Here is a 57,671-nt window from a genome sequence, read left to right as displayed (position 1 = left end):
CCGGCCGCCGACCGGCCCGGCCCCCTGATAGCACCCCAACTCAGCCGCAAGGCCGCAGAGAACACCACATGTGCCACCGCACCCCCTCACGACCCGCGTTCCAGCGAGGCGTACGGGGGTGCGGTGGCTTTCCACATTGCTGTGGCGCATGGGTCACGGCGCTCGGCGATTCCCCCGCTCCCCACTCGTCGCGGTACTCACGCAGGTAACGAGGAGTTAATGGAGTGCCGATATTCCGATCCTCGCTCCCTCCGGGTGCAACGGCCGCCGCTGCCTTGCGCCTCAGACGAAGTACAGGCCCTCCAGCGAGCAGACGGACAGCTCGCTGTGTTGCACGCGGAAGGCGGTGGTCTGCATCTCCTCCCATCCCCAGGGGTCGGAGTGCCCCAGTGCCAGGCCGGCCAGGGAGGCCCATTCGATCTCGTGGAGAGGCTGGCCCATGTCGATATCGGCGGCGGTGAGCTTCCAACTGCTCAGGCCGAGGGAGGCGATGACGGCGTCGGGGTCGCCCAGGACGACGAACGGTTCGTCGCTGGGCCAGCCGGAGGCGTGGAACATGGCGCCGTCGGGGAGCATCACGACGGTTTCGGTGTGCTCCATTCCGCCGTAGTAGGTGACGTGGCCCACGATCCGCGCTGCGGGGAAGCGCTCCCGCATCCGTTCGGATTCGGCCAACAGCGGGTTTCCGTTGCCGTCGTCGGCGAAGACAGGGGTGGAGACGGCCCGCATGCCGCCCCACACGGTGGCATGAACGATGTCGAGATCGGAACGCACCGACGAGGGCAGCGGCGTCTGCACGGAGCGCGGCCCGAGATCCGCCAGGACTTCCTCGATGCTGTCGAACGACTCGACGAACAGGCGGGCCTGATCGGAGTCGTTGGCCGGGAGGCTGCGGGCATCGATGTTGAACGGCGGCTCAGCCACGGTGAGATGACACAGGCCCATCGAGCCGCGAACTATCCGGTCCGGGGCAGAAGTCCAGTACTTCGTATCGGTCATGCGGGCCACCGTAGCGGCGGGCGGTGACAACCCTCCCCCGGTACCGCACGCATCAGTCGCGGGAAGCCGACGGCGGCAGTGGGCCCCTCCATCAGCGCCTCGGGCGGCACCCGCGGCCGACGGCGGCAGACGCGTCGGGTGAGGATGCAGGGCTCGCGCGGCGCGATCCGCGAACGGTGCGGGCCCCGCTGCGCACATGGGCGATCTCCTGGTCCGACCTGCTCGGGCCGGCCGACCGTCGCGGCCGCATTCCGAGCACGCCACCCAGCGACGACCGCCACTACAAGCGACGTTGCCGTGGATGTCGCCGGAGTCATTTCTACGTGTCCGTGCTTCTGGACGCGGGCGAGAACGTCAAGGCTCTCGCCGAGTACCCGGGGCACAGTGATCCCGGCTTCACCTTGCGCACCTGCACCCGCCCGATGCCCAACAGTCAGGACCGGGCTCGGAGGGCCGTCGACGGTGTCTTCCGCACGCGCGGAGATACCGACGACGGCCCGGAGACGGCCCAGGGGGGCAAAGCGGCTCCTGGCCTGCGGGGGCGTCAGATGTCCCGGAAGAGATCAGCGAGGCCCGTGACCTGCGGCGAAGGGCAGTCGAGGGGCGCTGACCAGCATGAACGGCCTTTCGGCTGTTTCACGCACGTGCCTGTTGATGCAGCTGGAAGTCCCAGAGAAGTCCCAGGGCGTTCCCAGCGGCGGCGGCCCATGCAGCGTGTGCCTGCATGGTGTGCGCTCACGTGCGCCCTTCCTCAGTAATGCGTGGTCCTCGGCGTTGGCCAAGGTGGGAACAGACCGTCGGCGTCCACCGCCAGGTAGGTCTCGGGTGTGGTGGCTTCGAGGGCCACCGGAGTGAGGGTGAAACGCGGGGTGTCCGTCAAGCGGTGCGCCCAGGACCGGTCGCGGGAGGTCGTGAAGACCCTCGCGGAGCAGGCGCTGGACGATGGGCCTGACTTTTTCCTGACGCTCGCGGTATTCGCGACCGGCCGTCGACAGCCTCTTCCAGTTCGTCCTTCTTGTCGTCGGTGGTGTGGTCCTCCGTGCGTCGCCCCGGCTTCCGATCCGCGATCTGCCGGTCGGCTTGGAAGAGCTCGGCGCAGGTTGATAGGGCCTCGACCAGCCAGTGGCGGCCCCGGAATGGTGCCTGCCCCACAATGCGGACCGAGGATTCTTCTGCCCCTTCGCTAGCTTCGTTCCGGCTGCCGGGTCCCGGATGCCCATGGGCCAGGTGTTCTCGATGTGCCGTGTGTCGCCGAGGCCCACCAGTGAGCGGCAGGCCCACTCGGCCAACGTCATGCCAAGCCGGTAGTTGAACGCACCGAAGGCGCTGGCTTCGGTGCCGTGTTCGAGCACGACGTTCGAGGTCAGCCGCCTTCCGGCGTTGTATTCGTGCAGGCGGGGACCGTCGCGCAGGTCCAGATTCAGGGGCGCGATCGCGCCCCGATCTCGCACAGGGTGTAGTGCGGCCGGTTGAGCCAGGGGAGCTGCCACGTCCCACGCCGACCGCGGCTTGAAGGATGCTCCACTCCCCGGTGCTGCCCTTCGGGGTCGCTCAGTCGCCCACAGCCACGAACTTTGAGGCTTCCTCGAGTGCAGCCGATGCGCCATCGAGATCCGCGAGACGCGCGGCGAGTGTGGCCTCTGCAAGCCGCTGAGGGAGCGCGGCGCTGAACTTGAGCCCATGGATAGCGCGAGTGTCGACGGCGGGGAGGCAGAGCTGATCTATTGCCGCGGCCTTGGCTCGATTCCACTCGTCCAGAGTCAAGTCTTCGCGGAGTCGGATGTACGTGTCTGTTGGGCGCTGGAGAGGGTCGGCGCTGTCCGAGAGCGTGGCAGCCAGGGTGACGTTGGCCCGATAGCCGGCCCAAGTCCACCAGCGCACGTTCGTGTCCCGACCACCGCGGATAACAACTGTCCCGGCAGGGTGCACCGATTCCGCACCGCTGTCGCGAGCCTGAGCGAGGGCGGCTTCAGCGCGGCGGGTCAAGGCGACGGGCGGATCGGTGCCGAGCAGGACCTCCCGGGCGGAGCGGGTCAGCTCGTACGAGGCGGAACGGCCGGAACCGACCCCGCCCCACCGCGCCTTGCCGCCACCCTCGACCGGCTCGACGAAGCACCGCCGCCGGGACCAGTCGATGTACGTCACCTGCCAGCTCCGTCCGGCGAGGAGCAGCCGCCTGGGTCCGGCGACTTCCTCCGTCAGCAGTGCCGGGTTGGTGCTACCGATCTCGTTGCGGCCGGCCAGCACAGTGAACTCCGGTGCAGCAGTGAAGACCGCGGTGAGATCCATGAAGTGCCGGTAACCGAAGCGGCGTTCGGCCTCAGGGCCGATGAACAGCATTCCGCCGTCCCGCTCCAGGAACCCCTCGTCGATCAGATGGCGCACGATGGGTTCGGCGGAGGGACCGAAGGGGCCGAGCCCTCCCCACCACTCCTGCCAGAGCTGGTCTCCGACCCGGTGTTCCTGCAGGCAGAGAGCCAGCACCTGCTGGGCGACGATGTGCCGGGGCTCCGGTGGGGCCACTACCGGCTCGACCCAGCCACGTGACCACAGCAGAAGCAGGGCTGCTGCGCCGAGCAGACCTTCCTCGTTGGTGGCAAGGAAAAGGCAATTGCGAGTGGAACCCGAGCGCCGGCCGGTACGACCGAGCCGCTGGAGGAAGGAGGCCACAGTGCTGGGTGCGTCAATCTGGATGACGCGATCCAAGTCGCCCACGTCGATGCCGAGTTCCAGTGTGCTCGTGGAGACGATCACACAGTCTCGGGCATCGGCGAATGCCTCTTCCGCCCGCCTTCGCTCATCAACGGAGAGAGAGGCGTGCGAGAGGAATGTGGTCACCCCCTTGGCTCGCAGGCTCTCGCCGAGCATCTCGACCTGCCGACGCGATTCGCAGAACACCAGCCGCTTCTCCCCGCGATGCAGGGAAGTGATCACCGTCGCCGCATTCTCCAGGGACCCCACATAGTCGAGCTGGATGTCGCCGGGGGGCGGCAGGACTGGATTCTCCTCGCGCAGATGAGGGGCAACAACGTCAGCCGCGCGTTTGTCGTGCCCCGAGCCCTGCAGCCAGGTAAGCAGCTGTTCGGGATTGCCCACCGTCGCGGAGAGCCCGACCCGCTGTACTGACCGACCGACGACTCGTTCGAGCCGCTCGAGCACGGCCAGCAGATGCCAGCCCCGGTCGTCACCGGCGAAGGCATGCACCTCATCGACGACGATGGTTCGCAGCCCGGAGAAGAAGGCCCGATGGTCGACATTGGCGCTGACCAGCATCGCCTCCAGCGATTCTGGCGTAGTCAGCAGGATGTCCGGCCGATCCCGCAGGATCCCCTTGCGTCGTGGCTGCGAGACATCCCCGTGCCACAGCGCCGCGGTCCGGCCCAGCCATGAGGTGTAAGTCTCCAGACGGGGCAGGAGGTTGTTGAGCAGCGCCTTGAGCGGGCATACGTAGAGGATCGAGGTCCCTGTCCAATTCTCCGCAGCCATCCTGGACAGCAGAGGGAAGGACGCCGCTTCGGTCTTGCCGCCCGCCGTCGGTGCGAGCAGTACTGCATCCGCACCGTCCAGCAGCGGTTCGATTGCCTCTTCTTGGAGCGGACGAAGACCAGGCCACCCCAGGGTGTTGACGATGTGGTGTACGACCCCGGGGTGCAGCCGGTCCAGCGGTTCGGGTGCACCGGTCATGGCAGCTCCAGCTCGATCTCGTCGGCGCTGTCCGCAGCGGCGTTGCGCTCGACTTCGCTCAGCTCGTCGCTGCTGACGGTCAGCGCGTAGTGCTTGCGCGGGTCGAAGTCGTCGAACTCGTCCACCCGGTCCAATACGTCTGCGACGAGTTTGCGCAGGAAGAGTCTCGGTGCGATGCCGGCCCTTCCGCCGAGCCTTCCCGTCATGGCAGTGGCCAACTCCGCCACGTACGTATCGTCGACAAAGGCAGCGATACGCTCAGGGTTCCGGGCCGATCCCGCATACAAGTCACGTACGGCACGGCCCAGTTCGCCCAGCCGCTGGAGATCGAAACCGGTGAGCCGCAGCTGGACTGCCCGCGGTGAGTCGAAGCGGGGATCGGTGGAGAAGTCGGTTGCCAGCCGCTGAGCCAGCGGAGGGAGGCGTTGAACCCCCTGCTGACCGTCATAGAAGGCAGGTGTGCCGGTGATGACCAGAAAGAGCCCGGGGAAGCGGCCCGCGTCGATTTCATCGAGGAGCTGTCGTAGGGCGTTGAGCCCCTTCTCGCGCACGTCTCCCCGCACCCGTTGCAAGGTCTCGATCTCATCGAGGACCAGCAGGAGTCCGGGATACCCGCAGTCCTTCAGGACGGTGAGCAGCCCCTGAAGGAAGCCCAGCGCCGCGAAGTGGTCGAGATCTCCGCGCACCCCCGCAGTACGGCGCGCGGAGGCGGCGACCGACTTCTGGCCGCCCAGCCAGGCGATGATGGCTTCGGCGGTGGCCGCGTCCCCGTCCAGCGTGGCTTTGCGATAGCCGCGCAGGGCGGCGGAGAAGGCGGGAGTGGTCTGGGCGACGCCACGGAGCCGCTCCTCCAGCAGCGCTTCGACGGCAGACTCCAACGCCTCACTTTCTGCGGCGAGTTCGGGTTGCGCCTCGGTCACCTCCTCTTCCAGGGTGTAGAACCAACCATCGATCACCGAGCGCAGGGCGCTGGCAGGCTCGGTCGCTGTGGTCAGCCGCTCGGTGAGCCGTCGATAGACGGTTTCCAGCTTGTGCAGTGGTGTCTCTGTCTCCGAGATCTGAATCTCGGCGGTGGCGAGCCCCGCCCGCTTCGCCCGTTCGGCGAGCCAACGGGCGAAGAAGGTCTTGCCGGACCCGTACTCGCCGCGAATGGCATGGAAGGCCGCACTGCCCGTCGCGATCGTGGCGATCCGCTCGTCCAGCGCGGGCGCGAAACGGTCCAGCCCTACAGAGAAGAGGTCGAGACCCGACTGTGGCACGGTTCCGCGCCGCAGCGCGTCGATGACCTCGCGGCGGCGGGCCGCGCTGACGGATGCGCCGCTCACGTGTGCTCCCTGGGCAGTTCGAACTGCTCGCGCAGTGTGTCGCGGTTGAGCCGGACCCGGGTCCGGGAGTCGATCAGGCTGATGACTTCGTAGCCCTCGATGTTCAGCAGCCGGGTCAGCACAGTGACGAAGCCTTCCGGGCGGGTGTTGGTGCGGCCCCCCGAAGCGACGGCGGCCCCAGCGACTGCTGCGAGTGAGAGCGTGCCGCCCGATGCGTCGAGTGCGTCGATCACAGCGGCCACCACCTTGCGGTCGGGGACCCTGCGCACGAACTTCCCCTGATGCTCGTAGAGCTTGGTGTCCACGACCTGACGGCCGAGCGTGACCGGGGTCGGCGGATCGATGGATGCGGGCCGGGTCGACGGCGTTTCGACCGCGTCGTCGGCGAAGAGCTCACCCTCCTGTGGCCGGGCCTTCGGCTTGGCGGGTGGTGCCTTTCGTGCGGGCTTCGTGGTGGATTGGGTCTTCGGCGGTGCCGGGGCGACTTGCCCTTCCCACCATGGCGGCTGGACTGACTCTCGCGGTAGCTCGGCCCATCCGTCAGGTGCGAGGTCGATCGACGGAGTCAGGACCAGTACCGGCACCGCCATCTCGGCGAGTGCGGCGCCGCCGTGGTAGCCCGCCTTACGTGGGGTGTAGCGGATCTGCTCCGACCAGGGGGCAATGACCCGACCGTCGTTTTCCAGCACGCGGGGGCCTGCCAGTGCGATCTCTCCCTCACCGGAAGCCTTCCCTGTACGCCAGCGGGCCGATTCCACCCCCTCGGCGGTCACTGGTCCTGCGTCGGACCTCGTCCGGTCCAGTAGGTGTCCGTGATCAGATACCAGTACCACTGGACGTCCTTGCCCCCGCGCGGAGTTGAGCAGTTCGGTGAGGTGCTTCACTCGGTTCACCGACCAGTCGGCCAGCGAGCTCTGCTGCCCGTGGTCGAGGGTGTCGTCGATGGTGTTCAGCACGACACCGACCACGGCATCCGAGGCGATGGCCTCGACCAGCCGCTGGTCAAGCAACTGTCCTGCAGGACCGACGATCTCGCTCTGGTGGAAGAGAGCGGCCGCACGCCTGCGCTGCTTCCAGAAATCGACGAATCCCTCCTTCTCCGCACTCTGCCCGCCCGATACCGGGCGTCCGCACAGCAAGGTGGCCCGGCTGACGGCAGTCACCGAAGGGATCATGGCGACCGCAGCCGCCCGCCGCCCGTCGCCGGACAGTTCGCTCCACCGGCCCGCACCGGTCAACTCTTCGCCCAGCTGCGCCGCGACCGCGCCGCTCATCCCGTTCAGTACGAGGACCAGGGGAGGTCGCTTCGCCGCCAGCTTCACGGCGATCTTCTCCAGCACGTCCTCGATGAGCAGCGTCCCACCGGGCTGCGCCGTACTGGCGTGCTGCGCCCACGGCCCGAGCTCAGCCGCGAAGGCTTCGTCGAGCGTCGCCCGTCGCCGCCACGCCGCGTCGTGCACAGTGCGGTACGCATCAACCAGCACAGGTTCGGCGTCGGCGTCTCCCACCCACAGCTGTGTCAGGGCCCGGTCCACCCATCCCCAGTCGGCGACATGAGTGTGCACAGCCTGGTCCACCGAGGACACCACCGGTTCCGGCGCGTCCAGCCAGTGCTTCAGCCGTACGGCCATGCGCGCCAGCTCGACCCGCTTCGCATAGAGAACAGAGGCAAGGTGATGCTCTTGTACGTGCTCCCAGGCGGTCTGAGCTGCTTGGGGCTCCTGGGCCAGCGCCTCGGACAGCCGACGCAGTCGTGCCTGGAACCCTGAGGGGAGAAACGGATTGTCGGCGAGTGCAGCAGAGAGATGGGCCTCCTTGGCCAGTTGATCGGCCTGGCGCAGTACGTCGAGAACCCGCTGCCGTGCCTCCTCGCTCTGCGCTCCCCGCCCCGTCGCCTCACCGATCCATCGGGTGAGCGTGCCCTCTACCGCCCTTGCGTAGGCGCGCAGTTCGGTCGGGCGTGAACCCATGCCAAAGACTGAGCCCAGAGCGACGGCCTCATCGGCCGAAGCGGCGTCCCCGTTCATGACCGAGGCCAGCACACCCAGCGCGGTCGCCTCGGTGCCGCGGCCACTGAGCGCGAGTCGCAGGAGCACTGGGGCAGCCTCGCCCGCGTTCTGTGTCAGCCAGTCGGCGATGCCCTGCTGTTCGACTTCCGGCAACGCCGCGAAACGCTGTGGGCTGCCGGGAGCGCGGGACCAGGCCAGCAGCGCGTCGACATCCACCGATGCCTCGCCCTCGAAGACGCCCTCGAGCCCGAGCCGCACCCCGACGAGGGCGCGCATCGCCGCGTCCAGGGTGAGCACGGCCCCACGCTGGGGCCAGCCGCCGTCCGGCTCGGCGGTGATCAGTGCGCTTGGCAACCAGAGCCATGGGTCGCGCCGCATACGAGGGTCGAGGTCGGCGGCGCCGAAGAGCTGCTTGACGATCTCGGCCTCGTCGACGGCGATGATCTGCGAGCGCACCATCTCTCCCACCAGGTCGAGACTGATCCGCTCACCGGACATATCGGTGGTGACCACCAGCAGGTCTGAACGCTCGGTACCCAGATGAGCCTGCCAGGCGTCGGTGATGCCGAGCACCGAAGTGGAGTGCACGACCCGGACCTTGCGGCGTTCACCTTCGCCGACCGGCACGGTGAACTCCTGTGGCCCGCCTGCCACGTATTTGCCGTGGACCAGCACCAGCCGTCGACCCTTGGTATGGGCCAGCCGTGTGGTCAGAAGTCCGGTGATGACCCGCTGGTCGAGTTCCGGCACCGTGGCTCCCATCAGGCCTCGCCGCCGTGTGCCGGCACATCATCGCCCTGGTCGGCGTGGGGCACCCGCCACTGGATTTCGATCTCAGCGCCGGGGTGTGCGGCCGCGTAGTCGCGGATCTCGCCCTGTATCGCGTCGAGGGCCTGACTGAGCACGGTCTCCAGCGCACTCGTGGACCCCGCCGAGAGCCGACGCGTACGGCGAGTGGCAACAGGAGTGACCGGTGTACTGGGCGCCGGCTTCGGCTGCTCGAAGGGCTCGTCGTCCTCGTCGTCCGTCTCGTCAGAGGGGAAAGCCACCACTGGCTCCGCGGGCGGGGGCGGTGTGGGCGCGACGGGCGCCACGACGCTGCGGCGAGCGGCCTCGTTGATCATCGACACGGCCTGACTGCGCGCACTGCGCAGCACCGGGGTGAGCTCGGTGTCGAATTCGTCGGCTGCCGCTGTTTGCGCAATTTCGTCGAGCAAGAGCCTGGACCGGTCAGCGAGATCATCCCCGCGCTCGGTGTACTGCTGAAGGCTCTCGATGAGGTCCCAGTCGGTGCTCTCCAGAGCATCCAGCACACGCTGTGCCGAGGACATGGTCTTGGCCAGCACGACATCGGTGCTCGCATACGTTGCCGCGGCAAGGTCACGGGTCAGCGGAGTCGGCTCCGGGGTCTGCTTGATCCGAGCCAGCAGGTCGGCCGCGTCGTGTACCGACTGCTCACGTGCGCTGGGGGCCTCGCCACTGATGCCGAGCGCGGTTCTGAACTGGGTCAGCGCCTTCCGCAGCCCGCTGACAGCGGCCTCTCGCTCCGCCGCTTTCGCATGAACGTCCGTGGCGAGTGCGTTGACGTTCCGGGCGAACAGCAGCTGCGGGACACTCGTGCCAAACAGTGCCGCGGCCCGGGTGTGTGCCGCCGTGAACTCGTCCTCACTGGGACGCTCCTGGGCCCGCAGTGCCCAGCCGGGGCCGATCTGGTCCAGCGCGGGGGCCTCTTCCGCCTGCCCGTGGTAGATCCAGGAGCGATCCGAGAGCAATGCGTACGTGGCGATCACCAGGTTGGAGACCAGCTTGTCGAGCCCCGTCCAGCCGAGCTCGGCGATCCAGACACGGATGTCCTCGACCGAGAAGTCGCCCTTGGCCCCGTGCTTGCCCGCCTGCTGGTCGATGTGGCGGCGCCAGTCCGTGGAGACGTTCAGCGGTCCGTCGTGCACCTCACCCAACTCCAGCGCGTGCACGATCCGCGCCACGTCCGTGATGTCACCGCTGTCGACCACGACCCGGCGTGAGCCATCGTCCATGGCCTTGACTATCCAGCCGTAGGTCTTCTTGAACTTTGCGGCAGTGACCGGCTTGCGGCTCTCCTGACGATCGAAGTTCGGGTGCTTGGGGTGGAGCGTGTCCAACAACCCGTCGCCGAGCTTCAACAGGTTGTACTCAAAGAGGCCGCCGCCCTGGAGCTGCGGAGTGTGTCCGGCGTACAACGAGTGGACGTGCTTACCCTCGGTCACCTGGGCGCCGAGGTCGGTCTCGTTGGCCTTGGCGATTCCGTACGCCTGGTGGAGTACCTGGCCCAGCTGCGAGACAAGCGTCTCGCGCTGCGCCTCCAACTGATGCCTGACCCGCACCTGGTCGTCGGACGACAGATGGGTCGCAAAGTCCTTCAACCGGTCCCTGCCGAGCAGGTAGTTGATCTTCAGGAGTCGGCCGAGCTGGGTGCCTCGCTGGGCGGAGAGGAAGGACGGCAGCCAGACGATGGTCGCCGCATCGGGCTTCTCCCGCTGCACGCGGAAGACCCGGTTCTCGTCCGCGCTGGGCCGGCCGTCTACGTTTTCGTCGAAGGGGTAATCGATGATGAACCGGATCCGGTCCGACGAGGACGGCTCGAACTGCGCGTCGGGCAGGATCTGGGGATCGCTCACGTTCTCGAAGACGAACTCGGCCATACGCCGCGTACCGTGCCAGACGATCTCGCGATCGGCGACGAAGCCACCGTTGTCGACGACGCCCAGCTCTCGCCACAGCCATTCCTGCACCCATCGCTTGCGGGCGCCGTGCGTGTCCTTCTCGCCGACGCTGTCCAGGATCGGCTCCACGTCCAGATCGGACAGGTGCAACGTGAAGACCGGGTCCGCGTCGTTGCCGTCACTGCGCAGCTCACCGGGGAACTCTGCCTGGAGCTCCTGCATCCGCTTGACCACGATCCGGTCCTCCTGCCCGGTGCGGGAGCGGATCGACCCGTGGTTCAGGGCGGCGAGGCGTGGCCCCGTGAGGCGAGTAAGAGCGGGCACCTCGGGCGCGAGGTAGGCGAGCAGCATCGTCTTGATGAAGCGGTCGTCGGCCTTGTACTTGGCGTCGCCCGCCGAACCGTACTTCTGGAGGAGGTGATCCTTGACCCTGCCGTGAAAGCGAGTTGCCGCGTCGGCCTCGCTGCGCAGCCGGTCGGTGAACGCCTCGCCCATTCCCTCGGCCAGCACGTCCCATAGGTCACCCAGCGGGATCAGCTCACCGACCTTCATGTCCTCGCGCCGCTTGTAGAGCATCTGCTGGAGCAGCTTGAGACCGGTTCGCTCGCGCTGGAGCGCACCGGAGAGCGCTACCAGGACGTTGAGGAGGACGGGCGAGACCGGGTACAGCGCCTTGAAGTCGGCCCAGTCCGCGTGGGTGGCGCCGTTGGCGTCGAGCAGCACGTCCCGCACCGACTGGTTGGACGTCTCGACCCGGGCGAAGGCGGCTTCGAGCGCGGCCTTGGCGGCGTCGTCCTTCGGCTTGAGGACCCGTTCCTTGATGATCTCCGGGAGGTTGCGGTCCTCCAGGCTGATCGGGTCGATACGGCCCGCCAGGTACTTGACCTGCTGTTCCAGGTTCTTGGCGTCAGCGCCGACCGCGTCCGATCCGATCAGCTCGGAGAGGTCACGCTGGCGGGAAATGAACGAGATGACCGGCAGGGCGCGGCCACCCGTACCCGACTCGATCAGCTTGACGAGCTTGTTGACCTCGTCATTGACGAAGGTCCGCTCCCGCAGATGCGCCTGCAGCCAGAGGATCAGCTCGTCGAGGAAGAGGATCAGTCCGTCGTAGCCAAGGGACTTGGCGTGCCGGCTGATGATGTCGAGGCCGTTTTCGAGGGGCAGGAAGGCGTTCTTCGCGCCCATTGCACTGAGCGCGTACGAGGAGTACGGACCGGAGATCAGCGCGGACGCAAGCCAGTTGCGGACCTTCTCGCCGGGGGCGGCGGCGAAGGCCTCGTCGAGGAGTGCCGGCGTCCAGACCTCAGGAGCCTCCTTGACGTCGAGGTTGACCAGATCGTCCTCGTCATCGGCGGCCGCTTGCGGGGCGGTGCTTGTCTCCACCGGTAGCGAGGGGTTGCCGAGCCAGCGGACGAATTCCGTGTCATCGGAGAAGAACTGCCGCTGGCGGCGGGCGTCTTCGAACATCGCGTCCGCCCGGTAGACCGGAGGCACGGGTGCGTCCGGGTGCAGACGCTGAACTGTGCGGACGTACCCACCGAGGATCGCCGAATCGAGGTCGGTCGCACCGACCAGGTGGAACGGGACCATCAGGAACTTCCGGTCCCGCAGCCACGCGTCGTGGTCCGCGATGATCGGCTGGAGTGTCGGCTTGGTGCGGGCGGCCGGGTCGTTGGAGAGGATCGCGTGCAGCACGGTCATGAAGTGGCTCTTACCGGAGCCGAACGAGCCGTGCAGATACGCGGCGTCGGACGACCCCGCCCGCACGGACGCCTCAACGATCTTCAGCGCCTTGCGGAGGGACTGCTCCAGCTGCGGGGTGACCACGTACTCGCGTACGCGGTCGGCGGTCGCGTCGAAGCCGCCGGACAGCTCGACCTTGAAGGAGCCGGCGAGCACGGACTCGGGTAGGTCGAGTACGTCCCGGAGGTAGAGCTCGCCGTTGCCGCTACTCATCGTCTTCCGCCGCCTTCTTCTTTGCCGTCTTTGCCGTTGCTGTTGCCTTGCGTGCCCGGGTCTTCGTCGCCGGACGCCAGGCGGTGAGTGTTGCCGGGGTGAGCTGGTCGCGTGCCAACTCACCGTCCAGGAAGCTCTGGAACTCCTCGGCGGCGGACTCCTCGCCCCACTCGTCGTCGACCTCGCCGAACCACTGCCGCAGCCACGGCAGCTGCTCGTTGATCCCCGCGAGCAGCGGCACGAGCTGCTCGCCGGACCAGTCCTGCTGTTTGCGGCGCTCGCTGACGATGTTCAGCAGGGCGGTCGCCTGGTCACGCTGGTCCCAGCCGGCCCAGCCGAGAAGGAGGGTCGGGTCGGAGCCGGGACCGGCGTCCGGGTAGGAGACGAACCGCTCCTTGGGCACGTCCAGCTTCCCGCGGTTCGACCAGTAGGACTGCTTCAGGAAGTCCGCGGAGGTGTACTTCGGCGGCACGGGGATGTCGAGCCGCTCGCCGGTCCGGTCCTCCTCGCGCTGCTGCTCCCAGACGTCCTCCCACTGTGCGCGCTTGCGCAGGCCGGTGTCCTTGTAGCGGTACGCGGCGAGGTACGGGACGTGCTCGGTGTCGACCACGTCCTGGAGGACCTGGGTGAGGGAGAGGTTGGGCTTGCCGAGGTGGGTGGCGTAGAGGGAAGCGGTGTTGAGGATCGCCTTGGCGTCGGCCCGCTTCTCGAGCTCGTCGGCAAGCTGGCCGACGGTGAGGGTGCGAGGCTGCTCGAAGTCGTTGAGGACGTGGAACCAGAGCGATTTGTCCTCGCACTTGTCGAGCAACCAGGTACGAAGTGCGGCCTTCTCCCGCTTCTCCCAGGGTTCGGTCGCCCAACGCCGCTTGCACTCGGGCCGCTCGATGAGGGCGATGTCGCGGCGGGAGGTGATGGTGTCGATGCGGGCCTGGACGATGTCCTGGTACCAGTCCGGCCAGCGGGAGGGGATCTCGGTGACGGGGGTGGAGCCGTGGCGGTCGAACCAGGCGGTTTCGATCTCGCCGGCGGCCTGCTTGCGCGCGAGTACGATCTCGAACGCCCGCTCTCCGAGCTTCACTTGGGGGATGGTCGTGGGCGCGGGGGAGGGGTCGGTGAGGCGGGCTTTCTCGGCGTCGGTGAGCAGCCCGTAGGAGTGGTAGACCTCCCAGTCCAGCTCTTCCTGGAGCGCGATCATGCGCTGGCGGGTGCGAGACCAGGCGTCGCGGGCGGCGTTGAGGCGGGCTCGGGTTGGGGGCTGGTCGACGGTGCAGACGCCGGAGGGCTCTTGGGTGGCGAATTTTTGGGCGAGGGTGTCGAGGGCGCGGCCGAGGGGGAGGGGGAGTTGGGTGGGGAGGGGGAACTCCTGGAGCTTGGTCCCCGTGAACTCGTAAAAGCGCTCCCATCCCGAACTTGTGATTCCACCGCCCTCGCCACGATTGCCCTTGTCGTGGCTTACCTGCTTGAGCCAGAAGCATGCCGTCGACGAGTTAAGTACCCCCAGCAACGCCAGGTGATCGTCCTCGCCCGTCCCCTCCGGCAGCTTGATCACTGGGGCGGAACGGTTAAAGACCTTCCCGCCCCGGTCCAGCACGAAGTGGTTGTGCGTCGCCACAAACGCGAACGCCAGGAGCCGCGGTGCTTCAGTCCGATCCCAGGACAGCATGATGTGTTCGTGCCAGGCCATTCCGCGCGCTTCGCGGGTTTTCCCGAAGGTCAAACCAGCTCGGAGCAGGGCCCTGTAGGGCCAGAAGAGCGGAGTGCTCTGAAGTCCCAAGTCCGCAAGCCGACCCTTGTACGGCCACAGGACAGGGGAGGCATCGGTTCCCCAGTCGCGCAGCACATCTCCTGTGACCAGTGGCTTCGAGGCGATGGCGAAACGGGTCCACTGCGATGGGACGCGATCCGCAGTGAAGACTTCGTCTTCTCCGAGGATGTCGTGGAACCCGGTCGAATCGAACGTGTTGGCCAGGGTTTGGCGAGCGTAGCTTTCGATCAGGGCTTGCAGATCGCCCGCGCCACCTCCGCTTACGCTCCACGGGAAGTCCGCAAACCGGCTGCGCGATGCGGCTTCGACTGATACCCAATCCGATTCGCTTCCAGGGCGTCCAACCTGGTTGACGATCGCATTCCAGACAAGCCCGTCCTCGGCGGATGCAGGCTGCGTCGGCTCCCCCCGAACCCCAAGGACTGCCCGAATCGGCTCCTCTGGCCGCGTCACATGGTTCCGCCCCACCAGAATCACCGTCGGCGTCCCATGCCCCGGAATGTATGCCCCTGACGTATCGATGATGTGCGTCAGGTGGACTCTGAGCCTGAAGAACTCTTCGATCAGCTTCTTTCCGAACTCCCGCTTCATAAAGGAGTTCGCGGTGATCTGGCCGACGTACCCCGCATCTCGATTCGACCCCGATGCTCGCACCGCCAGTTGGAACAGCCGCTCGGCGAACGGCACGGATAGTGCATATTTGCCCGAGCAGGACTCGTACACCCGGTAGTTGAGGTTCTCCCGCTTGTCCTTAACCGTGATGTACGGCGGGTTTCCCACGATCACGTGGTACGTGTCGCGCGTCATCAGGTCGCAACGCTCCGCGTACTCGCCTATGTCCTCGGGCCGGTAGAAGAAGGTTTCCAGGCTTTCTCCCGACAGGGAGAACATGGTCTCCGATTCCCGCTTCGGCGCACCGCGACCGTGGATCAGGGAGTCACCCACTGCCACGTTAATCGGGAAGCCTGGCGCTGTATCAAGCCGCCCCGCACCCGCAGCCTTCAGCGCAGCGATCAACAGCCGGAACCGGGCGATCGACACCGCGAAGGGATTCTTGTCGCACCCGTGCACCGCATTCAGAGCCCGGCGGATCAGCGTCCACTCGTCCGCGCTCTTGTCCTCGTCTCGCCACTTCTCCAGCAGCCGCTCGAACAGCCCCAGTAGGAAGTGACCCGAGCCGCACGCCGGATCGATCGTTCGTAGCCCCGCTGGGAGTTCCCGGTCCACGCCGTGCCCATCGCGGATCGTGACGACCGGTTGCAGGCCGAACTCCTCCACCGCCGGCTCCAGCGTCAGGTCGAGGATGAACTCCTCCACGAACACCGGGGTCTGGAGCAGCGCGTACGTCTTCCGCGCGTGCTCGCTCAGGTCCTGGTAAAGGTCGCCCAGGAAGCGGGTGCCCAAGTCGCCGTCCACGAACGAGTGGATGAGTTCACCGTCGGAATCAACCCGCCGCCAGAACTTCAGAAGCGCCGTTGCCGCCTCGTACGAAGGCGTGATCTCCCACAAGGGATTGTGTCCACGGTCGAACAGTCCCGCCACCGTCGGGTTGGTCCCCGCCAGGTGGTCGAACGACGCGACGATCCAGTCGCGGTCGTTCTTCTGCGGGTTCGCCGCGAAGAACGCCGCGTCGTGATCCTCCGCGTCCTTCAGACGCTCACCGACACCCGCCAGCCACGCACGCTCGATCAGCCCGTTGTCCTCGCAGAACCGTACGAAGACGCAACCGAGTACCCACGCGGCCGCGGCCTGGGTAACTCGCTCATCGCGCCACGACTCGTACGTCGCTGCCGTACGGTCTGCCGCATACGCCCGCGTGTACTCGTCCGTGAGCCGGTCCCGGTACTCATCCACCGACTCGCTCCGCGCCCGCAGGTCGTCTTCCAGGAGCGTGACCTGCTTGCGTAAGTCCTTCAGCAGGCCGTCCTGACCCCCATTGCGCGCGCTCACAGTCCCAAACCCTCCCGATGTGCAGCTAAGTTCTTGAGGAAGTCCTCGGTCAGTACCACGCGTTCCGCGTCGCCACCGGTTACCTCCACCGTGCGCCCGTCCAACTGCGGTCCCCCCTGCGGGTTGTGCGACGGCGTGAGCAGCCACAGGCCGTGCGGTCGCCCACCAGGCTTGCGGGCCTCGCGCTGCAGTTCCACCAGAAGCTCGTGCCCACCTGCCTCGTAGTAGTGGGAGAGCAGGCCCGCGGTGTGAACGAACAACACCGCCCCGGGCTCCCGAGAGGCTGCCCCCTTCATCCACGCCGCGACCCTCGGCCACACCCGGACCACGAACGACCGTAGCCCACCCGGAAGTTCACTAGTCCTGGTGTACCGGGTGTCCGCGCCCAGCACCTTCGACCAGTCCGTGCCGTGCTCGCCCGCCAGCGCCCGGAACTCCTCCAGGAAGACCCGCGCCAAGTTCACCGGAACCACCGGGAACGCCTCCGCGATCGCGTCCGCAACAGAGCCGGCCTCACCCCGCAGCCGCTTGACGTGCACATTCAGTGCGAGGAATCCGCCCTCCCGTATCGCGGAGTTGAGCTTGGCGGCGAGCAGCGCCGACGGCTCGCGCCCCCCGGCGGCGCCGGCCACCCGTGCGCGAGAGGCCCTCGTCACTGTGCCCGTCGAGGTGGGCCAGCTGCTGCTGCCCACCGCTGACACCGGCACGGGGGGCTTGAAGCGCGCCTCCGCCGTCTCGTACGTCAGCGGGAACCCGGCCTTCTTGAGCGCGTCCTCGACCTCGACGTACGTGGGCCTGCCCATCGCCATCTCGGGGAAGCGAGAGCGCAGACGAGAGAGCAGCCCCTCCAGGCTGATGCCTACCTCGCGCCGCACACCGGCCGCGGCTTGAGATATCTGCAGGGCACGCCACAGCTCCAGCGTGTGTGGGTACAGCTCAAGCCGGGGGGATGCGGCGGCACCCAATGAAGTTGCCGCGGCCAGCGTGACCAGCCGGGCGTCCGGCAGCGGGGCCACGCCTTCAGGTGTGCGCACCGCCCGTAGGTCGCGGAGCGCACCGGACCGGTCCGGCAGGGGATCGGCAGTGGCGATCTTCTCTGCCGCTTCACCCAGCTCTATCGCGTAGGCAGCGAGTTCATCGGACGTCGGGTCATCGGAGCCGTCCAGCGACTCCAGGGCCACGATCAGCCGGCCCCGCCGCCGCATCTGTGCGAGCCGCGGTTCATGGTCCTCGTCGCGTCCGGTGAGGAGTGTTTCGGCGGCGACAGCGGCTCGTACGACCGCGAGCGCGGCGGCCTCCTTGCCCTCCGTGGACTCGCTTTCGGAACCGTGGCTCGCGGCCAGCACCCGGGACAGTTCCCTGGCGGTCATCACGCGGCCCGCGTCCCGGACGGCGTCTACCAATTCACCGCGCAGGACGTTCATCCATCCCGCGTCGGCCCACTCCGTGATCGCCGCGGTGAGGTGCTTCGAGACGGTGAACTCGGAGACCTTTACCGTCTCCGCGACCTGGCGGTTGGTGGGCCAGGAACCCAACTCAGCCTTGCCGTCGAGCCCAAGCCACGCCGCGACGACCTGCGGCCGCTTGTTGTCCTTGCGGCCCGGTGGCACCGGGTTGAGGAGCGCGGCCAAGTGCTCCACGTCCTGCCTGGCCTCGTGCTCGGCACCGAGCTTGTCGTCCGCCGGCACAGGTACCACGGGCCGCGCTGGAGCAGCGGCGGCCTTGGGCTTCTTGGGACGCAGCGCAGCCGTCCACTGACGGTGCCGCCGGTTGAGCTCCTTCTTCACCACCGCGCCGATACCGCGCTTCCCGCGGAAGCGAGGCGAGGGAACGTCCAGCAGTTCGCCGACCGTCACCGCGCCGAGTTCCTCGGCCACCGCAGCCGCCCGTTCGGTCAGCCCCGCGTCTCTCAGCGTCGTGCCGAGCTTCGCCTTCTCCGCGTACACGTCTCGGATGTCATCGTCGGAGAGGCTCTCCTGTCGGCCCGCGCCGCCCAGCAGCGAGACCGGGTCCGACGCGGGCGGCGGCTGGGTGCGGTCGGCCTCCACGAATATGGATCGCCAAGCGTCACGCATCTGCCGCAGTGACTCGAACCGGCGGTTCGCTTCACGGTGCAGCGCCCGTTCGAAGAACTTCTCGAGTCCTGGTCCCAGGACGGGCACGAAGGCATCCGCGGCGAGGACGGGGAGGTCGTCCTTGAGGGCCGTCTGCGGGTCGTCCGTGCCGTTGCCCCACATGGGGCGCTCGGCTGCAGCCATCTCATGCAGAACGACCGCGGCGGCGTACCGCTCCGCGTAGTCGTCGTAGATGGGGCGCCGGGCATCCCCGAGGAAGGGATCGAGATAGCCGCGCGTGCCGGCCTTGATGTCGCGGTCGGAGACATTGGCCAGGGAGAAGTCGAAGAGCATCAGTTGCTGCTCACCGTCGTCCCGGACCTTGATCCCGAGGTTGTCGGGCTTTAGGTCGCGGTGGCGCAGGCCCCTGGCCGCGAGGTCGTCGAGGGCGGTGAACAGGTCCTCGCCGAAGGATGCTAATTCCTCGTATCCCAGTTGCCCGTAGCTTGCCAGCCGTTGGCCGAGGGTCTCAGGACCGGCGTACTCCAAGGCGAGGACGGTCCGACCGCCGATCGTGCGCGGGCCTTCGTGCAGCTTGACGATACGGCCGCTGCTGATCTGCTGGAGGGCTGCAGCTTCCGAGGCCAGGCGCTCGTTCTTCTCCGCGTCCAGCGCGACCTTGAGGACCCGCTCCTCCTCCACGCGGCGACCGCGCTCGTCCTCGGTGACGCGCGTCACGTACAGCGCCCGGGCCGTCGCACCTGAGCCGAGCACCCGCTCGACGGTCCAGTCCCCGTCGACAGCCTGCCCCGGGGTGGCGGTGAGCGGGTCGGCCTCCATGGCGACCGCCTGCGCGGCGCTGGCCTGCTCGGCATCGTCGAGCTGCCTGAGAAAGGCGTCGGCGGAGTCGAGGCGATCGTCCACGGACGCGCGGGTCGCGGCGTATACCAGCTCGTCGAGGCCGGCATCCATGGCGTCGCTCACCGCGTACAGGTGCAGTCCGCCGTCGGCCGCAAGTCGCGCCTTCAGGGCGGTACGGGTCTCGGCAGGCGGCATTCCGGTCAGGATGTGGTGCGCTATGGCTCCGAGACCGAAGACATCGAGATCCACGGGGTCCGGATAGTCGGCGTCGGTCTCGGGAGCGAGGTAGCACTGGGCGGCGTCCTCGATGTGCTCGCCGGTGAAGGAGCTCTCGCCGAGCGAGCGCAGTGAGGTGGTGTCGAAATCGCGGGCCGATGCCTGCCAGTCGATGATGCGCAGGACGGGGTCGTTGCCGTTCTCGCGGGCACTGACGTACACCGAACGGGCCGCGAGTGCGCGGTGGTAGAGCGAGCGGCGGTGGGCGTAGCGGACGGCCTCGGCGAGCTGGCGCACCATGTCGCGGCGTACGGCTTCGGAAAGCTTCGGGCCGTGCACAGCAAGGTAGTTGTCCAGCCGCAGGTCGCTCTCCCGGTGGCGGAAGAGGATTGCCGGGCCGCCTTGGTGCTGCCGGAAGGCGACGGCCTGGGAGATGCCGCGGTGGGCGATGCCCTGGAGCACCTGATACTCGCGCTCGGCGGCGCGGGTGGCGGAGCGCCGCTTCTCCTCGCTCGCCTGCTGCTCCACGAGGTAGACCCGGACCCGGCCCTCCTCGTGGATCATCTCCTTGCGCTCGGCGAGCCGGTCCTCCCAAGTGGGCCCCGCGTCCAGCGGGCGGGAGGAGAGCCTCCAGCCGTCGCCGAAGTTGAGGTGGGCAGTGGATGCCCGCACACCGATCTTCTTCATCAGCTCGGGTAGATGCCGCGCGAAGACGTCTTCCTTGATCCGCCAGCTCTCTCGCTCCGGCGGCAGGCTGAGGAAGTCGTCCCAGATGCCCGGGAGACCGCTCTGGACGCCGTCACGCCCGTACACACGAGTGCGCTGCACCGTGTCCAACTCGCTTTGGAGCAGCGGGTCGGACAGGAACACGATCGGGTCGATCCGGGGGACGCGGATGCTTGGGTAGAGCTCGCGAGCCGCCTCCTGGAGGCGGGCCTTCAGCTCTTTGGACTTGAGATCGGTGAGGTGCAGGGGGTTGCGGATCGTGCGGACCCGGCCGTCGGGGGCGTGGAAGCTCCAGGTGTCCCCGCTGTTGACGACGCGGCCGGGGTGCCCCTTCAGCTCGACCAGGTAGAGACCGCGGGGTGTGGCGATGAACAGGTCGCACTCGTTGATGCGGCCGCTCATAGCGGTGAAGGAGAACGTTGCCCAGGCATAGTGCGGAGCCGTGGCCGGCATCCGCTGCTTGATGTAGTCGAGGGCTGTCTGCTCCCAGGGGAAGGGGGACGGCCGGGTCTGGTACCAGCGCTTGGGCTGGTGCTGGCCGGGCTTGGGGGGCGCCGGACCTCCTGCTGCCGCCACCGCCGTTCACCGCACCTTTCCGCTGCCGGACTCGCCTGATTGCCGATGTGGTCCGTGCCGGCGGCAATGGTATGGGCGAATCGCGGTATTTTGAGATCGTCAGACCGCTGCTCTGGACATCTTGCCAGGTGGGAGGCGGTGTTGCAGGAGGACGGGAGAATCCGGTTGGGGGTGTGGGAAGTAGGGGAACGCGGTTGTCCCTATCAGGCCATCCCGTGAATGCTGTGCCGTGTGCCACGGTGAAGGCACTTACGATCATGTAGGAACGCGGAGCCTGAGAGCGGGGGAGGCGGGCGTGGCCCGGACAGTACGCAAGCGAACGGTCTTCTTCTTCGAGGTCGTTGAGGCCAAGTGCGGTCAGCCGCGCATGGCTCACCAGGACTGGCGGAGCTTCCTCGACCGGGTCACGGCCTCGGAGTCGTACGAGCGCGTGGTCCGCAGCGCGGATGATCAGCTGGTCGGGGTGATCGACTCAACTGTCCCTACTGATCATTTGCAACTCGCCAAGATCACCGGTGAGGTGCCGCACCAGCTCGACCGGAGCAACGGAACAATTGAGGCGCTTCAGGTCGCGGCAGGCAAGGATGTCGTCCATGTGACGACGATCTGCTTCCTTCCGTACGCCAACATCATTGGGGTCCTGCCCGGAGGCTTCTCGGCGCCGCGGGCGAGTGCCATCACCAAGTGGCTGAACGGCGTTGGTCTGCCATGGGGTGAGGTGGTGCTCAAGCCGGTCATCCACGTGCGCGCTCGCGAGAAGCTCAACCGCATCGAGGCGGTCACCGAGTTCACCGTGCAGTTGGAGGGGGCTCCGGCCGACACCGTCAGTGCCTTGAGCGCCCACGGTGGCCTTGCTGATTCGCTGCGGAGCTTCGGGCAACGGCATCCTGACACTTCCATCACGCTCTCGCTGAAGGTTCCCCAGCGTGGCAGCAGGCTCTCCGCGATGCGCAGGAATCGGGCCGCGACCGAACTGCGCACTGATGTACTCCAGTTCATGCCGGATCTGGACGAATGGGTGGACGAGTCCGGAGTGATCCGGTCCGTGACCGGCACGGTCGCGGTCCGGGACCCGCACCGTCAGTCCCTTGAGTACGAGCCGCTCGACTTTCTCGCCCACCGCATCACGGCCCAGTGCGATGTCCCGCTCGCTTTCACCGACGGACGGTCGGTCGATCTGCGGTACGCCGTCGACGAGATCTTTGCGGCGGCCCGTGCGCATGAGCAGGCGCTACAGGAAGCATGTCAGTATCGGCCGCTAGCCTGAGCAGCAGTTCAGGGCTGAGGTTGGGGGCGGCGTGCTGGATTGGCTGTGGCGGCGCTGGGTGGGTCGACCAGTGGTGGACCTGGTGATCGCAGGTGCAGTGGTCGGCCTGCACGTGGCGGTTGTACGGATCACGGGCGCGGGCGATGTGCTGGGATGGCCCGGCAGGGAGCAGAGGATCGCGGTCTATACGACGACGGCGACCGTCGTCGCGATCATCGGCAGCTTCATCACTGCGGCCGTGACCCTGTACGCCGCGGCCACAGGTCCCCGCATGCGGGTGTTGCGCACGCACCCTCAACAGGGCCCGGAATTCCGGCGGAATTGGATGAGCATTCTCAGCGCGACACTGGTGGTCTCCGGTCTGTGCCTGCTCGCTGTAGCCCTCGACACCACGGAGCACGATCCGGTCGGAGCGCACTGGTTGGCCGAGGGCGCGGCAGCCCTGGGGGTGGCGCGCGCGGTGCGGTTGATGTGGCTGTTCGGCAAGGTCATCATCGGCAATGACCTCGACCTCGGCGACGCCCGGGATCCGGCGTCGCAGCCCTCAGCGCCGGTGCGGCAGCCGGGGGCGTGATCGCGGAGCCCAGTGCAGCTCGAAGGCGTTCGCCGAGGCCTGCCGCACCGCTGGGGTCCGCCGGTCTATGAGGGCTGCCGGATCGAGCGCGGCAGATGCTGTCGCCGAGTCGTTCTTCGCCTCTCTCAAGCGGAAGATCCTGTCCGGTCGGCGCGGCTGACACACCGAACGAGCCGCTCAGCTCGCGGTGCTCCGCTGGCTCGGCTTCTACAACCACAAGCGGAGGCGCTCGGCGCTCGGCTGCCTTGCGCCCGTCGTGTTCGAGTAGAGATCAACTATGCTGCCCATCGCTGCATGACAACGGTGTCCACGATCACGGTGGAAGCCCCCAGTAGTAAAGCCCCAGAGAAATCCCACTGATGCTGCCGCACCCCGTCCTGCCTCACATTCGTGCAGGTCAGACCGAGCGCGGCGGCACCCTTTCGCGGAGTTCTCAGATGTCCCGGAAGATCTCGATCTGCGCCCCGATGGAGTTGAGCCGCTCCGCCAGGTCCTCGTAACCCCGGTTGATGACATAGACGTTGCGCAGTACGGAGGTGCCCTCGGCGGCCATCATCGCGAGGAGGACGACGACGGCCGGGCGCAGGGCCGGGGGGCACATCATTTCTGCGGAGCGCCAGCGGGTGGTGCCCTCGACCAGTACGCGGTGCGGGTCGAGCAGTTTGACCTGGGCGCCCAGGCGGTTGAGGTCCGTCAGGTAGATCGCGCGGTTGTCGTAGACCCAGTCGTGGATGAGGGTCTGGCCCTGGGCGCTGGCCGCGATGGCCGCGAAGAAGGGGACGTTGTCGATGTTCAGGCCCGGGAAGGGCATCGGGTGGATCTTGTCGATCGGGGCCTGGAGTTTGGAGGGGCGTACGGTCAGATCGATCAGCCGGGTGCGGCCGTTGTCGGCGGGGTACTCCGTGCTGCGCTCGTGGTCGAGGCCCATCTCCTCCAGGACGGCCAGCTCGATCTCCAGGAATTCCACCGGCACCCGGCGGATGGTCAGCTCCGACTCGGTGACGACCGCCGCCGCCAGCAGGCTCATCGCCTCGACCGGGTCCTCGGACGGCGCGTAGTCCACGTCCCGGTCGATGTGCGCGACGCCGTGGACGGTGAGCGTGGTCGTGCCGATGCCCTCGACCTTGACGCCCAGCTCCTCCAGGAAGAAGCACAGGTCCTGGACCATGTAGTTGGAGGAGGCGTTGCGGATGACCGTGACGCCGTCGTGCCGGGCGGCGGCCAGCAGGGCGTTCTCGGTGACCGTGTCGCCGCGCTCGGTCAGTACGATCGGGCGCTTGGGGGCGACCGTGCGGTCGACCTCGCCGAGGTAGGTGCCGTCGGTCGCGGTGATCTCCAGCCCGAAGTGCCGCAGCGCCGTCATGTGCGGCGTCACGGTACGGGTGCCGAGGTCGCAACCGCCCGCGTACGGAAGCTTGAAGCGGTCCATACGGTGCAGCAGCGGGCCGAGGAACATGATGACGCTGCGGGTGCGGCGGGCCGCTTCGGTGTCCATCGCCTCGAGGTTCAGCTCGGCCGACGGGAGGATCTCCAGGTCGTTGCCGTCGTTGATCCAGCGGGTGCGGACGCCGATGCTGCCGAGCACCTCGAGGATGCGGTAGACCTCCTCAATGCGGGCCACCCGGCGCAGAGTTGTGCGGCCTGCGTTCAGCAGCGTGGCGCAAAGCAGCGCGACACAGGCGTTCTTGCTCGTCTTGACGTCGATGCTGCCGGACAGTCGACGGCCGCCGACCACCCGTAGATGCATGGGCCCGGCGTAGCCGAGCGAGATGATTTCACTGTCCAGCGCCTCGCCGATGCGAGCGATCATCTCAAGGCTGATGTTCTGGTTGCCGCGTTCGATCCGGTTCACCGCGCTCTGGCTGGTGCCGAGCGCCTCGGCGAGCTGCGTCTGTGTCCAGCCCCGGTGCTGTCGGGCGTCACGGATGAGCCTGCCGATGCGTACGAGGTAGTCGTCTGCCATGCAGTGACCGTATCTCAGATATGAGATGGATGCGTGTATTGACGATGGTCGGATTGTCTAGTTCTCTGTTCTATTCCTCCCCCCAGTTGTTCTACTAGTATGCGAATAACTACAACGGGAGGTTGTCATGGCCGACATGAAGGCCGGGAAGACGGGAGAGGCGAGGGGAGCGGGGGAGGAGTCCTCGGGCTCGCCCGAGCCGGCCTCCGGGCCGCTGCGGAGTTGGCTTGCCGCATTCCCCTTCATCGCGTCCCTCGCGTCCGTCGCGGGCATCTACGCAGCGGTCTCCGACCGGCTGCCCGAGCCCATCGCCACCCATTTCCACGGCCTCGACGGACGCGCCGACGGCTACTCCTCCACCCAGGGCTTTCTGACCGGGACACTCATCGCGACCCTTGTGCTGGGCGTCGGCCTGGGCGTCCTCGTCCGGCTGCGCAGCACCGCGCCGGGCATCCGCTGGTCGATATCCCTCGGATGGGGGGTCGCCACCCTGCTGGGCGCCCTGACATCCGTGACGCTGCTGGACAACGCCGGTGTCACGGACGCCGCGGAGGTGCGGCTGCGGCTGTGGCAGGTGGCGGCGGCGGTCGCCGCGGCCGTCCTGTGCGGCGCTTTGGGCTGGCTTCTCGCCGGTCCCGACCGGCGGCCGCCGTCCCCGCAGGCCGGGGGCCGTGCGCAGCGGCTCGCCCTGGCCCGCGGCGAGACGGCCGGCTGGTCGCGTTCCATCAGCTCGCCGCTGCTGGTCATCACGAGCGTGGTGCTGCTGGCCGTGTCCGTGGCGGTCGCCTTCACACCCGGCCGGCTCGCCGCCGTCGTCCTCTTCCTCTCCGTACCGATGGTCGGGGCGCTGGCCTCCGTACGGGTGACCGTGGACCGGCGTGGACTGGCGCTCGCCTCGACACTGGTGCCGTACCCTTTCCGGCGCATCAGGCTGGACCGGGTCGAGGAGGCCACCAGCCGGAGGATTGTCCCGCTCGTCGACTTCGGCGGCTGGGGCTATCGGGTCCGGCCCGGCCGCAGCGGTCTGGTGCTCCGTTCCGGTGACGGGCTGGTGCTGCGGCTCACCAACGGGCGGGAGTTCGTGGTGACGGTGGACGATGCGGCCACCGCCGCCGCACTGGTCAACACCTATCTCGACCGTGCGCGGGAAAGGCAAGGGGACTGAGATGCTCTTCCGGGTCGACCCCGGCTCCGCCGTTCCGCTCGGGGACCAGATCGCGGCATCGGTGCGCGGGGCCATCGCCGACGGCTCGGTGCACGCCGGGGAACGGCTGCCGGCCGCCCGTGCGCTCGCCGCGTCCCTGGGGGTGAACGTCCATACCGTGCTGCGTGGCTATCAGCGCCTCAAGGAGGAGGGGCTGATCGAACTCCGCCGCGGCCGCGGCGCGGTGGTCACCGGCGCCGCGTCCCCCGCCCGTGCCCGGCTGGGCGAGGCCGCCGAGCAGCTGATCGCCCAGGCCCGCCAACTGGGCCTGTCGGACGAGGAGATCGTGACGGTGGTGCGGGTGGGGCTGGCGGGGCGATGAGCACTCGTCCTCGTCGCGTGGTGCGACCGGGCCCGCGGCGGCCTCTTCGGCGACGGCTACATTGGCGCCGTGATCTCTCGCCCCTCCCGTGACGGAGCCTCAGCACACCCCGGTCCCTCTCGCCGGCCCCGTTCCCGTGTCCTCGCGCTGAGCGCCGTACCGGTGGTGGCGCTGCTGGCCGTCGCCGGCTTTGCGCCGCTGCCGTACTCCGTCGCGCGGCCCGGTCAGACCACGGATGTGCTGGGCCCGTACGGCGGCGACGAGGTCATTTCCGTCAGCGGCGCTCCGGTGCGCAAGACCAGCGGCCAGCTGCGGATGGTGGCGATCCAGGCGACCGCACCACGGGTCGATATCCGCTTGGCGGATGTGATCGGCGGCTATTTCCGTGCGGATCGCGCCGTGATGCCCAGTGATGCCGTCTTTCCGCCCGGTGCGTCCGATGCGCAGGTCGCGGCGCACAACGCCGCCGATATGAAGAAATCGCAGAATGCGGCGGTGGCGGCCGCGCTCGGATTTCTGAAGAAGGACCCGGACCGGGTGAAGGTGAAACTGAAACTCGACGATGTGGGCGGGCCGAGCGCCGGTCTGCTGTTCGCCCTCGGCATCGTCGACAAACTGGACGGCGATGGCGGCGGTGGGAGCGGGAGCGGTGACGGCGGTGGTGATCTCACCGGCGGGCGGAAGATCGCCGGTACGGGCACGATCGACGCCGACGGCGCGGTGGGCGCCGTCGGCGGGGTGGCGCTGAAGGCGCAGGCGGCCCGGCGCGACGGAGCGAGCGTCTTTCTCGTGCCGAAGGCGGAGTGCGAGAGCCTGCGGGGCGCCCCCGACGGGTTGCGGCTGATACCCGTCACGACCCTCAAGGGCGCCGTTCACGCACTCCGCGAGCTGGACAACGGCGGTCCGGTACCCGCCTGTTGACCCTGGTCCCCCGGCCTCTGCCTGTAGTTCCCGGCCCGTTGACCTCGCCGGGCCGGGCACCGGTCAGAAGGCCGTCACATCGAGCCGCCCCAGGCGCTCCGCGTCCGCCAGGATGTTGATCTCGACGACCCTGCCGTCCGCGATGGTGAATCCCATGACGGCGACCGCCCGGCCGTTCTGGACCGTGACCACCCCCGGCACCCCGTTCACCAGCGCCGGTCGCGCGAGGTGGGCGAGGCGGGAGAACATCAGCGCCTGCTGCACCACGGCCCGCGCCCCGCGCACCACCTTCGACAGGTCCACCGTGCCGCCGTCGGCGCGCAGCAGGACCTCCGGGTCGAGGACGGCGAGCAGTGCGTCGAAGTCGCCGTTCCGGGAGGCGGCGAGGAAGGCGTGGACGACCTCCCGCTGGCGGGGCAGGTCGGCGTCGGGTGCCGCCGTGCCCTGCACCCGGCGGCGGGCGCGGCTGGCGAGCTGGCGGGTGGCGGCGGGGGTGCGTTCCACGATGGGGGCGATGTCGTCGAAGGGCACGGCGAACATGTCGTGCAGGACGAACGCCAGCCGCTCGGCGGGGGCCAGCGTTTCGAGGACGACGAGCAGCGCCAGCCCGACCGAGTCGGCCAGCAGCACCTCCTGCTCGGGGTCGATGCCCTCCTCGCGGCTGATGACCGGCTCGGGGACGTGCACCTCCAGCGAGTCCTCGCGCAGGGCCTTGCGGGTGCGCAACATGTCCAGGCACACCCGCCCGACGACCGTCGTGAGCCAGCCGCCCAAGTTGTTGACACCGTCCGCCCCGGAGCGGCTGAGCCGCAGCCAGCTCTCCTGTACGGCGTCATCCGCCTCGGTCAGCGAGCCGAGCATCCGGTAGGCGACCGCCCGCAAATGGCCGCGGTTCTCCTCGAACCGCCGGGCCAGCCACTCGCTCTCGCTCCCGCCCTTCTCGTTCCCGCCCTCGGTCTGCTTCCCGAACTCGTCCATCGCTCACATTCCTCCGTTGCGTGCCGTCACTGCAGTGACGGACGAGCGCCGGCCGATGTGACACGAGGACGTGCGAGGCCGGCGCGATCGCTCCATCCTCGCGGATGATCACGCCGACCGAACTGCTCTTGCGCGGACTGCCGGTTCAATGCGCTTCCGGTTCAATGCACCACCGGTTCATGGCGACTGCCGGTTCATGCCGGCAACCGGTCCCTGCCGACTACCAGGTCGCGCCCGCCACCTGCTGGGTGGTGACGTTGAGGCGGTTGAAGAGGTTCGTCAGGCCGATCATCAACGTCAGCGCGGCGAGCTGCGGCTCGTCGTAGTGGCGGGCGGCCTCGTCCCAGACGGCGTCCGGCACCGGGTCGGACCGGTCGGCCAGCCGGGTGGCGGCCTCGGCCAGGGCCAGCGCGGCCCGTTCGGCGTCGGTGAAGTACGGCGCCTCCCGCCACGCGGCCACCGCGTGCAGCCGCTCGTCGGTCTCGCCCGACTTCTTGGCGCTCTGCGCGCCGCCGACCACGCAGTAGCTGCACCCGTTGATCTGGCTGGCGCGCAGATGGACCAGCTCCAGCGTCGTGCCCGGCACACCACCCTTCTTCGCGGCCTTGACCACGTCGAGGATGGCCGACATGGCGTCGGGGATGACCACGGCCGGGTTCTGCATACGTGCCTGCATCGGTGCTCTCCTTGGTATTCCTGCGCCTTGCGCATCGCTCGATTTCGTCGTCATCGCACTGACGGATCGCGGCGCGCGGATGTGACAGGCGACGGCAGACGAATGCGAGGCGGCGGCCGCGGCGCGCGCAGGGTGGCCGTCGGTCTCCTTGACCTCGAGCGCGGTTGAGCTCTTAGCGTTCGGCTGTACCGGCCGGCAACGGGCGGCCGATGCCCGGGAGTCCGGCGGAACGAGGGTTCGGCGGAGGGGGCTCGGCATCCCGGGACCTCGGCAGGCCAAGAGGCCAAGAGGCCAAGAGGCCAAGAGGCCAAGAGGCCAAAAGGCCAAAAGACTCAGAGATCGGGAGATGACGGCGATGATCCTCGTGACCGGCGCGACCGGAAACATCGGCACCGCACTGCTGAGGCAGTTGAGCGACCGCGGCGCCGGGCCGTTGCGGGCCCTGACCCGCAACGCCGCACGGGCCACGTTCCCCGCGGGGGTCGAGGCCATGGCGGGCGATCTCGCCCGGCCGGAGACGCTCGGGCCCGCACTGGACGGGGTCCGCGCGCTGTTCCTCGTATCCGGCATGGGTGCCGACGCCGATGTCCTCGCGGCCGCGCGGCGAGCGGGTGTGGAGCATGTGGTGCTGGTGTCGTCCATCACCGTCCAGACCCATCCCGACCTGCCCGCCGCCCGCCAGAACCTGGCCGTCGAAACGCTGCTCCGGGACAGCGGCATGGCCTGGACGATCCTGCGGCCGACCCAGTTCGCCTCGAACGCCCTGTGGTGGGCGGAGTCCATCCGCGTGCACGGGACGGTTCACGCGCCGTACCCGGACACGGGGCTGCCCACCATCCACCCGGGCGACATCGCGTCGGTGGCCCGGCTGGCCCTGACCGAGCCGGGTCACCGGGGGCAGATCCATGCGCTGACCGGCCCGGAACGCATCACCGCCCCGCAGCAGGTCGAGGCCATCGCCGCGGCTCTGGGCCGAGACCTGACCTTCGTCGAGATCAGCCGGGAGGAGGCACACCGCCGGATGGCCCCCGTCATGGGGAGCGAGACCGCCGATGCCGTCCTCGACGTCACCGGCGGCGATGTCAACGCCGACCTGTCGGCGGTGCGCGACACGGTGCCACGGCTCACCGGCTGCCCGGGCACCCCGTTCCGCCGGTGGGCAACGGAGAACGCGGCCGCCTTCCGCGCGGCCGCGCCCGCCGTCGGCTGAGCCCGCTACCCGCTACCCGATGACCTGCTGACGCGCCGCTCGCCAGTCCGCTGCCGCCGTCCCGCTGCCCCGCCGTACCGCTGTCCGCTGCGCGGTGGCGCACTTCTCGTCCTTCTTCACCACCGTCAGCGTGATCTTCAGCTCGTCCATCCGGGCCCCGGGCGCCGGCTGCTGGTCGCAGACCTTCCAGCTGGCCGGCCACAGCACATGGCGGCGCCTGCCGAGCCCGTCCGCGAAGTGGATGCCGGTGTTGTAGTGCAGGTCCTGATACGCCGCGACCAGGCCCTTGCCCTTCACGTTCGGCATCTTCTCCGGGCCCGGGTCGGCGTGCGCCGGCGCGGCCGGCGACACGGCGGCCAGGGCCAGCGCTGCGGTGATGACGGTCTTCTTCATGACCGGAGGAATGACCGCTCCGGATGCCGGTCACGCCCCGGCCGACCTGATCGGCCCAACTTCGAGGCGCGCTCCCCGTCGGATGCTGACCCGGGGCTGCGTAGCCGCTGACCAGGCGACGACGCGAAAACGCCTCGATCGGCCGAGACGGGACGAGACCGACCACCGGCCGGGGCATGACCTCGCCGCACCGATGTATTAGAGTTATCTCGACATCGAGATATCTACCAAGAGGCGTACCGCTGCCGCGCCAGTAAGGCATGCCTAACTTAGGCACACCTTAGCGGAATGGCAAGCACCTGTGGCGGCACCGTGCGGCGACAGCCGCATAGGGTGCACAGCGCGGTGGTACGCGCGAAATTCATGCATGAAGGAGACTGTCGTGTCGGCGAACAGCTTCGACGCCCGCAGCACCCTGCAGGTGGGCGACGAGTCGTACGAGATCTTCAAGCTGGACAAGGTCGAGGGCTCCGCCCGTCTGCCGTACAGCCTGAAGGTGCTGCTGGAGAACCTGCTCCGCACCGAGGACGGTGCGAACATCACCGCCGACCACATCCGGGCGCTCGGCGGCTGGGACTCCCAGGCCCAGCCCAGCCAGGAGATCCAGTTCACGCCGGCCCGCGTGATCATGCAGGACTTCACCGGTGTGCCCTGTGTCGTGGACCTCGCCACCATGCGTGAGGCCGTGAAGGAGCTCGGCGGCGACGCCGACAAGATCAACCCGCTGGCCCCGGCCGAGCTGGTCATCGACCACTCCGTCATCGCCGACAAGTTCGGCACGAAGGACGCCTTCGGCCAGAACGTCGAGCTGGAGTACGGCCGCAACAAGGAGCGCTACCAGTTCCTGCGCTGGGGCCAGACCGCGTTCGACGAGTTCAAGGTCGTCCCGCCGGGCACCGGCATCGTCCACCAGGTGAACATCGAGCACCTGGCGCGCACGGTCATGGTCCGCAACGGCCAGGCCTACCCCGACACCCTCGTCGGCACCGACTCGCACACCACCATGGTCAACGGCCTCGGCGTGCTGGGCTGGGGCGTCGGCGGCATCGAGGCCGAGGCCGCGATGCTCGGTCAGCCGGTCTCGATGCTCATCCCGCGCGTCGTCGGCTTCAAGCTCACCGGTGAGCTCAAGCCGGGTACGACCGCCACCGACCTCGTGCTGACCATCACCGAGATGCTGCGCAAGCACGGCGTCGTCGGCAAGTTCGTCGAGTTCTACGGCGAGGGCGTCGCCGCCACCTCGCTCGCCAACCGCGCCACCATCGGCAACATGTCGCCGGAGTTCGGCTCCACCGCCGCGATCTTCCCGATCGACGGCGAGACCCTGAACTACCTGCGCCTGACCGGCCGCTCCGACCAGCAGGTCGCGCTCGTCGAGGCGTACGCCAAGGAGCAGGGCCTCTGGCTGGACCCGAAGGCCGAGCCGGACTTCTCCGAGAAGCTGGAGCTGGACCTGTCGACGGTCGTCCCGTCGATCGCCGGCCCGAAGCGCCCGCAGGACCGCATCGTCCTGGCCAACGCCGCGCAGCAGTTCGCGCAGGACGTCCGCAACTACGTGGACGACGCCGACGAGGCGGGCCAGGAGTCCTTCCCGGCCTCCGACGCCCCGGCCGTCCACAACGGCGTGCCGACCCGCCCGACCACGGTCACCGCCCCCGACGGCACGACCTACGAGATCGACCACGGTGCGGTGACGGTCGCGGCCATCACCTCCTGCACCAACACCTCGAACCCGTACGTCATGGTCGCCGCCGCCCTGGTGGCCAAGAAGGCGGTCGAGAAGGGCCTGACCCGCAAGCCGTGGGTCAAGACCACCCTCGCCCCGGGCTCGAAGGTCGTCACCGACTACTTCGACAAGGCCGGTCTGACCCCGTACCTCGACAAGGTCGGCTTCAACCTCGTCGGCTACGGCTGCACCACCTGCATCGGCAACTCCGGCCCGCTGCCGGAGGAGGTCTCCAAGGCCGTCAACGAGCACGACCTGGCCGTCACCTCGGTGCTTTCCGGCAACCGTAACTTCGAGGGCCGGATCAACCCCGACGTCAAGATGAACTACCTCGCCTCCCCGCCGCTGGTCGTCGCGTACGCCCTCGCCGGTTCGATGAAGGTGGACATCACCAAGGACGCGCTCGGCACCGACCAGGACGGTCAGCCGGTCTACCTGGCTGACATCTGGCCGACCGAGGCCGAGGTCAACGACGTCGTCGCCAACGCCATCGGCGAGGACATGTTCAACAAGTCCTACCAGGACGTCTTCGCGGGCGACGCCCAGTGGCAGGCGCTGCCGGTCCCGACCGGCAACACCTTCGAGTGGGACCCGCAGTCCACCTACGTCCGTAAGCCCCCGTACTTCGAGGGCATGACGATGGAGACCACCCCGGTCTCGGACATCGCCGGTGCGCGCGTCCTCGCCAAGCTGGGCGACTCGGTCACCACCGACCACATCTCCCCGGCCGGTGCGATCAAGGCCGACACCCCGGCCGGCAAGTACCTCACCGAGCACGGCGTCGAGCGTCGCGACTTCAACTCCTACGGCTCGCGCCGTGGTAACCACGAGGTCATGATCCGCGGCACCTTCGCCAACATCCGCCTGCGCAACCAGATCGCGCCGGGCACCGAGGGCGGCTTCACCCGCGACTTCACCCAGGACGGCGGGCCGGTCGGCTTCATCTACGACGCCTCGCAGAACTACCAGGCCGCCGGCATCCCGCTGGTCATCCTGGCCGGCAAGGAGTACGGCTCCGGCTCGTCCCGTGACTGGGCCGCCAAGGGCACCGCGCTCCTGGGCGTCAAGGCCGTCATCGCCGAGTCCTACGAGCGCATCCACCGCTCGAACCTCATCGGCATGGGCGTTCTGCCGCTCCAGTTCCCCGAGGGCGCCTCGGCGCAGTCGCTGGGCCTGACCGGCGAGGAGACCTTCTCCGTCTCCGGCGTGACCGAGCTGAACGACGGCACCACGCCGCGCACGGTCAAGGTGACGACGGACAGCGGCGTCGAGTTCGACGCGGTCGTCCGCATCGACACCCCCGGCGAGGCGGACTACTACCGCAACGGCGGCATCATGCAGTACGTGCTGCGGTCGCTGATCCGCAAGTAAGCGCAGTACGCGCAGTAAGCACCGCCTGCCGCGAGCAGGCACCGGCACAGCCGGATTGTCGGCGGGCCGCACTCCCCCTCACGGGTGGGGGTGCGGCCCGTCGGCTTGCGCGCGATGCCCGGCGGTCCCGGTCCCGCGCGCTACGGACCCGACAGGGCGGAATACTTCGCGCGCCGCCGAGGCTGACCCGATCATGAGTGAGATTCTTGTGACCGGCGCGACCGGCAACGTCGGCCGACACGTCGTCAGTCAACTCCTGGCCACCGGCACCGCCGTGCGGGCATTGGCGCGCGATCCCGAATCGGCCGGGCTGCCGGCGGGAGCCGCGGTCGTCGGCGGGGACCTGTCCCGGCCCGACACCCTCGAGGGGGCGCTGACCGGGAGCGACACGGTCTTCCTGATCTGGCCGTTCCTGACGACCGACGGCGCCCCCGCAGTACTGGAGGCGATGGCACGACATGTCCGCCGCGTCGTCTACCTCTCATCGTCGGGCGTGAACGAGGACGCCGAACGGCAGACCGACCCGATCAACCAGCTCCACGCCGACATGGAGCACCTGATCGAGAAATCCGGTCTGGAGTGGACCGTCCTGCGGTCGGACACCATCGCCTCCAACGCGCGAGGGTGGGCCGAGCAGATCCGCACCACACGCATCGTGCGCGGTCCCGACATCGCCGCCACGGCGGTGATCCACGAACGGGATGTCGCGGCCGTGGCGGTACATGCGCTGACCGATGACGGACACACGGGCGCACAACATGTCCTGACCGGCCCGCAGGTACTGAGCAGGGCCCAGCAGGTACGGACGATCGGTGAGGCGATCGGTCGCCCGACGCGCTTCGAGAAGGTCCCCCTGGAGGTCGCCCGAGCGCAGATGCTCGCCGACGGCAGGCCACTCGCTCTCGTCGAGGCCCTGTTGGGCAGCGCGGCAACGCGTCCCGAATCGCACGTGATCACCACCAGGGTGGAGGAGATCACCGGAACGCCGGCGCGCACCTTCCGCTCGTGGGCGGAGGAGCACGCGGACGATTTCCGCTAGTTCGCGGGTCCGGAGCGTGGTGTGGGCTCCGGCGAACGGGATCTCGCCAGGAGGCGAGCGCCGCCGGGTGTGGGGCCCGGCGGCGCTCGGATACGGCGGGGACCGCGGGCGTCAGTCCCCGGCGGCCGTGCCGGAGGGGCCGCCGGCCGACAGGAGTTCCACCTCCGCCAGGCGTGCCGTCGGCCCGCCTCCGAGGGGCACCAGGCGGTAGTGCGCGTACGACCCAGGGCGGGCGACGGTGAAGGCCTTGGTCTGGTGGTCCCAGCGGAAGGTCTCGCCGGTGCGTTTGTCGAGGTCCGTCCATGTCGAGCCGTCGGCCGAGCCTTGCAGCACCCACCCGGTGGGCGCCTTGTCGTGGTCCGACGAGGTGAGGGTGTACTGGGCCGCGCGCCCGGTGGCGGAAGTGAGGGGGAGGTCCCCGGAGGGTCCGATGGCGGCGTCCGTGGCGGAGGTGTTGTCCAGGAGGGCGGAGCCGCCCGGACGGGTCAGATCGCTTGCGGGGGACGGGATGCCGTCGCCCCGGGTGAGGGACGTCGGGCCGGCGTTCTCACCGCTGCCCCAGGACGAGGGCCGTGACCCCATCGCGAAGTCCAGCCGGGCGCCCCGGGAGAGGACCGAATGCGGCAGCGCGGTGGAATTCCAGGGCTTTCCATTGACCTTGAGGGACTGTACGTAGATGTTGCGCGCGCTGTTGCGGGGGGCGTTGATGGTCAGGTCGCGGCCGTTGTCCAGGTGGACGGTGGCTTTGGTGAAGAGCGGGGAGCCGATCGCGTATTCGCCCTGGCCCATGACCAGCGGGTAGAAGCCGAGGGCGCTGAAGACGTACCAGGCGGACATTTCACCGTTGTCCTCATCGCCCGGATAACCCTGGCCGATCTCGCTGCCGAGGTAGAGGCGGGAGAGGGCTTCTCGGACCCTTTGCTGGGTTTTGTCGGGTCGGCCGGTGGCGTCGTACATGTAGGCGATGTGGTGCGACGGCTGATTGCTGTGGCCGTACATGCCCATGCGGGTGTCGCGGGCTTCGGTCATTTCGTGGATGACGTCACCGTAGGAGCCGGCGAATTCCCTGGCGGCGGTCTCGGGTGTGGAGAAGTAGGCGTCGAGTTTCTTGGCGAGTGCGGACCGGCCGCCGTAGAGGTTTGCCAGCCCGCGGGAGTCCTGGGGGGCGGTGAAGGCGTAGGTCCAGGCGTTGGTCTCGGTGTAGTCGTTGCCCCAGACGCGGGGGTCGAATGCCTCGGGTGTCAGGCGCCAGTTGCCCTTGGCGTCCTTGCCCTGGAAGAAGCCGACCTTGTCGTCGAAGAGCGTGACGTAGTTCTGGGCGCGGTGCTGAAAGTACGCGGATTCTTCCTGGTAGCGCCGCTTGTGGGTTTTCTCGTACAGGGCCTTGCCCATGCGGGCGATGCCGAAGTCGTTGAGGTAGCCCTCCAGGGCCCAGGACATGCCTTCGCGGGTGTCGGTGCTCGTATAGCCGAGGAAGGGAGAGGTATCCATGCCCTTTCGGCCGACGCCGGGGCTGGGCGGTGCGACGGTGGCGTTCTTCACGGCCGCTTCATAGGCGGCCTCGGCGTCGAATTCCACGCCCTTGGCAAAGGCATCGGCGAAGGCCACGTCGGAACTCGTGCCGGTCATCAGGTCCGCGTATCCGGGGGAGGACCACCGGGAGATCCAGCCGCCGTCCTTGTACTGCTGGACGAATCCGTCGACCATTTTCCCGGCGCGTTCGGGGGTGAGGAGGGAATAGGCGGGCCAGGTGGTCCGGTAGGTGTCCCAGAATCCGTTGTTGACGTAGATGGCGCCGTCGACGATTTTCGAGCCGGTGTGGGTGGGGGTGTCAGGTCCGGTCTGCGGGGAGAAGGGGCTGGCGTAGCGGGTGCGGGAACCTACCTGTTCCGAACCGGAGTTGGGGTAGAGGTAGAGGCGGTAGAGGTTGGAGTAGAGGGTGGTGAGCTGGTCCCGGCTCGCGCCCTCGACCTCGATGCGGCCCAGGAGGCCGTCCCACTGGGACCGGGCGCGGTGCTCGATGGTGGAGAAGGGCGTGGCGGCCGGGATCTCCCGCGTCAGGTTCGCCTTCGCCTGCTCCACCCCGATCAGGGACGTGGCGATGCGCATGGTGACGGTCCGGTCGGCGCCGGGCTTGAAGCGGAGATAGCCGGTGACGTCCTTGCCCCCGCCTCCCCCGATCTTGCCGCCGCCGGTGACGGGCGCGTCGAAGACGCCGTAGACGAAGAGCCGGGTGGCGCCGACGGACAGGCCGCTCTTGACATCGGAGTAGCCGGTGACGACGCCCCGTTCGGTGTCGAGGGTCAGGCCGCCCTTGTTGTTGACGTTGTCGAAGATGAGGCTTGCGTCCTCGCCGGGGAAGGTGAAGCGCATCAGGGCGGCGTGATCGGTGGGGGTGATCTCCGTCTTGAGGCCGTTGTCGAAGGTGACGCCGTAGTAGTGCGGGCGCGCGGTCTCGTTGGCGTGGTGGAAGGGGAGGGCGCGGGCGGTGCGGGAGGCGTTCGGGATGCCGGTGGCGGCGGACGGCATGACCTGGAAGGTCTGGCGGTCGCCCATCCAGGGGCTGGGCTCATGGCTGGCGCTGAAGGCCTGGAGGGTGGGGAGGTTGTCGGCGTTGTTCTTGCGTGCGTACTCGTAGAGCCAGTCGGCGGAGCCCGCGTTGGTGACCGGTGTCCAGAAGTTGAAGCCGTTGGGGACGGCGGTGGCGGGGAAGGTGTTGCCGCGCGAGAAGCCGCCGCTGGAGAGGGTGCCGCGGGTGGTGAGGGCGTAGTCGGAGAGGTGGGGGAGTCGTTTCTCCGGCGGTTGCGGGGCGATGGTGACGTCGTCGAGCCAGCCGCGGAAGGCGGGTGCGGTGCGCGGCGCCTCGGGGGCGTCGTAGGCGATCAGGATGCGGTCGACGGTCTTGCCGGCGGCGACCGTGCCGATGCGCGAGGTGCGGTGGTTCCACTGGTTGGCGTAGAGGGTTTTGGCGGCGGCCTGGCCCTGTGGCGTCAGCGGGGCGCCGTACTGGTCGACGGCGCGCAGATCGCTGAGATAGGTGCCGTCGGTGAAGGCCAGGTCCACGGCGACATGGGTCGCGGGGTACGACAGGTCGGTGGTGGCCATCTCCGGGAAGAGCTTGTAGGAGAGGGAAGTCGCGGCCGTCACGGGGATGTTGACGTCGAAGAGCTTGTTGTACGCGTAGCCGCGGCCGGCGGCGGTGTGGGTGCCGGCGTAGCGCAGGGCGTGGGTGCCGGTGAATCCCGCGTGCGCTTTGGCGGTGGGGGAGTCGGCGGGGCCGGTGTCGGGCCGGCTGGTCATGCCGGGGGCCGCGCGGGTGCTCTCCGGGGTGACGCCGAAGGCGCGGGGCTTGCCGTCGGGGGTGGTCTCGACGGTGTCGGTCCAGGTCGGCGGCGGGTCGCCGGACTCGAAGGAGGAGCGGAACTCCGTCGCCGCCGGGGCCTTGCGGGGCGGCGCGGCCTGGGCCGGGCCGTGCGCGGTGATGACGAGCAGGGCGACCGCCGCGAGGGCGGCGGGGCGGGTGAATCCCCGCGGTGGACGGTGCCGGTGTCTGTGCCGCACGGTGAGCCCTCTCAACGGGGTTGACATCGTTGTCAGTTGAATGGCGCCGAGATACGCAGGGATGAGTGGCGATGAGCAGAGACAAGTAAGGGGGGTGGGGGGATTGGTGTCAAGGGTGCTGTTGCGGTCGGTGGGTCGCGGTACCGGCCATGCCCACGGCGCGTCGGCCAAAGGGGGATCGGGCCGCATGCCGGAGAGGTCTCAACTAGGGAAAGACGCCGTCCAACCCTGCATTCGATCTTGCCCCTTCGGCCGGAAGTGGACTATACCTGTCGGCATCCGAGCGGCCGGGCGACTGGGCCGCGGATCCGGGGGAGTGCGGGGGAATGGATGATTTCCCCGCGTCTCCCTAGCGCGTATCCCGCGCGTCCGGTGCACATCCCGTACAACTCAGCTTCATCTGACCTGCGGTGCCGGGGTGGCTCCGGTACACCGCCTGAGTCCTGAAGAAGGCGAGGACTTGAGCATGGGATCCACCTCAGAATTCAACCGCCGCGATCTGGTCAAGCGGGCCGCGGCCCTGGGAATCGTCGCCGTACCGGCCATGAGCATGTTGTCCGCGTGTGCCGGCGCCTCCAGCGGAGACGGTGACAAGGTCGCCAAGGGAAAGAAGACGGCGAAGAATCCACTCGCCGTCAATGAGTCCGCGGGGCTCGACGTCGTCATCTTCGACGGTGGATTCGGCGACAAGTACGCCAAGGACGCCCAGGCCGAGTACACCAAGGCGTTCCCCAAGGCCGACGGCAAGGTCAAGCTCTCCTCGACGCAGAAGATCCAGTCCACGCTCCAGCCGCGGTTCAACGGAGGAAATCCCCCCGATCTCGTGGACAACTCCGGTGCCGAGCAGATGGATTTCGGCACGCTGGTCGCCAAGAACCAGCTGACCGATCTGACGGCCCTGCTCGACGCCCCCTCGGTCGACGACCCGAACAAGAAGGTGCGCGACACGCTGCGCCCCGGCGTCATCGAGATGGGGCAGTTCGGCAGCAAGGAAACGTGGATCCTGTACTACGCGTACACGGTGTACGGCGTGTGGTACTCCAAGGGGAATCTGGGGAAGCTGGACGCGGAATACCCCGAGACCTGGGACGAGATGCTCGCGCTGTGCGCCAAGGCCAAGAAGAAGGGCATCGCGGGCTGGACGTACCCGGGTAAGTACCCCTACTACTTCCCGTTCAGCCTCTACCCGTTCATCGCCAAGATCGGCGGCGCGGAGGTGCTGCGGCGGATCGACAATCTGGAGCCGAACGCCTGGCACGATCCGGCGGTCAAGGCGGCTTTCGAGGCCTATTACGAGCTCTACAAGAAGGGGTACGTCCTCAAGGGCTCGCCGGGGCTCGACCACCTCCAGTCGCAGAACGCGTGGGCCGACGGCAAGGCGCTGTTCATCCCCAACGGTTCCTGGGTGGAGAACGAGTCGGCCAAGCAGATCGCGAAGAATCCGCACTTCGACCTCGCGGTCGGCGCACCGTCCAGCCTCTCCAGCTCGGACAAGATGCCGTACGGCACGATCTGGGCCTCCGGCGGCGAGCCGTACATCGTCCCGAAGGCGGCGAAGAACGCCGAGGGCGGCATGGAACTGCTGCGCATCATGCTCAGCAAGAAGTCCTCGCAGAATTTCATCAAGCAGGTCTCGTCCCTCACCTCGCTCAACGGAGGCACCGAGGGGCTGACGCTTCCGCCGGGCCTGGCCTCGGCGCAGGCGGTGCTGCAGAAGGCCGGCTCGAACATCGTCAACCCCCGGCTGCAGGACTGGTATGTGGCGCTGGAGAAGGAGCGGATCGGGGTCGGTGCGCTGGGCGAGATGATGGCCGGCCGGATGACGCCGGACGAGGCCATAAAGAAGATCCAGAAGTACGCGGACGACACCCGCGACGACTCCAGCGTCAAGAAGTACAAGCGCTGACCGATGAGTTCGCGGCGGCACCCCCTGGGCTACCTCCTGGGCCGGCCGGGGAGGTGGCCCGGGGTGCGTCACCAGCGGCGGCATCTCCAGGGAGAGAACGGGATCGGTAGTCATGCAGCACGGCAAATACCGTTTTATCGCGGGGTTCCTGCTCGTCCCGCTGGCGATTTATGCGATCTTCGTGATCTCGCCGTTCGTGCAGGCCATCTACTACTCCTTCACGGACTGGACCGGCCTGAGTCCGGACATGAAGATGGTCGGCTTCGACAATTACGTCCGGCTCTTCAAGGACGATGTCTTCTGGGCCGCCGTGGGCAACAGCGTCACGCTGCTGCTCCTGCTGCCGGTGGTGACGCTCTCACTCGGGCTCTTCTTCGCCTTCATGCTCAATGTCGGCGGCCGCCGGCGGAAGAAGGCGGTGATCGGCGGCGTACGCGGCTCGGGCACGTACAAGATTCTGTACTTCTTCCCGCAGGTGCTGTCCGTCCCGATCGTCGCCCTGCTTTTCCAGTTCGCCTACAACCCCGAGAGCGGCGCGCTCAACGCGTTCTTCAAGGCGATCGGTCTGGACAATGTGCAGCCGGACTGGCTGGGCGACCCGCAGATCGCGCTGTGGTGCGTGATGGGCGCAATGGTGTGGGCCAATGTCGGCTTCTATGTCGTGCTCTTCTCGGCCGGGATGAGCTCCATCCCGAAGGACTTCTACGAGGCCGCGCTGCTGGACGGCGCGAACCGTTTCAACACGTTCTTCCGGATCACCCTGCCGCTGCTGTGGGACACCGTGCAGACCGGCTGGATCTATATGGGCATCCTCGCCCTGGACGTCTCCGCCTTCGCGTTCGTGCAGATCATGAGCGTCGGTCCGGGCGGCCCCGACTATTCCACCGAGGTCCTTCCGCTGTACGTGTACCAGAAGACCTTCCGCGACGGTCAGGCCGGATACGCGACCTCCATCGGCGTTTCCCTGCTGATTGTGACCCTCATCTTCTCGGCCATCGTGATGCGGCTGGGACGACGCGAGCGACTGGAGTTCTGATGAGTGCGCAGACGGATCCCGCGGAGCTGCCGGGCGTCACGAAGGAAAAGCCGTCCGCCGGCCTTTCCGGGCCGCCGCGCAAGGAGCGCGCCCGCGGCAACGGCGGCGAGGGCCGGGTCCTCAACGTCTTTTCGCACGGCGTCCTGGTGATCTGGGGCCTGCTGGTCACCATGCCGCTGCTGTGGGCGGTGGTCAGCTCCTTCAAGGACGACACCGAGATCTTCGGCTCGCCCTGGGGACTGCCGTCGGTCCTGCATTTCGACAACTGGGCGCGCGCCTGGGACAAGGCCAACATGGGCCAGTACTTCCTCAACTCGCTCATCGTGGTGGGGGGTTCGCTGATCGGCACGATGCTGCTCGGGTCGATGGCGGCGTATGTGCTGGCCCGATTCGACTTCCCCGGGAACCGCTTCCTCTATTTCCTCTTCGTGGGGGGAATGGGCTTCCCGGTCATCCTGGCGCTGGTGCCGCTGTTCTTCGTCATGAAGAACATGGCACTGCTGGACACGTACCACGGCCTGATCCTGGTCTATATCGCCTATTCGCTGCCGTTCACGGTCTTCTTCCTCAGCGGGTTCTTCAAAACGCTGCCCACCTCGGTGGCGGAGGCGGCGCTCATTGACGGGGCCTCGCACACCCGCACCTTCTTCCAGGTGATGCTGCCGATGGCGAAGCCCGGCCTGATCAGCGTCGGGATCTTCAACTTCCTCGGGCAGTGGAATCAGTACCTGCTGCCGACCGTGCTCAATGTCGGTGACCCGAACAAGAAGATGCTGACGCAGGGGCTGGTGGCGCTGGCCGTGAGCCAGGGGTACAAGGGCGACTGGTCGGGGCTGTTCGCCGGCCTGACGATCGCGATGCTGCCCGTACTCGCCGCGTACATCATCTTCCAGCGGCAGGTGGTGGCCGGTCTGACCGCCGGAGCGCTCAAGTAGCACGTCACGCCGGATACGCGCCTTACACGCATAACGCGACATCCACCTCTTAAGCACCGCACACGCGATAAACGCCATAGGTGCAATACGCGCCATATTTTCCATACGTGCCATACAGGGGCCTCCCGCCGGTTCGCCGTGGGAGGCCCCGCCCTTGCGCGCCGATTTCCCACCGATTTCCCCGTACTTCTCCATGATCTCTTGGCCGCTCAAGGACTTGACGGGAGGTGGCCCGGGCGCGTCAGCTTAGATTCACATGTTGGAGACAGAGCCGGGCCCCGCTGCTGTGGCCCAGCCCCAGACGGGAGTGGATGAGTCAATGGAGACTCCGGGGTCGCAGTCCTCGTTGCACCGGGCCAATCTGGAGCGGGTCGTACGAGCGGTGCGCATGGCGGGCTCACTCACGCAGGCGGAGATCGCCCGGAGCACGGGGCTGTCCGCGGCCACCGTGTCCAACATCGTTCGTGAGTTGAAGGACGGCGGAACCGTCGAGGTGACCCCCACCTCCGCGGGCGGCCGGCGGGCGCGCAGCGTCTCCCTCTCGGGCGACGCGGGCATCGTCGTGGGCGTCGATTTCGGCCACTCCCATCTGCGGGTGGCGGTCGGAAACCTGGCCCATCAGGTGCTCGCCGAGGAGGCCGAGCCGATCGATGTGGACGCCTCCGCGGCCGAGGGCTTCGACCGCGCGGAACGGCTGGTCAACCGGCTGATCGAGGCGACGGGCATCAACGCGGGCAAGGTCATCGGCGTCGGCCTGGGCGTGCCGGGCCCCATCGACGTCGAATCCGGGACCCTCGGCTCGACGGCGATCCTGCCGGGCTGGTCCGGTACGAACCCCAGCGAGGAGCTCTCCGGCCGCCTCGGGGTCCCCGTATACGTCGACAACGACGCCAACCTGGGCGCGCTGGGCGAGCTGGTGTGGGGCGGCGGGCGCGGCGCCGCCGACCTCGCGTACATCAAGGTGGCCAGCGGTGTCGGCGCGGGCCTGGTGATCAGCGGGCAGATCTACCGCGGGCCGGGCGGCACCGCGGGCGAGATCGGGCACATCACGCTGGACGAGTCCGGGCCGGTCTGCCGCTGCGGCAACCGCGGCTGCCTGGAGACCTTCACCGCGGCCCGGTACGTGCTTCCGCTGCTCCAGCCGAGCCATGGCGCGGATCTGACCATGACGCGGGTGGTGCAGCTGGCCCGCGAGGGCGACCCTGGTTGCCGGCGGGTGATCGCGGATGTAGGACGCCATATCGGTAGCGGCGTGGCCAATCTGTGCAATCTGCTCAATCCGAGCCGGGTGGTGCTCGGCGGCGACCTCGCCGATGCCGGCGAGCTGGTGCTGGCGCCCATTCGGGAGTCGGTGTCGCGGTACGCCATTCCCAGCGCGGCAAGGCAGTTGGGCATCGTCACGGGCACCCTCGGCGGCCGCGCCGAGGTGCTGGGCGCGCTCGCGCTGGTGCTGAGCGAGATGGGCGATTCGACCCTGCTCGACGGCGCGCAGAGCGGGAACGCGCCCGCCATAGCGTGAAAGCGCTGAGTTCACACAGCTAACGCATGGCACCGTTGTCATCTCGTTAAGGATTTACTCCTTGACGGTCGGCTGGCGGCCGAGTTGACTTCCAGCCACCTCGGCCGCAACGACGCGGCCTCGTCAGGGAGGCAACCCCAATGAACGTTTGGACGCGTCGCGTCGTCATAGGCACCGCCGCAGTCTCGATGGCGCTCTCCGTGGCCGCCTGTGGCAAGGCCGGTGACGGTGCCAAGGCCGGCGGTGGTGACGGCAAGACCATCGGTCTGCTGTTGCCGGAGAACAAGACCACGCGCTACGAGACCTTCGACCGCCCGCTCATGGAGGCGAAGATCCATGCGCTGTGCAGCGACTGCAAGGTCAAGTACAACAACGCCGACCAGGACACCCAGAACCAGAAGAAGCAGTTCGACGCGCTGATCACGCAGGGCGTCAAGGTGATCATTCTGGACGCGGTCGACTACAAGGCCACCAAGTCCTGGGTCAACCGGGCCGCCGAGAAGGGCGTCAAGGTCATCGCGTACGACCGGCTGGCCGAGGGCAACCTCTCCGCCTACGTGTCCTACGACAACGAGAAGATCGGCCGCCTGCAGGGCCAGGCGCTGGTCAAGGCGCTCGGTGACAAGGCCAAGGACAGCAATGTCGTCATGATCAACGGCTCGCCCACCGACCCGAACATGCCGTTCTTCAAGAAGGGCGCCCACAGCGTCCTCGACAAGGCGGTCAAGAAGGTCGCCTACGAGCAGGAGATCCCGGACTGGTCGCCGGACGAGGCCAACAAGAAGATGAGCGCGGCCATCGACTCGCTCGGCAAGGACGGCTTCCAGGGCGTCTACTCCGGCAACGACGGCATGGCCGGCGGCATCATCACCGCCCTCAAGAAGCAGGGCCTCAAGGTCCCGGTCGGCGGCCAGGACGCCGAACTCGCGGGTCTCCAGCGGGTCCTCAAGGGCGACCAGGCGTTCACCATCTACAAGCAGATCAAGCCGCAGGCCGACTCCACGGCCGAGATCGCGGTCAAGCTCCTCAAGGGCGAGAAGATCGGCTCCCTGACGGACACCAAGGTCGACAGCCTCAGCGGTGAGGTCAAGGGCATCCCCGCCAAGCTGTACGACGCGCAGATCGTCACCAAGGACAACGTCGCGTCCACGATCATCAAGGACAAGGTCTACAAGGCGAGCCAGATCTGCACCGGCGACGTCAAGAAGGCCTGCGAAGCGGCCGGCATCAAGTAGCCGGTATCGAACGCCGGCACCGGGCAGCCGGCATCGCGTAACGCGCTCCCCGGGCCCGCGCCGCCCCGTCCCTGGCGCGGGCCCCCCTTCCCCACTTCGCAGAGCCCCCCGCTCTTCGCACCACCATCCCCGCCGTTTGCGACGGCGGCGAAGGAGATGATTCACGTGTCCGCTACGCCTGTGCTGGCGTTGCGCGGAATCTCCAAGCGGTTCGGTGCCGTCCAGGCACTCACGGACGTCACCCTGGAGATCCACCCCGGTGAGGTGGTCGCCCTCGTAGGCGACAACGGCGCCGGCAAGTCCACCCTGGTCAAGACCATCTCGGGCGTTCACCCCGTCGACGACGGCGCCATCGAGTGGGAGGGCCGGACGGTACGCATCAACAAGCCGCACGACGCCCAGGAACTCGGCGTCGCCACCGTCTACCAGGACCTCGCGCTCTGCGACAACCTCGACGTCGTCGCCAACCTCTTCCTCGGCAACGAGAGCCGCACCGCCGGTGTCCTCGACGAGATCGCCATGGAGAAGCGCGCCAAGGAGCTGCTGGACACCCTGTCCATCCGCATCCCCAGCGTCCGCATCCCCGTCGCCGCGCTCTCCGGCGGGCAGCGGCAGGTCGTCGCCATCGCCCGCGCGCTGATCGGCGACCCGAAGGTCGTCATCCTCGACGAGCCCACCGCCGCGCTCGGCGTCGAGCAGACCGCGCAGGTCCTCGACCTCGTCGAGCGGCTGCGGGAACGCGGCCTGGGCGTCATCCTCATCAGCCACAACATGGCCGATGTGCAGGCCGTCGCGGACCGCGTAGCGGTGCTGCGGCTGGGCCGTAACAACGGTGTCTTCGATGTCGAGGGCACCTCCCACGAAGAGGTCATCGCCGCCATCACCGGTGCCTCGGACAACGCCGTCACCCGCCGCAAGGCGCGCACGGACCAGGTGAAGAAGGAGGCCGGGGCGTGAGTGACCTCAAGAAGGAGCCCGTGGCTGAGACGGCGGCCGAGACGGCCGTCGAGACCGTGGTCGAGACCGCCGAGGTGACCGAGGCCGCACCCGCCGCCGTCGACCCCCGGCTGCTGGTCCGCGAGCAGGGCCTCGCCGGCTACCTCAACGACTTCAAGCGCCGGGTGCGCGGCGGTGAGCTGGGCTCGCTGCCGGTCGTCATCGGCCTGATCGTGATCGCGATCGTCTTCCAGCTGAAGAACGACAGCTTCCTGTCGGCCGACAGCCTCGCCAACATCGGCGTCTACACGTCGGGCCTCGGCATCATGGCCGTCGGCATCGTCTTCGTCCTGCTGCTCGGCGAGATCGATCTCTCGGTCGGCTCGGTGGCGGGCGTCGGCGCGGCCGTCTGGGCCGTGCTCAGCGTCACCCACGGCGTCAACGACTACCTCGCGGTCCTGGTGGCCATCGCCGCCGGTGTCGCCATCGGCGCCCTCCACGGGTTCTTCTTCGCCAAGGTCGGCGTGCCCGCGTTCGTGGTGACGCTGGCCGGCTTCCTCGGCTGGAGCGGCCTGCAGATCTGGATGATGGGCAAGGAAGGCTCCATCAACACGCCGAGCGGCAGCCTGGTGGAGAACCTCACCGGCTACTACTTCGAGGACAAGGCCGCCGCCTACGGCCTGGCGCTGGTCGCGGTCCTCGCGTACGCCGGATCGCTCCTGCTGGACGCCAAGCGCCGCAAGGCCGCCGCGCTGCCCTCGCGGCCGCTCAGCGAGATCCTGCTGCGCACCGGCGTGGTCGCCCTGATCGCCTTCGTGGTCGCCTATGTCCTCAACGAGCCGGCCGGCGCCCGCGGCCTGCCGCTGGCCCTGGTGCTGTTCCTCGCCGTACTGGTCATCGCGGACTTCGTGGTGCGCCGTACGACCTACGGGCGGCAGATCTTCGCGGTCGGCGGCAACGCCGAGGCGGCCCGCCGCGCCGGCATCAACGTCAACAAGATCCGGATCAGCGTCTTCGCCATCTCCGGGATGCTCGCCGCCTTCGGCGGACTGTTCATCGCCAGCCTCTCCGGCGGTGCCACCAAGAACCTGGGCTCCGGCAACACGCTGATGAACGTCATCGCGGCGGCCGTCATCGGCGGCACCAGCCTCTTCGGTGGCCGCGGCAAGATCTGGTCCGCGCTGCTGGGCATGCTGGTCATCCAGTCGATCCAGCAGGGCCTGAACCTCCTGGGCATGGCCAGCGAGATCCAGTACATGATCACCGGCGCGGTGCTGCTCGCCGCCGTGGTGATCGACTCGGTCTCCCGCCGCACCCAGAAGACCGCAGGGCGCACGTAGCCTCCGGCCGTCGTGCGTCCGCGGCAGCGCGCCGGACGTACCCGATCACTACCGGGCATTCCCGGCGGACCGGCCCCCACCAGGCATACGCCAGTGGGGGCCGGCCCGCGTCCGCGGGCGGCTCCGTTCGGGTGCCGCACCCGGGTGACATACATCGCAAGGCCCGGCCGTCGGCACCGTGAGCGGAACATTAGACTCATCTGATCGGCAAGCTCGATGCACGGCAACAGGCACAGGCAGCAGGCAGAACGCAGCAAGGAGGCAGGGGTGGCGTTGCTTTCCCGTATCAGGGGACCGCGCGATCTGGACCGGCTGGAGCCGGAGCAGCTTGAGCAGCTGGCGGGGGAGATCCGTACCTTCCTCGTCGATGCGGTGTCCAAGACCGGCGGCCACCTCGGCCCGAACCTCGGCGTGGTCGAGCTGACCATCGCCCTGCACCGCGTCTTCCACTCCCCGAAGGACAAGGTCCTCTTCGACACGGGGCACCAGTCCTACGTCCACAAGCTGCTCACCGGCCGCCAGGACTTCACGGGGCTGCGCACCAAGGGCGGCCTGTCCGGCTATCCCTCCCGCGCCGAGTCACCGCACGACATCATCGAGAACAGCCACGCCTCCACGGTGCTGGGCTGGGCCGACGGCCTCGCCAAGGCCAACGAGGTCCGTGGCAAGGACGACCACGTCGTCGCCGTCATCGGCGACGGTGCGCTCACCGGCGGCATGGCCTGGGAGGCGCTCAACAACATCGCCGCCGCCAAGGACCGCCCGCTCGTCATCGTCGTCAACGACAACGAGCGCTCCTACGCCCCGACCATCGGCGGCCTCGCCAACCACCTCGCCACGCTGCGCACCACCGACGGCTACGAGCGCTTCCTGGCCCGCGGCAAGGACCTCCTCGAGCGCACGCCGGTCGTCGGCAAGCCGCTGTACGAGACCCTGCACGGCGCCAAGAAGGGCCTCAAGGACTTCATCGCGCCGCAGGGCATGTTCGAGGACCTGGGCCTGAAGTACGTCGGCCCGATCGACGGCCATGACATCGAGGCCCTGGAGTCCGCGCTGGCCCGCGCCAAGCGGTTCGGCGGCCCGGTCATCGTGCACTGCCTCACCGAGAAGGGCCGCGGCTACAAGCCCGCCGAGCAGGACGAGGCCGACCGCTTCCACGGCATCGGCCCGATCCACCCGGACACCGGCCTGCCGGTCAAGACCGCGGCCGCCAGCTGGACCTCCGTCTTCGGCGACGAGATGGTCAAGCTCGGCCGGGAGCGGGACGACCTCGTCGCGATCACCGCGGCCATGCTCCAGCCCGTCGGCCTGAAGAAGTTCGCCGAGGCGTTCCCGGAGCGGATCTACGACGTCGGCATCGCCGAGCAGCACGCCGCCACCTCGGCCGCGGGCCTGGCCACCGGCGGCGTGCACCCGGTCTTCGCGGTCTACGCGACGTTCCTCAACCGGGCCTTCGACCAGGTCCTGATGGATGTCGCGCTGCACAAGTGCGGCGTGACCTTCGTCCTGGACCGGGCCGGCGTCACCGGCGACGACGGCGCCTCGCACAACGGCATGTGGGACATGTCCATGCTCCAGGTCGTGCCCACGCTGCGGCTCGCCGCGCCGCGCGACGCCGAGCAGCTGCGCGCCCAGCTGCGCGAGGCCGTCGAGGTCAAGGACGCGCCGACGGTCCTGCGCTACTCCAAGGGCGTCGTCGGACCGGCCGTACCCGCGGTCGGCAAGGCCGGTGGCATGGACATCCTGCGCGAGAGCAAGGCCGACCGGCCCGACGTCCTGGTGGTCTCCGTGGGCGCCCTCGCCCCGATGTGCCTGGAGATCGCCGACCTGCTCGACAAGCAGGGCATCTCCACCACCGTCGTCGACCCCCGCTGGGTCAAGCCGGTCGACGCGGCGCTGCCGGGCCTCGCCGCCAAGCACCGCGTCGTGGTCACCGTCGAGGACAACATCCGCTCCGGCGGCGTCGGTTCGGCCATCGCGCAGGCGCTGCGGGACGCCGGGGTGGACCTCCCGCTGCGCGACTTCGGCATCCCCGAGCGGTTCCTCGACCACGCCTCCCGCAAGGAGGTCATGGCCGAGATCGGGCTCACCGCACCGGACATCGCCCGCCAGGTGACGGGCCTCGTCGCCCGGATCGACAACCGCGACGGCGACGCCGCGCGGCCCGTCGAAGCGGCGGACGGGCGGACCGCCGAGGTCGCCCGCGACTGACCCGCCATACGGCGGCACGATGGGCCGGTCGGACACTCGTACGGGTGTTCCGACCGGCCCATCGGCATACCTGCCGTCACACCCCATCGGGTGAATCACCGGCCCCCGAAGGCCCGCCGACACTGACTGTTTCTCCCCATTGCGGAGACTCGGTCAGTTCAGGAGAGTTGCGAGGGTCGTCCAGGCGGAGGTTCGCCCATGAGCACACAGCACGGCACAGGGAAAGTTTCGCGCCGCGATCGCGGCATGTTCCGGACGAAGACTGTGGAGCAGTCGATCCAGGACACCGAGGAGCCGGAGCACAGCCTCAAGAAGTCCCTTTCAGCCCTCGATCTGACGGTCTTCGGTGTCGGTGTCGTCATCGGCACCGGCATTTTCGTCCTCACCGGCAAGATCGCCAAGGAACAGGCGGGGCCCGCCGTCGCGCTCTCCTTCGTCGTCGCGGGCGTGGTCTGCGCGCTGGCGGCGCTGTGCTACGCCGAATTCGCCTCCACCGTCCCGGTCGCCGGCTCCGCCTACACCTTCTCCTACGCCTCCCTGGGCGAACTCCCCGCCTGGATCATCGGCTGGGACCTCATCCTCGAACTCGCCCTGGGCTGCGCGGTGGTCGCCGTCGGCTGGTCCGGCTATATCCGCTCGCTGATGGACTCCGCCGGCTGGCATCTGCCCGCGGGCCTGTCCGGCACCCACGAGGGAGTCTTCGGCTTCGACCTCCTCGCCTGCATCCTGGTCCTGGTCCTGACCGGCATCCTGGTGCTCGGGATGAAGCTGTCCTCGCGGGTGACGGCCGTGATCGTCGGCATCAAGGTCACCGTCGTCCTGCTGGTCATCATCGCCGGCGCCTTCTTCATCAGCGGCGCCAACTACCAGCCGTTCATCCCGCCCAGCGAGCCCGTCACGGGCGGCGGCGGGCTGGCCGCGCCGCTGGTCCAGCTGATGTTCGGCTTCACCCCGTCCAACTTCGGCACCATGGGCATCTTCGCCGCGGCGGCCGTGGTCTTCTTCGCCTTCATCGGCTTCGACATCGTGGCCACCGCCGCCGAGGAGACCCGCAACCCGCAGCGCGACGTGCCGCGCGGCATCCTCGGCTCGCTCGCCATCTGCACGCTGCTCTACGTCGCCGTCTCCGTCGTCGTCACCGGCATGGAGAAATACAGCAGGCTCTCCACCGACGCCCCGCTCGCCGATGCCTTCAAGGACCTCGGGCATCCCTTCTTCGCGAACATCATCAGCTTCGGCGCGGCCGTCGGCCTGACCTCGGTCTGCATGATCCTGCTGCTCGGCCAGAGCCGGGTGTTCTTCGCGATGAGCCGGGACGGCCTGATGCCGCGGATCTTCTCGCGCTCCCACCCGCGGTTCGGCACTCCGTACCGGGCGACCATCCTGCTGGGCGTCATCGTCGCCATCGCCTCCGGCTTCACCTCCATCGACGTGCTGGCCGAGCTGGTCAACATCGGCACGCTGTTCGCGTTCGTCGTGGTCGCCGTCGGCGTCATCATCCTCCGCAGCTCGCGCCCCGACCTCCCCCGCTCCTTCCGCACCCCGCTCGTGCCGTTCGTCCCGCTCCTGTCCGTGCTCGCCTCGCTGTGGCTGATGCTCAATCTGCCCGCCGAGACCTGGGTCCGCTTCGGGATCTGGATGGTGGTGGGCTTCGGCATCTACTTCGTGTACGGGCGCGGGCACAGCCGCCTCGGGATGCGGATGCGTCAGAAAGGCCGGACGGGCACGGAAGGCCAGGAAGGCGCGGCCGGTACCCGTCCGTAAGGCCGGAACGCCGGTCGGCCCGCTACCTCCACCCGGCCCGTACGGTCACCCGGCCGTACGGGCCTCGTCATGCCCGACGCCCGCCCCGCCCGGCGCCCCAGACGGCGCGCGGTCCCGTCACCCGCGCCCCCAACGCCTCGACCCGCCCCCGCAATTCACGGTCCGCGGTGATCACCAGACAGTCCCGGTCGCCGCCCTCCTCCGCCACCAGCGTCACGATCCGGTCATCCCCGCTGCCGTCCGCGGACTCCACCCGAACGCCTTCCACGGACGCCACGCCCCGCGCCGCGCCCTCCACCACCAGCACCATCTCCAGCGGTGGCGTCACCAGCCCCGGCAGCCCCTCGTCGACGTACCGCGGCAGCGCGTCCCGCAACCGCTCCGCCGCCCCGCGACGGTCCCGCCACCAGCCGTCCGGCACCGAGCCGACCACATTCGCGGCATCGACAATGACCAAGGAATCCATGGGCCCAGCCTGCCACGAACGCGAATGCGCGGACCGGCTCCGCCGAGCCGGCCCGCGCATTCCGCAATCAGCTGTGCACCCTTACGCGGGCACGCTCGCCAGGCCCGGGGCCAGGAACTTCTTGCCCGTGACCCGCTCGGAGACGCCCTCGCGGTCCAGGTACGGCGTGATGCCGCCCAGGTGGAAGGGCCAGCCGGCACCGGTGATCAGGCACAGGTCGATGTCCTGCGCCTCGGCGACGACGCCCTCGTCGAGCATGAGCCCGATCTCCTGGGCGACGGCGTCGAGCACGCGGTCACGGACCTGCTCCTCGGTCAGGACGACATCGCCCTGCTTGAGGAGAGCGGCGACCTCGGGGTCGAGCTCCGGCTTCCCGGAGTCGTACACGTAGAAGCCGCGCTTGCCCGCCTTGACGACGGCCGCGAGGTTCGGGGAGACCGTGAAGCGCTCGGGGAACGCGGCGTTGAGGGTCTCCGACACATGCAGGCCGATGGCCGGGCCGACCAGCTCCAGCAGCACCAGCGGCGACATCGGCAGACCGAGCGGCTCGATGGCCTTCTCCGCGGTCTCGACCGGGGTGCCCTCGTCGATGACGTTCTGGATCTCGCCCATGAAGCGGGTCAGGATGCGGTTGACGACGAACGCCGGGGCGTCCTTCGTCAGCACCGCGGTCTTCTTCAGCTTCTTGGCGACGCCGAAGGCGGTGGCCAGCGAGGCATCATCGGTCTTCTCGCCGCGCACGATCTCCAGCAGCGGGAGGATCGCGACCGGGTTGAAGAAGTGGAAGCCGACGACCCGCTCGGGGTGCTTCAGCTTCGAGGCCATCTCGGAGACGGAGAGCGAGGAGGTGTTGGTGGCGAGGATCGCGTGCGCCGGGGCGACGGCCTCCACCTCCGCGAACACCTTCTGCTTGACGCCGATCTCCTCGAAGACGGCCTCGATGATGAAGTCCGCGTCCGCGAAGCCCTCGGCCTTGTCGAGCACACCGGTCACCAGGGCCTTGAGGCGGTTGGCCTTGTCCTGGTTGATCCGGCCCTTGCCGAGCAGCTTGTCGATCTCGGCGTGGACGTAGCCCACACCCTTGTCGACGCGCTCCTGGTCGATGTCGGTCAGCACGACCGGCACCTCGAGGCGGCGCAGGAAGAGCAGCGCGAGCTGCGAGGCCATCAGACCGGCGCCGACGACGCCGACCTTGGTGACCGGACGCGCCAGGTTCTTGTCCGGCGCACCGGCGGGCCGCTTGGCACGCTTCTGCACCAGGTTGAACGAGTAGATGCCGGCGCGCAGTTCGCCGCCCATGATCAGGTCGGCGAGCGCCTGGTCCTCGGCGTCGAAACCGGCCTGGAGGTCGCCGTCCTTGGCGGCGGCGATGATGTCCAGCGCGCGGTACGCGGCCGGGGCGGCGCCGTGCACCTTGCCGTCGGCGATGAACCGGCCCTTGGCGACGGCCTGGTCCCAGGCCTCACCGCGGTCGACCTCGGGACGCTCGACGGTGACATCGCCCTTGAGGACGTTCGCCGTCCAGATCAGCGACTGCTCCAGGAAGTCCGCGCCCTCGAAGATCGCGTCGGCGATCCCGAGGTCGAAGACCTGCTTGCCCTTGAGCTGCTTGTTCTGGTTGAGGGAGTTCTCGATGATGACCGAGACGGCCTTCTCCGCGCCGATCAGGTTCGGCAGCAGCGCGCAGCCGCCCCAGCCCGGGACGAGACCCAGGAAGACCTCGGGCAGCGAGAAGGCGGGCAGCGCCTTCGAGACCGTGCGGTACGAGCAGTGCAGACCGACCTCGACGCCACCGCCCATGGCGGCACCGTTGTAGTACGCGAAGGTCGGCACGGCGAGCCCGGACAGCCGCTTGAAGACCTCGTGGCCGCCCTTGCCGATGGCCAGCGCGTCGTCGTGCTGCTTCAGCAGCTCGACGCCCTTGAGGTCGGCGCCGACGGCGAAGATGAACGGCTTGCCGGTGAGGCCGACGCCGACGATGTCGCCGTCCGCGGCCTCCTTCTCGACCTGGTCGATCGCGGCGTTCAGGTTCGCCAGCGAGCCGGGGCCGAAGGTGGTCGGCTTGGTGTGGTCGAAGCCGTTGTCCAGCGTGATCAGCGCGAACTTGCCCGCGCCGTACGGCAGGTCGAGGTGGCGTACGTGCGCCGACGTCACGACCTCGTCCGGGAACAGCTCGGCCGCGCCCTTCAGAAGCTCAGCGGTGGTGGTGCTCACTTGTCGCCTCCGGCGTCCTTGTGGTTCGGGTTCTCCCAGATGACCGTGGCGCCCATGCCGAAGCCGACGCACATGGTGGTCAGGCCGTAGCGGACCTCCGGCTGCTCCTCGAACTGGCGGGCCAGCTGCGTCATCAGCCGGACGCCGGAGGAGGCGAGGGGGTGGCCGTAGGCGATGGCGCCGCCGTACTGGTTGACGCGCGCGTCGTCGTCCGCGATGCCGTAGTGCTCCAGGAACGCGAGCACCTGGACCGCGAAGGCCTCGTTGATCTCGAAGAGGTTGATGTCCTCGATGGAGAGACCGGCCTTGGCGAGGGCCTTCTCGGTGGCCGGGATCGGGCCGTAACCCATGACCTCCGGCTCGACGCCCGCGAAGGCGTAGGAGACGAGGCGCATCTTCACCGGGAGGTTGTTCTCGCGGGCGAAGTCCTCGGAGGCGAGGAGCGAGGCGGTGGCGCCGTCGTTGAGGCCGGCGGCGTTGCCCGCCGTGACGCGGCCGTGCGTACGGAACGGCGTCTTCAGCCCGGACAGGTTCTCCAGGGTCGTGCCCGGACGCATCGGCTCGTCCGCGGTGACCAGGCCCCAACCGGTCTCGCCCACCTCGGCGTTGGTGTTGCGCACCGAGATCGGGACGAGGTCCTGCTGGATCTTCCCGTTGGCGTACGCCTTCGCCGCCTTCTCCTGCGAGCGCACGGCGTACTCGTCGGCACGCTGCTTGGTGATGCTCGGGTAGCGGTCGTGGAGGTTCTCCGCGGTCATGCCCATGAACAGGGCCGACTCGTCGACGAGCTTCTCGGAGACGAACCGCGGGTTCGGGTCGACGCCCTCGCCCATGGGGTGGCGGCCCATGTGCTCGACGCCGCCCGCGATGACGGCGTCGTACGCGCCGAAGGCGATGGAACCGGCGGTGGCGGTGACGGCGGTCAGCGCACCGGCACACATGCGGTCGATGGAGTAGCCGGGCACGGACTGCGGGAGGCCCGCGAGGATGCCGGCGGTACGGCCCAGGGTCAGGCCCTGGTCACCGATCTGCGTGGTCGCGGCGATGGCGACCTCGTCGATCTTCGCGGGGTCCAGGTCCGGGTTGCGGCGCAGCAGCTCCCGGATGGCCTTCACGACGAGATCGTCGGCGCGGGTCTCGTGGTAGATGCCCTTCGGGCCCGCCTTGCCGAACGGGGTGCGGACGCCGTCGACGAAGACGACGTCCCTAGCGGTACGAGGCACGTTGGCTCTCCTCCAGGGTGCGGGATGGCACTGCTGCGGGGCGCCCCCAAGGAACGCTTCCCACCCACATGCTACTTACGGGTAACCAGGCTGCACACCCCCACCGCCGGGAGCGGCGAACATCACACCGGATGGATGCGTATCGCGTGGTGTGTCCGGCCACGCAAAAGGCCCCGGCCGCGTGTCCTCACACGCGGCCGGGGCCTGGGATTGCTGGTTGTCGCTGGTCAGCCGCCGTTCGTCAGCAGCGCCTCGGTGAGGACCGGGGCGACCTGGTCGATCTGCCAGGGGCGGGCGCCGTGCCCGGCCAGCACCTCGGCGACCGTCTCCGGGGCGGGCTCGGCCGGCGGCTCCCAGCACAGCCGGCGCACCGTGTCCGGGGCGATCAGATTCTCCTGCGGGAGGTTCAGGCTCTCGGCGAGCGTGGTCACCGCCGCGCGGGCGGCCGACAGCCGGGCCGCGGCGGCCGGGTCCTTGTCGGCCCAGGAGCGGGGCGGCGGCGGGCCGTTGAGCGGCTGGCCGGGCTGCGGCAGCTCGCTCTCGGGCAGCGCACGGGCGCGGTCCACGGCGGCCTGCCACTGCTCCAGCTGACGGCGGCCCATCCGGTGCCCGAAGCCGGGCAGTGCGGCCAGCGCGTGGCTGTTCGGCGGCAGATTCAGCGCCGCCTCCACGATCGCGCCGTCACCGAGCACCTTGCCCGGCGAGATGTCGCGCCGCTGGGCGACCTGGTCACGGGCCGTCCACAGCTCCCGGACGACGGCCATCTGGCGCCGTCGGCGGACCTTGTGCATGCCGGACGTGCGGCGCCAGGGGTCCTTGCGAGGCGGCGGCGGGGGAGCGGCGGCGATGGCCGCGAACTCCTGCCGGGCCCACTCCAGCTTCCCCTGCCGCTCCAGCTCCTCCTCCAGCGCATCGCGCAGATCCACCAGCAGCTCGACGTCGAGCGCGGCATAGCGCAGCCACGGCTCGGGCAGCGGGCGGGTGGACCAGTCGACGGCGGAGTGGCCCTTCTCGAGGGCGAAGCCGAGGACGTTCTCGACCATCGCCCCCAGGCCGACCCGGGCGAAGCCGGCCAGCCGCCCGGCCAGCTCGGTGTCGAAGAGCCGGGTGGGGACCATCCCTATGTCGCGCAGACACGGAAGGTCCTGGGTGGCGGCGTGCAGCACCCACTCGGCGTCGCCGATGGCCTCGCCGAGCTCGGAGAGGTCCGGGCAGCCGACCGGATCGATCAGCGCGCTGCCGGCGCCCTCGCGGCGCAGCTGGACGAGATAGGCGCGCTGGCCGTAGCGGTAGCCGGAGGCACGCTCGGCGTCAACGGCGACCGGGCCGCGGCCCGCTGCAAAGGCCGCGATGACCTCGGCGAGCGCCGCGTCGGTGGCGGTCACCGGAGGGATGCCCTCGCGGGGTTCCAGGAGCGGGACCGGCGCCGGTCGGGGGTCCGGAGGCGAGTCTCCGGATGCTCGCAGTGTCGTGTCTGCTGTCTCTGCTGCGGTCTTTTGGGCGTCGGTCACGTGGTCAAGGGTATCTGTGTATGCACGTCGCCCGTCGAGGGAACGTTCCCTCGACGGGCGCGATGGCCGGGTGGAGTGGTCAGTGGATGATGCCGGTGCGCAGCGCGACCGCCACCATTCCGGCCCGGTCACCCGTGCCGAGCTTGCGTGCGATACGGGCCAGGTGGCTCTTGACCGTCAGCGCCGAGAGCCCCATCGAGACGCCGATGGCCTTGTTGGACTGGCCCTCCGCAACCAGCCGCAGGACCTCGACCTCCCGGCCCGACAGCTCGCGGTAGCCACCGGGGTGCCCGGGGGCGCCCGGAGGCCGGCGCTGCATACGGGCGGCGTTGGCGCCGATCGGCGCGGCCCCCGGCCGGCCTGGCAGGCCGAGGTTGGTACGGGTGCCGGTGACTACATAGCCCTTGACGCCGCCCGCCAGCGCGTTGCGTACCGCGCCGATGTCATCGGCGGCGGACAGCGCGAGACCGTTGGGCCAGCCCGCGGCCCGTGTCTCGGACAGGAGCGTGAGGCCGGAGCCGTCGGGAAGGTGGACGTCGGCAACGCAGATGTCGCGCGGGTTGCCGACGCGGGGACGGGCCTCCGCGATGGACGACGCCTCGATCACGTCACGTACTCCGAGGGCCCACAGGTGGCGGGTGACGGTGGAGCGGACGCGAGGGTCGGCCACGACGACCATGGCCGTCGGCTTGTTCGGGCGGTAGGCGACCAGGCTCGAAGGTTGCTCGAGGAGAACAGACACCGGGCCTCCTGGGGGAGTGGCGGGGGACGGAAGCCGGCTGGGGGGAGCCGGAATGATCCGTGTTTGAAGGGTCACTGACCTCTTCGGCAGCAATCCAGCAGGACTTTAGACTTTGATCACGATTTAGTTAGGGGCAATTCGGGCAAATCGGATGCCTGAGCGATCAAGGGTGAACATCGAGTGAGCAGCGATTGCGCACCGGCCTTCACCAGGGCACGCCAAGGCGCCGATCATGCGCGAACATGATCGGCAGTGCGTAAGACATACCGGGCACCGGCGGCAACCGTCGTCGGCTGCTGCCCTGGTGCACCGCGTCGTACGGGGTCGTCGGCGGTGCTTGAGAGATACCGGGCACCGGCGGCAACCGTCGTCGGCTCCTGCCCCGGTGCACCGCGTCGTACGGGGTCGTCGGCGGTGCTTGAGAGATACCGGGCACCGGCAGCAACCGTCGTCGGCTCCTGCCCCGGTGCACCGCGTCGTACGGGGTCGTCGGCGGTGCTTGAGAGATACCGGGCACCGGCGGCAACCGTCGTCGGCTGCTGCCCTGGTGCACCGCGTCGTACGGGGTCGTCGGCGGTGCTTGAGAGATACCGGGCACCGGC

35 protein-coding genes are annotated in these 57,671 nt (G+C 68.5%); 17 read left to right on the top strand and 18 right to left on the bottom strand.

From position 1 onward, the window contains the following. Positions 1-282 precede the first annotated feature (282 nt). The 7 genes from ACIRPT_RS34035 to pglW all read right to left on the bottom strand — a co-directional run bounded on the left by ACIRPT_RS34035 (position 283) and on the right by pglW (position 20,826). The gene (locus ACIRPT_RS34035) at positions 283-999 is read right to left on the bottom strand and encodes a DUF6333 family protein (protein WP_403834329.1); all 717 of its coding nucleotides are present in this window, start codon (positions 997-999) and stop codon (positions 283-285) included. Between the two features lie 1,551 nt (positions 1,000-2,550). Further along, positions 2,551-4,683, bottom strand: a complete 2,133-nt coding sequence (locus ACIRPT_RS34030) for a DEAD/DEAH box helicase (RefSeq protein WP_403834327.1) — start codon at positions 4,681-4,683, stop codon at positions 2,551-2,553. Continuing rightward, entirely contained in the window at positions 4,680-6,008 is a 1,329-nt protein-coding gene (brxD, locus tag ACIRPT_RS34025) for a BREX system ATP-binding protein BrxD (RefSeq protein WP_403834324.1), read from the bottom strand. The genes ACIRPT_RS34030 and brxD overlap by 4 nt, the downstream gene beginning before the upstream one ends. After that, positions 6,005-8,767 carry a BREX-2 system phosphatase PglZ gene (gene pglZ, locus ACIRPT_RS34020; protein WP_403834322.1) on the bottom strand — a complete coding sequence of 921 codons (2,763 nt, stop codon included), beginning with the start codon at positions 8,765-8,767 and terminating at the stop codon, positions 6,005-6,007. Before pglZ ends, brxD begins: the two co-directional genes overlap by 4 nt. 11 nt (positions 8,768-8,778) lie before the next feature. Further along, positions 8,779-12,678 (bottom strand): PglY protein, encoded by a 3,900-nt coding sequence (locus tag ACIRPT_RS34015; protein ID WP_403834320.1) that lies wholly within the window; start codon positions 12,676-12,678, stop codon positions 8,779-8,781. Further along, positions 12,671-16,393 carry a BREX-2 system adenine-specific DNA-methyltransferase PglX gene (gene pglX / locus ACIRPT_RS34010; protein ID WP_403834318.1) on the bottom strand — a complete coding sequence of 1,241 codons (3,723 nt, stop codon included), beginning with the start codon at positions 16,391-16,393 and terminating at the stop codon, positions 12,671-12,673. Before pglX ends, ACIRPT_RS34015 begins: the two co-directional genes overlap by 8 nt. Further along, positions 16,390-20,826 (bottom strand): BREX system serine/threonine kinase PglW, encoded by a 4,437-nt coding sequence (gene pglW, locus ACIRPT_RS34005; RefSeq protein WP_403834316.1) that lies wholly within the window; start codon positions 20,824-20,826, stop codon positions 16,390-16,392. Before pglW ends, pglX begins: the two co-directional genes overlap by 4 nt. Before the next feature lie 367 nt (positions 20,827-21,193). Between pglW and ACIRPT_RS34000 the strand changes: the two genes are divergently transcribed. Then, positions 21,194-22,093, top strand: coding sequence for a hypothetical protein (locus ACIRPT_RS34000; protein ID WP_403834313.1), 900 nt, complete (start codon positions 21,194-21,196; stop codon positions 22,091-22,093). Positions 22,094-22,124: 31 nt separating this feature from the next. Beyond that, positions 22,125-22,667 (top strand): hypothetical protein, encoded by a 543-nt coding sequence (locus ACIRPT_RS33995; protein WP_403834311.1) that lies wholly within the window; start codon positions 22,125-22,127, stop codon positions 22,665-22,667. A gap of 433 nt (positions 22,668-23,100) precedes the next feature. On the opposite strand, the gene ACIRPT_RS33990 is transcribed toward ACIRPT_RS33995, so the two are convergent. Then, a complete protein-coding gene (locus ACIRPT_RS33990) occupies positions 23,101-24,630 on the bottom strand; it encodes a helix-turn-helix domain-containing protein (protein ID WP_403508336.1) in 1,530 nt (509 codons plus the stop codon). 127 nt (positions 24,631-24,757) lie between these two features. Here ACIRPT_RS33990 and ACIRPT_RS33985 point away from each other — a divergent pair, with 127 nt between their 5' ends. The 3 genes from ACIRPT_RS33985 (at position 24,758) to ACIRPT_RS33975 (ending at position 27,077) form a co-directional block, all read left to right on the top strand. After that, complete coding sequence (locus ACIRPT_RS33985; RefSeq protein ID WP_403834309.1) at positions 24,758-25,795, top strand: DUF1648 domain-containing protein; 1,038 nt, start codon at positions 24,758-24,760, stop codon at positions 25,793-25,795. Position 25,796: 1 nt separating this feature from the next. Beyond that, positions 25,797-26,156 (top strand): GntR family transcriptional regulator, encoded by a 360-nt coding sequence (locus ACIRPT_RS33980; RefSeq protein ID WP_403508340.1) that lies wholly within the window; start codon positions 25,797-25,799, stop codon positions 26,154-26,156. Positions 26,157-26,225: 69 nt separating this feature from the next. Next, positions 26,226-27,077, top strand: coding sequence for a hypothetical protein (locus ACIRPT_RS33975; RefSeq protein ID WP_403834307.1), 852 nt, complete (start codon positions 26,226-26,228; stop codon positions 27,075-27,077). A gap of 63 nt (positions 27,078-27,140) precedes the next feature. Here the strand turns inward: ACIRPT_RS33975 and ACIRPT_RS33970 are convergent, their stop codons facing one another. Together ACIRPT_RS33970 and ACIRPT_RS33965 are read right to left on the bottom strand one after the other, a co-directional pair. Next, entirely contained in the window at positions 27,141-28,055 is a 915-nt protein-coding gene (locus ACIRPT_RS33970) for a sigma-70 family RNA polymerase sigma factor (RefSeq protein WP_403834304.1), read from the bottom strand. Positions 28,056-28,275: 220 nt separating this feature from the next. Further along, on the bottom strand, positions 28,276-28,731 hold the full coding sequence (locus ACIRPT_RS33965; RefSeq protein WP_403508346.1) for a carboxymuconolactone decarboxylase family protein: 456 nt from the start codon (positions 28,729-28,731) through the stop codon (positions 28,276-28,278). A 355-nt stretch (positions 28,732-29,086) separates the two neighbouring features. On the opposite strand from ACIRPT_RS33965, the gene ACIRPT_RS33960 reads away from it, so the two are divergent. After that, positions 29,087-29,941, top strand: a complete 855-nt coding sequence (locus tag ACIRPT_RS33960; RefSeq protein WP_403834484.1) for an NAD(P)H-binding protein — start codon at positions 29,087-29,089, stop codon at positions 29,939-29,941. A gap of 12 nt (positions 29,942-29,953) precedes the next feature. On the opposite strand, the gene ACIRPT_RS33955 is transcribed toward ACIRPT_RS33960, so the two are convergent. Further along, positions 29,954-30,334 (bottom strand): hypothetical protein, encoded by a 381-nt coding sequence (locus ACIRPT_RS33955; RefSeq protein WP_403834302.1) that lies wholly within the window; start codon positions 30,332-30,334, stop codon positions 29,954-29,956. Positions 30,335-30,716: 382 nt separating this feature from the next. Between ACIRPT_RS33955 and acnA the strand changes: the two genes are divergently transcribed. Together acnA and ACIRPT_RS33945 are read left to right on the top strand one after the other, a co-directional pair. Further along, positions 30,717-33,431 (top strand): aconitate hydratase AcnA, encoded by a 2,715-nt coding sequence (acnA, locus tag ACIRPT_RS33950; protein WP_403834299.1) that lies wholly within the window; start codon positions 30,717-30,719, stop codon positions 33,429-33,431. Between the two features lie 193 nt (positions 33,432-33,624). Beyond that, complete coding sequence (locus ACIRPT_RS33945; RefSeq protein WP_403834296.1) at positions 33,625-34,470, top strand: NAD(P)H-binding protein; 846 nt, start codon at positions 33,625-33,627, stop codon at positions 34,468-34,470. A 111-nt stretch (positions 34,471-34,581) separates the two neighbouring features. Here ACIRPT_RS33945 and ACIRPT_RS33940 read toward each other — a convergent pair whose 3' ends face one another. Then, a complete protein-coding gene (locus ACIRPT_RS33940; RefSeq protein ID WP_403834293.1) occupies positions 34,582-38,031 on the bottom strand; it encodes a GH92 family glycosyl hydrolase in 3,450 nt (1,149 codons plus the stop codon). Positions 38,032-38,497: 466 nt separating this feature from the next. Between ACIRPT_RS33940 and ngcE the strand changes: the two genes are divergently transcribed. From ngcE to ACIRPT_RS33895, 9 genes are all read left to right on the top strand, one after another. Beyond that, positions 38,498-39,937, top strand: coding sequence for an N-acetylglucosamine/diacetylchitobiose ABC transporter substrate-binding protein (ngcE, locus tag ACIRPT_RS33935; protein ID WP_403834291.1), 1,440 nt, complete (start codon positions 38,498-38,500; stop codon positions 39,935-39,937). Positions 39,938-40,049: 112 nt separating this feature from the next. Then, entirely contained in the window at positions 40,050-40,973 is a 924-nt protein-coding gene (locus tag ACIRPT_RS33930) for a carbohydrate ABC transporter permease (RefSeq protein WP_403834289.1), read from the top strand. Further along, positions 40,973-41,908, top strand: coding sequence for a carbohydrate ABC transporter permease (locus tag ACIRPT_RS33925; RefSeq protein ID WP_403508362.1), 936 nt, complete (start codon positions 40,973-40,975; stop codon positions 41,906-41,908). The genes ACIRPT_RS33930 and ACIRPT_RS33925 overlap by 1 nt, the downstream gene beginning before the upstream one ends. A 319-nt stretch (positions 41,909-42,227) precedes the next feature. Next, the gene (locus tag ACIRPT_RS33920) at positions 42,228-43,427 is read left to right on the top strand and encodes an ROK family protein (protein ID WP_403508364.1); all 1,200 of its coding nucleotides are present in this window, start codon (positions 42,228-42,230) and stop codon (positions 43,425-43,427) included. Positions 43,428-43,567: 140 nt separating this feature from the next. Next, positions 43,568-44,662, top strand: a complete 1,095-nt coding sequence (locus ACIRPT_RS33915) for a substrate-binding domain-containing protein (protein ID WP_403834286.1) — start codon at positions 43,568-43,570, stop codon at positions 44,660-44,662. A gap of 156 nt (positions 44,663-44,818) precedes the next feature. Next, positions 44,819-45,619, top strand: a complete 801-nt coding sequence (locus ACIRPT_RS33910) for an ATP-binding cassette domain-containing protein (RefSeq protein WP_362700296.1) — start codon at positions 44,819-44,821, stop codon at positions 45,617-45,619. Next, positions 45,616-46,938, top strand: coding sequence for a sugar ABC transporter permease (locus ACIRPT_RS33905; RefSeq protein ID WP_403508368.1), 1,323 nt, complete (start codon positions 45,616-45,618; stop codon positions 46,936-46,938). Before ACIRPT_RS33910 ends, ACIRPT_RS33905 begins: the two co-directional genes overlap by 4 nt. Before the next feature lie 267 nt (positions 46,939-47,205). Then, on the top strand, positions 47,206-49,149 hold the full coding sequence (gene dxs, locus ACIRPT_RS33900) for a 1-deoxy-D-xylulose-5-phosphate synthase (RefSeq protein WP_403834283.1): 1,944 nt from the start codon (positions 47,206-47,208) through the stop codon (positions 49,147-49,149). Positions 49,150-49,347: 198 nt separating this feature from the next. Next, on the top strand, positions 49,348-50,913 hold the full coding sequence (locus ACIRPT_RS33895) for an amino acid permease (RefSeq protein ID WP_403834281.1): 1,566 nt from the start codon (positions 49,348-49,350) through the stop codon (positions 50,911-50,913). Between the two features lie 67 nt (positions 50,914-50,980). Here ACIRPT_RS33895 and ACIRPT_RS33890 read toward each other — a convergent pair whose 3' ends face one another. The 6 genes from ACIRPT_RS33890 to ACIRPT_RS33865 all read right to left on the bottom strand — a co-directional run. Next, positions 50,981-51,379 carry an NTP pyrophosphohydrolase gene (locus ACIRPT_RS33890; RefSeq protein WP_403834278.1) on the bottom strand — a complete coding sequence of 133 codons (399 nt, stop codon included), beginning with the start codon at positions 51,377-51,379 and terminating at the stop codon, positions 50,981-50,983. 81 nt (positions 51,380-51,460) lie between these two features. Then, positions 51,461-53,593, bottom strand: a complete 2,133-nt coding sequence (locus ACIRPT_RS33885) for a 3-hydroxyacyl-CoA dehydrogenase NAD-binding domain-containing protein (RefSeq protein ID WP_403834275.1) — start codon at positions 53,591-53,593, stop codon at positions 51,461-51,463. After that, positions 53,590-54,816, bottom strand: coding sequence for a thiolase family protein (locus ACIRPT_RS33880; RefSeq protein ID WP_403834272.1), 1,227 nt, complete (start codon positions 54,814-54,816; stop codon positions 53,590-53,592). The genes ACIRPT_RS33885 and ACIRPT_RS33880 overlap by 4 nt, the downstream gene beginning before the upstream one ends. 227 nt (positions 54,817-55,043) lie before the next feature. After that, positions 55,044-56,327, bottom strand: coding sequence for an HRDC domain-containing protein (locus ACIRPT_RS33875; protein WP_403834270.1), 1,284 nt, complete (start codon positions 56,325-56,327; stop codon positions 55,044-55,046). A gap of 79 nt (positions 56,328-56,406) precedes the next feature. Then, positions 56,407-57,069: a response regulator transcription factor gene (locus tag ACIRPT_RS33870; RefSeq protein ID WP_016573641.1), complete on the bottom strand. Its 663-nt coding sequence runs from the start codon at positions 57,067-57,069 to the stop codon at positions 56,407-56,409. Positions 57,070-57,299: 230 nt separating this feature from the next. Beyond that, positions 57,300-57,671: hypothetical protein (locus ACIRPT_RS33865; protein WP_403834268.1), on the bottom strand; the 372-nt coding region annotated here is incomplete at its 5' end.

It is taken from the genome of Streptomyces sp. NPDC101227, from assembly GCF_044767545.1.
GTDB lineage: Bacteria > Actinomycetota > Actinomycetes > Streptomycetales > Streptomycetaceae > Streptomyces.
The sequence above is the reverse complement of the archived record's forward strand: the minus strand, read 5'-3'. Positions and strand labels throughout refer to the sequence as shown.

Bases quoted from the DNA above. Each gene is read 5' to 3' on its own strand.
- ACIRPT_RS34035 (WP_403834329.1), bottom strand. From the start codon at position 999: ATGACCGATACGAAGTACTGGACTTCTGCCCCGGACCGGATAGTTCGC.
- ACIRPT_RS34030 (WP_403834327.1), bottom strand. From the start codon at position 4,683: ATGACCGGTGCACCCGAACCGCTGGACCGGCTGCACCCCGGGGTCGTA.
- ACIRPT_RS34015 (WP_403834320.1), bottom strand. From the start codon at position 12,678: ATGAGTAGCGGCAACGGCGAGCTCTACCTCCGGGACGTACTCGACCTA.
- ACIRPT_RS34000 (WP_403834313.1), top strand. From the start codon at position 21,194: ATGGCTCACCAGGACTGGCGGAGCTTCCTCGACCGGGTCACGGCCTCG.
- ACIRPT_RS33990 (WP_403508336.1), bottom strand. From the start codon at position 24,630: ATGGCAGACGACTACCTCGTACGCATCGGCAGGCTCATCCGTGACGCC.
- ACIRPT_RS33985 (WP_403834309.1), top strand. From the start codon at position 24,758: ATGGCCGACATGAAGGCCGGGAAGACGGGAGAGGCGAGGGGAGCGGGG.
- ACIRPT_RS33980 (WP_403508340.1), top strand. From the start codon at position 25,797: ATGCTCTTCCGGGTCGACCCCGGCTCCGCCGTTCCGCTCGGGGACCAG.
- ACIRPT_RS33970 (WP_403834304.1), bottom strand. From the start codon at position 28,055: ATGGACGAGTTCGGGAAGCAGACCGAGGGCGGGAACGAGAAGGGCGGG.
- ACIRPT_RS33965 (WP_403508346.1), bottom strand. From the start codon at position 28,731: ATGCAGGCACGTATGCAGAACCCGGCCGTGGTCATCCCCGACGCCATG.
- ACIRPT_RS33960 (WP_403834484.1), top strand. From the start codon at position 29,087: ATGATCCTCGTGACCGGCGCGACCGGAAACATCGGCACCGCACTGCTG.
- ACIRPT_RS33955 (WP_403834302.1), bottom strand. From the start codon at position 30,334: ATGAAGAAGACCGTCATCACCGCAGCGCTGGCCCTGGCCGCCGTGTCG.
- ACIRPT_RS33945 (WP_403834296.1), top strand. From the start codon at position 33,625: ATGAGTGAGATTCTTGTGACCGGCGCGACCGGCAACGTCGGCCGACAC.
- ngcE (WP_403834291.1), top strand. From the start codon at position 38,498: ATGGGATCCACCTCAGAATTCAACCGCCGCGATCTGGTCAAGCGGGCC.
- ACIRPT_RS33930 (WP_403834289.1), top strand. From the start codon at position 40,050: ATGCAGCACGGCAAATACCGTTTTATCGCGGGGTTCCTGCTCGTCCCG.
- ACIRPT_RS33925 (WP_403508362.1), top strand. From the start codon at position 40,973: ATGAGTGCGCAGACGGATCCCGCGGAGCTGCCGGGCGTCACGAAGGAA.
- ACIRPT_RS33920 (WP_403508364.1), top strand. From the start codon at position 42,228: ATGGAGACTCCGGGGTCGCAGTCCTCGTTGCACCGGGCCAATCTGGAG.
- ACIRPT_RS33915 (WP_403834286.1), top strand. From the start codon at position 43,568: ATGAACGTTTGGACGCGTCGCGTCGTCATAGGCACCGCCGCAGTCTCG.
- ACIRPT_RS33910 (WP_362700296.1), top strand. From the start codon at position 44,819: ATGATTCACGTGTCCGCTACGCCTGTGCTGGCGTTGCGCGGAATCTCC.
- ACIRPT_RS33895 (WP_403834281.1), top strand. From the start codon at position 49,348: ATGAGCACACAGCACGGCACAGGGAAAGTTTCGCGCCGCGATCGCGGC.
- ACIRPT_RS33890 (WP_403834278.1), bottom strand. From the start codon at position 51,379: ATGGATTCCTTGGTCATTGTCGATGCCGCGAATGTGGTCGGCTCGGTG.